Source organism: Pseudomonas sp. BF-R-26, assembly GCF_019947395.1.
GTDB lineage: Bacteria > Pseudomonadota > Gammaproteobacteria > Pseudomonadales > Pseudomonadaceae > Aquipseudomonas > Aquipseudomonas farris.
This window is the reverse complement of the sequence record NZ_JAGYGK010000008.1, coordinates 224,605-279,679: the sequence shown is the minus strand read 5'-3', so window position 1 is coordinate 279,679 and position 55,075 is coordinate 224,605. Positions and strand designations below refer to the sequence as shown.

The 55,075-nt window shown below is 59.2% G+C and carries 56 protein-coding genes and 4 pseudogenes (1 of these 60 cut by a window edge); 33 read left to right on the top strand and 27 right to left on the bottom strand.

Features of this window, described 5'->3' with window-relative positions; genetic code table 11:
* Positions 1-261, bottom strand: partial view of a patatin-like phospholipase family protein gene (locus KGB18_RS14440; RefSeq protein WP_123720395.1) — the start only. Its footprint begins 819 nt before the window's first position; only the first 261 of its 1,080 coding nucleotides appear in the window; it begins with the start codon at positions 259-261; its stop codon lies off the left edge, out of view.
* A gap of 177 nt (positions 262-438) precedes the next feature.
* Here KGB18_RS14440 and KGB18_RS14435 point away from each other — a divergent pair, with 177 nt between their 5' ends.
* The 4 genes from KGB18_RS14435 to KGB18_RS14420 are packed head-to-tail and all read left to right on the top strand — an operon-like array spanning position 439 to position 3,049.
* Positions 439-747: a PepSY domain-containing protein gene (locus KGB18_RS14435; protein ID WP_123720394.1), complete on the top strand. Its 309-nt coding sequence runs from the start codon at positions 439-441 to the stop codon at positions 745-747.
* The gene (locus KGB18_RS14430; RefSeq protein ID WP_123720393.1) at positions 747-1,067 is read left to right on the top strand and encodes a PepSY domain-containing protein; all 321 of its coding nucleotides are present in this window, start codon (positions 747-749) and stop codon (positions 1,065-1,067) included. Before KGB18_RS14435 ends, KGB18_RS14430 begins: the two co-directional genes overlap by 1 nt.
* Positions 1,068-1,070: 3 nt before the next feature.
* The gene (locus KGB18_RS14425; protein ID WP_007907723.1) at positions 1,071-1,739 is read left to right on the top strand and encodes a response regulator transcription factor; all 669 of its coding nucleotides are present in this window, start codon (positions 1,071-1,073) and stop codon (positions 1,737-1,739) included.
* A complete protein-coding gene (locus KGB18_RS14420; protein ID WP_123720392.1) occupies positions 1,736-3,049 on the top strand; it encodes a sensor histidine kinase in 1,314 nt (437 codons plus the stop codon). Before KGB18_RS14425 ends, KGB18_RS14420 begins: the two co-directional genes overlap by 4 nt.
* A 281-nt stretch (positions 3,050-3,330) precedes the next feature.
* Here KGB18_RS14420 and KGB18_RS30075 read toward each other — a convergent pair whose 3' ends face one another.
* Complete coding sequence (locus KGB18_RS30075) at positions 3,331-4,086, bottom strand: methyl-accepting chemotaxis protein (RefSeq protein ID WP_410003839.1); 756 nt, start codon at positions 4,084-4,086, stop codon at positions 3,331-3,333.
* Positions 4,087-4,188: 102 nt separating this feature from the next.
* Positions 4,189-5,259, bottom strand: a pseudogene (locus KGB18_RS30070) (HAMP domain-containing protein); the annotation flags it as partial.
* Between the two features lie 594 nt (positions 5,260-5,853).
* Between KGB18_RS30070 and KGB18_RS14410 the strand changes: the two are divergent.
* From KGB18_RS14410 to KGB18_RS14400, 4 genes and pseudogenes are all read left to right on the top strand, one after another.
* Positions 5,854-7,170, top strand: a complete 1,317-nt coding sequence (locus KGB18_RS14410; protein WP_123720390.1) for a Na+/H+ antiporter family protein — start codon at positions 5,854-5,856, stop codon at positions 7,168-7,170.
* 179 nt (positions 7,171-7,349) lie between these two features.
* Positions 7,350-8,174 (top strand): annotated as a pseudogene (locus KGB18_RS30065) (cache domain-containing protein); the annotation flags it as partial.
* Positions 8,175-8,210: 36 nt separating this feature from the next.
* The gene (locus KGB18_RS30060; RefSeq protein WP_411736820.1) at positions 8,211-9,032 is read left to right on the top strand and encodes a methyl-accepting chemotaxis protein; all 822 of its coding nucleotides are present in this window, start codon (positions 8,211-8,213) and stop codon (positions 9,030-9,032) included.
* Between the two features lie 311 nt (positions 9,033-9,343).
* Entirely contained in the window at positions 9,344-9,502 is a 159-nt protein-coding gene (locus tag KGB18_RS14400) for a metallothionein (RefSeq protein WP_052963136.1), read from the top strand.
* 70 nt (positions 9,503-9,572) lie between these two features.
* Here the strand turns inward: KGB18_RS14400 and KGB18_RS14395 are convergent, their stop codons facing one another.
* The 3 genes from KGB18_RS14395 to KGB18_RS14385 form a co-directional block, all read right to left on the bottom strand.
* The gene (locus KGB18_RS14395; RefSeq protein WP_008071169.1) at positions 9,573-9,800 is read right to left on the bottom strand and encodes a DUF6555 family protein; all 228 of its coding nucleotides are present in this window, start codon (positions 9,798-9,800) and stop codon (positions 9,573-9,575) included.
* 317 nt (positions 9,801-10,117) lie between these two features.
* Positions 10,118-11,152 carry a purine-nucleoside phosphorylase gene (locus tag KGB18_RS14390; RefSeq protein WP_223570133.1) on the bottom strand — a complete coding sequence of 345 codons (1,035 nt, stop codon included), beginning with the start codon at positions 11,150-11,152 and terminating at the stop codon, positions 10,118-10,120.
* Positions 11,153-11,176: 24 nt separating this feature from the next.
* Positions 11,177-12,133 (bottom strand): nucleoside-specific channel-forming protein Tsx, encoded by a 957-nt coding sequence (locus tag KGB18_RS14385; protein WP_123720387.1) that lies wholly within the window; start codon positions 12,131-12,133, stop codon positions 11,177-11,179.
* A gap of 336 nt (positions 12,134-12,469) precedes the next feature.
* Here KGB18_RS14385 and selD point away from each other — a divergent pair, with 336 nt between their 5' ends.
* Complete coding sequence (selD, locus tag KGB18_RS14380; protein WP_123720386.1) at positions 12,470-13,504, top strand: selenide, water dikinase SelD; 1,035 nt, start codon at positions 12,470-12,472, stop codon at positions 13,502-13,504.
* Positions 13,504-14,607, top strand: a complete 1,104-nt coding sequence (mnmH, locus tag KGB18_RS14375; protein ID WP_123720385.1) for a tRNA 2-selenouridine(34) synthase MnmH — start codon at positions 13,504-13,506, stop codon at positions 14,605-14,607. Before selD ends, mnmH begins: the two co-directional genes overlap by 1 nt.
* Before the next feature lie 159 nt (positions 14,608-14,766).
* Here the strand turns inward: mnmH and KGB18_RS14370 are convergent, their stop codons facing one another.
* The gene (locus KGB18_RS14370) at positions 14,767-15,438 is read right to left on the bottom strand and encodes a histidine phosphatase family protein (protein ID WP_410003838.1); all 672 of its coding nucleotides are present in this window, start codon (positions 15,436-15,438) and stop codon (positions 14,767-14,769) included.
* A 294-nt stretch (positions 15,439-15,732) separates the two neighbouring features.
* On the opposite strand from KGB18_RS14370, the gene KGB18_RS14365 reads away from it, so the two are divergent.
* Positions 15,733-16,440 (top strand): glutathione binding-like protein, encoded by a 708-nt coding sequence (locus KGB18_RS14365; RefSeq protein WP_123720384.1) that lies wholly within the window; start codon positions 15,733-15,735, stop codon positions 16,438-16,440.
* Positions 16,441-16,686: 246 nt separating this feature from the next.
* A complete protein-coding gene (gene hemB, locus KGB18_RS14360) occupies positions 16,687-17,661 on the top strand; it encodes a porphobilinogen synthase (protein WP_123720383.1) in 975 nt (324 codons plus the stop codon).
* 130 nt (positions 17,662-17,791) lie between these two features.
* On the opposite strand, the gene KGB18_RS14355 is transcribed toward hemB, so the two are convergent.
* Positions 17,792-19,321, bottom strand: a complete 1,530-nt coding sequence (locus KGB18_RS14355) for an FAD-dependent monooxygenase (protein WP_223570132.1) — start codon at positions 19,319-19,321, stop codon at positions 17,792-17,794.
* A gap of 347 nt (positions 19,322-19,668) precedes the next feature.
* On the opposite strand from KGB18_RS14355, the gene KGB18_RS14350 reads away from it, so the two are divergent.
* Positions 19,669-20,763: a DUF1615 domain-containing protein gene (locus tag KGB18_RS14350; protein ID WP_123720381.1), complete on the top strand. Its 1,095-nt coding sequence runs from the start codon at positions 19,669-19,671 to the stop codon at positions 20,761-20,763.
* A gap of 145 nt (positions 20,764-20,908) precedes the next feature.
* The gene (locus KGB18_RS14345) at positions 20,909-21,529 is read left to right on the top strand and encodes a glutathione S-transferase N-terminal domain-containing protein (protein ID WP_123720380.1); all 621 of its coding nucleotides are present in this window, start codon (positions 20,909-20,911) and stop codon (positions 21,527-21,529) included.
* Between the two features lie 143 nt (positions 21,530-21,672).
* Here the strand turns inward: KGB18_RS14345 and KGB18_RS14340 are convergent, their stop codons facing one another.
* Positions 21,673-22,113 carry a CBS domain-containing protein gene (locus KGB18_RS14340; protein ID WP_007901706.1) on the bottom strand — a complete coding sequence of 147 codons (441 nt, stop codon included), beginning with the start codon at positions 22,111-22,113 and terminating at the stop codon, positions 21,673-21,675.
* Between the two features lie 358 nt (positions 22,114-22,471).
* Here KGB18_RS14340 and KGB18_RS14335 point away from each other — a divergent pair, with 358 nt between their 5' ends.
* Positions 22,472-24,832, top strand: a complete 2,361-nt coding sequence (locus KGB18_RS14335; RefSeq protein ID WP_187326412.1) for a DNA polymerase II — start codon at positions 22,472-22,474, stop codon at positions 24,830-24,832.
* On the opposite strand, the gene KGB18_RS14330 is transcribed toward KGB18_RS14335, so the two are convergent.
* From KGB18_RS14330 to KGB18_RS14320, 3 genes are all read right to left on the bottom strand, one after another.
* Entirely contained in the window at positions 24,797-25,267 is a 471-nt protein-coding gene (locus KGB18_RS14330; protein WP_038982373.1) for a DUF1810 domain-containing protein, read from the bottom strand. The two genes, KGB18_RS14335 and KGB18_RS14330, sit on opposite strands and share 36 nt — an antisense overlap.
* A gap of 30 nt (positions 25,268-25,297) precedes the next feature.
* Positions 25,298-26,119 carry an aldo/keto reductase gene (locus KGB18_RS14325; RefSeq protein ID WP_201062484.1) on the bottom strand — a complete coding sequence of 274 codons (822 nt, stop codon included), beginning with the start codon at positions 26,117-26,119 and terminating at the stop codon, positions 25,298-25,300.
* A gap of 168 nt (positions 26,120-26,287) precedes the next feature.
* The gene (locus tag KGB18_RS14320) at positions 26,288-27,436 is read right to left on the bottom strand and encodes an aldose epimerase family protein (RefSeq protein WP_123720378.1); all 1,149 of its coding nucleotides are present in this window, start codon (positions 27,434-27,436) and stop codon (positions 26,288-26,290) included.
* Positions 27,437-27,686: 250 nt separating this feature from the next.
* On the opposite strand from KGB18_RS14320, the gene KGB18_RS14315 reads away from it, so the two are divergent.
* The 3 genes from KGB18_RS14315 (at position 27,687) to KGB18_RS14305 (ending at position 30,931) form a co-directional block, all read left to right on the top strand.
* Entirely contained in the window at positions 27,687-28,436 is a 750-nt protein-coding gene (locus KGB18_RS14315) for a hypothetical protein (protein WP_123720377.1), read from the top strand.
* A gap of 257 nt (positions 28,437-28,693) precedes the next feature.
* On the top strand, positions 28,694-29,479 hold the full coding sequence (locus KGB18_RS14310) for a sulfite exporter TauE/SafE family protein (protein ID WP_123720376.1): 786 nt from the start codon (positions 28,694-28,696) through the stop codon (positions 29,477-29,479).
* A 93-nt stretch (positions 29,480-29,572) separates the two neighbouring features.
* Positions 29,573-30,931, top strand: a complete 1,359-nt coding sequence (locus tag KGB18_RS14305) for an erythromycin esterase family protein (protein ID WP_223570131.1) — start codon at positions 29,573-29,575, stop codon at positions 30,929-30,931.
* Positions 30,932-31,105: 174 nt separating this feature from the next.
* On the opposite strand, the gene KGB18_RS14300 is transcribed toward KGB18_RS14305, so the two are convergent.
* Positions 31,106-31,474, bottom strand: a complete 369-nt coding sequence (locus tag KGB18_RS14300) for a VOC family protein (protein WP_052967258.1) — start codon at positions 31,472-31,474, stop codon at positions 31,106-31,108.
* Between the two features lie 180 nt (positions 31,475-31,654).
* On the opposite strand from KGB18_RS14300, the gene KGB18_RS14295 reads away from it, so the two are divergent.
* A complete protein-coding gene (locus KGB18_RS14295) occupies positions 31,655-32,188 on the top strand; it encodes a DUF4174 domain-containing protein (RefSeq protein ID WP_123720374.1) in 534 nt (177 codons plus the stop codon).
* A gap of 186 nt (positions 32,189-32,374) precedes the next feature.
* Here KGB18_RS14295 and ampC read toward each other — a convergent pair whose 3' ends face one another.
* Positions 32,375-33,529, bottom strand: a complete 1,155-nt coding sequence (gene ampC, locus KGB18_RS14290; RefSeq protein WP_317850977.1) for a class C beta-lactamase — start codon at positions 33,527-33,529, stop codon at positions 32,375-32,377.
* Positions 33,530-33,689: 160 nt separating this feature from the next.
* Between ampC and KGB18_RS14285 the strand changes: the two genes are divergently transcribed.
* Complete coding sequence (locus KGB18_RS14285; RefSeq protein WP_223570129.1) at positions 33,690-34,571, top strand: LysR family transcriptional regulator; 882 nt, start codon at positions 33,690-33,692, stop codon at positions 34,569-34,571.
* 125 nt (positions 34,572-34,696) lie between these two features.
* Here the strand turns inward: KGB18_RS14285 and gudD are convergent, their stop codons facing one another.
* Positions 34,697-36,040: a glucarate dehydratase gene (gene gudD / locus KGB18_RS14280; RefSeq protein ID WP_223570128.1), complete on the bottom strand. Its 1,344-nt coding sequence runs from the start codon at positions 36,038-36,040 to the stop codon at positions 34,697-34,699.
* 25 nt (positions 36,041-36,065) lie between these two features.
* A complete protein-coding gene (locus KGB18_RS14275) occupies positions 36,066-37,412 on the bottom strand; it encodes an MFS transporter (protein ID WP_123720370.1) in 1,347 nt (448 codons plus the stop codon).
* Positions 37,413-37,779: 367 nt separating this feature from the next.
* On the opposite strand from KGB18_RS14275, the gene KGB18_RS14270 reads away from it, so the two are divergent.
* Together KGB18_RS14270 and KGB18_RS14265 are read left to right on the top strand one after the other, a co-directional pair.
* Positions 37,780-38,493, top strand: a complete 714-nt coding sequence (locus KGB18_RS14270) for a FadR/GntR family transcriptional regulator (RefSeq protein WP_223570127.1) — start codon at positions 37,780-37,782, stop codon at positions 38,491-38,493.
* A 93-nt stretch (positions 38,494-38,586) separates the two neighbouring features.
* The gene (locus KGB18_RS14265; protein ID WP_123720369.1) at positions 38,587-38,817 is read left to right on the top strand and encodes a hypothetical protein; all 231 of its coding nucleotides are present in this window, start codon (positions 38,587-38,589) and stop codon (positions 38,815-38,817) included.
* Positions 38,818-38,973: 156 nt separating this feature from the next.
* On the opposite strand, the pseudogene KGB18_RS30055 reads toward KGB18_RS14265, so the two are convergent.
* Positions 38,974-39,072 (bottom strand): annotated as a pseudogene (locus KGB18_RS30055) (EamA family transporter); the annotation flags it as partial.
* On the opposite strand from KGB18_RS30055, the pseudogene KGB18_RS14260 reads away from it, so the two are divergent.
* Positions 39,068-39,157, top strand: a pseudogene (locus KGB18_RS14260) (LysR family transcriptional regulator); the annotation flags it as partial. The pseudogenes KGB18_RS30055 and KGB18_RS14260 overlap by 5 nt on opposite strands.
* Positions 39,158-39,318: 161 nt before the next feature.
* On the opposite strand, the gene yegQ reads toward KGB18_RS14260, so the two are convergent.
* Entirely contained in the window at positions 39,319-40,644 is a 1,326-nt protein-coding gene (yegQ, locus tag KGB18_RS14255) for a tRNA 5-hydroxyuridine modification protein YegQ (protein WP_223570126.1), read from the bottom strand.
* 176 nt (positions 40,645-40,820) lie between these two features.
* Here yegQ and KGB18_RS14250 point away from each other — a divergent pair, with 176 nt between their 5' ends.
* Complete coding sequence (locus KGB18_RS14250; RefSeq protein ID WP_123720367.1) at positions 40,821-41,882, top strand: AI-2E family transporter; 1,062 nt, start codon at positions 40,821-40,823, stop codon at positions 41,880-41,882.
* On the opposite strand, the gene KGB18_RS14245 is transcribed toward KGB18_RS14250, so the two are convergent.
* The 3 genes from KGB18_RS14245 to KGB18_RS14235 all read right to left on the bottom strand — a co-directional run bounded on the left by KGB18_RS14245 (position 41,879) and on the right by KGB18_RS14235 (position 42,925).
* Positions 41,879-42,061 carry a hypothetical protein gene (locus KGB18_RS14245; RefSeq protein ID WP_007901757.1) on the bottom strand — a complete coding sequence of 61 codons (183 nt, stop codon included), beginning with the start codon at positions 42,059-42,061 and terminating at the stop codon, positions 41,879-41,881. The genes KGB18_RS14250 and KGB18_RS14245 overlap by 4 nt on opposite strands.
* 100 nt (positions 42,062-42,161) lie before the next feature.
* The gene (locus tag KGB18_RS14240) at positions 42,162-42,356 is read right to left on the bottom strand and encodes a hypothetical protein (protein ID WP_008011397.1); all 195 of its coding nucleotides are present in this window, start codon (positions 42,354-42,356) and stop codon (positions 42,162-42,164) included.
* A 194-nt stretch (positions 42,357-42,550) separates the two neighbouring features.
* On the bottom strand, positions 42,551-42,925 hold the full coding sequence (locus KGB18_RS14235; protein ID WP_052967274.1) for a hypothetical protein: 375 nt from the start codon (positions 42,923-42,925) through the stop codon (positions 42,551-42,553).
* Positions 42,926-43,167: 242 nt separating this feature from the next.
* Here KGB18_RS14235 and KGB18_RS14230 point away from each other — a divergent pair, with 242 nt between their 5' ends.
* The gene (locus tag KGB18_RS14230; protein ID WP_223570125.1) at positions 43,168-43,986 is read left to right on the top strand and encodes a shikimate 5-dehydrogenase; all 819 of its coding nucleotides are present in this window, start codon (positions 43,168-43,170) and stop codon (positions 43,984-43,986) included.
* A 211-nt stretch (positions 43,987-44,197) separates the two neighbouring features.
* Positions 44,198-44,716 (top strand): cupin domain-containing protein, encoded by a 519-nt coding sequence (locus KGB18_RS14225; protein WP_123720364.1) that lies wholly within the window; start codon positions 44,198-44,200, stop codon positions 44,714-44,716.
* 168 nt (positions 44,717-44,884) lie between these two features.
* Here KGB18_RS14225 and KGB18_RS14220 read toward each other — a convergent pair whose 3' ends face one another.
* Positions 44,885-45,532: a YceH family protein gene (locus KGB18_RS14220; RefSeq protein ID WP_223570124.1), complete on the bottom strand. Its 648-nt coding sequence runs from the start codon at positions 45,530-45,532 to the stop codon at positions 44,885-44,887.
* Positions 45,533-45,672: 140 nt separating this feature from the next.
* Between KGB18_RS14220 and KGB18_RS14215 the strand changes: the two genes are divergently transcribed.
* Positions 45,673-46,182, top strand: a complete 510-nt coding sequence (locus tag KGB18_RS14215) for a DUF1993 family protein (protein ID WP_030130806.1) — start codon at positions 45,673-45,675, stop codon at positions 46,180-46,182.
* Positions 46,183-46,267: 85 nt separating this feature from the next.
* On the opposite strand, the gene sstT is transcribed toward KGB18_RS14215, so the two are convergent.
* Positions 46,268-47,518: a serine/threonine transporter SstT gene (sstT, locus tag KGB18_RS14210; RefSeq protein WP_052967279.1), complete on the bottom strand. Its 1,251-nt coding sequence runs from the start codon at positions 47,516-47,518 to the stop codon at positions 46,268-46,270.
* 329 nt (positions 47,519-47,847) lie between these two features.
* Between sstT and KGB18_RS14205 the strand changes: the two genes are divergently transcribed.
* Positions 47,848-49,002, top strand: a complete 1,155-nt coding sequence (locus tag KGB18_RS14205) for an MFS transporter (RefSeq protein ID WP_223570123.1) — start codon at positions 47,848-47,850, stop codon at positions 49,000-49,002.
* A 4-nt stretch (positions 49,003-49,006) separates the two neighbouring features.
* Here KGB18_RS14205 and nhaR read toward each other — a convergent pair whose 3' ends face one another.
* Entirely contained in the window at positions 49,007-49,906 is a 900-nt protein-coding gene (nhaR, locus tag KGB18_RS14200; RefSeq protein ID WP_123720361.1) for a transcriptional activator NhaR, read from the bottom strand.
* A 166-nt stretch (positions 49,907-50,072) separates the two neighbouring features.
* Between nhaR and KGB18_RS14195 the strand changes: the two genes are divergently transcribed.
* Together KGB18_RS14195 and KGB18_RS14190 are read left to right on the top strand one after the other, a co-directional pair.
* Complete coding sequence (locus tag KGB18_RS14195; RefSeq protein WP_038982399.1) at positions 50,073-50,315, top strand: hypothetical protein; 243 nt, start codon at positions 50,073-50,075, stop codon at positions 50,313-50,315.
* Positions 50,316-50,343: 28 nt separating this feature from the next.
* Positions 50,344-51,093 carry a TerC family protein gene (locus KGB18_RS14190; RefSeq protein ID WP_008011416.1) on the top strand — a complete coding sequence of 250 codons (750 nt, stop codon included), beginning with the start codon at positions 50,344-50,346 and terminating at the stop codon, positions 51,091-51,093.
* A 79-nt stretch (positions 51,094-51,172) separates the two neighbouring features.
* Here KGB18_RS14190 and KGB18_RS14185 read toward each other — a convergent pair whose 3' ends face one another.
* Positions 51,173-51,343 (bottom strand): hypothetical protein, encoded by a 171-nt coding sequence (locus KGB18_RS14185; protein ID WP_187326411.1) that lies wholly within the window; start codon positions 51,341-51,343, stop codon positions 51,173-51,175.
* 171 nt (positions 51,344-51,514) lie between these two features.
* Here KGB18_RS14185 and KGB18_RS14180 point away from each other — a divergent pair, with 171 nt between their 5' ends.
* The 3 genes from KGB18_RS14180 to KGB18_RS14170 all read left to right on the top strand — a co-directional run bounded on the left by KGB18_RS14180 (position 51,515) and on the right by KGB18_RS14170 (position 52,788).
* A complete protein-coding gene (locus tag KGB18_RS14180; protein WP_123720360.1) occupies positions 51,515-52,243 on the top strand; it encodes a peptidase C39 family protein in 729 nt (242 codons plus the stop codon).
* 92 nt (positions 52,244-52,335) lie between these two features.
* The gene (locus tag KGB18_RS14175) at positions 52,336-52,551 is read left to right on the top strand and encodes a DUF6021 family protein (RefSeq protein ID WP_052967284.1); all 216 of its coding nucleotides are present in this window, start codon (positions 52,336-52,338) and stop codon (positions 52,549-52,551) included.
* A gap of 12 nt (positions 52,552-52,563) precedes the next feature.
* The gene (locus KGB18_RS14170; RefSeq protein WP_080370563.1) at positions 52,564-52,788 is read left to right on the top strand and encodes a hypothetical protein; all 225 of its coding nucleotides are present in this window, start codon (positions 52,564-52,566) and stop codon (positions 52,786-52,788) included.
* Positions 52,789-52,845: 57 nt separating this feature from the next.
* Here KGB18_RS14170 and pbpG read toward each other — a convergent pair whose 3' ends face one another.
* A complete protein-coding gene (gene pbpG / locus KGB18_RS14165; protein ID WP_123720359.1) occupies positions 52,846-53,784 on the bottom strand; it encodes a D-alanyl-D-alanine endopeptidase in 939 nt (312 codons plus the stop codon).
* Positions 53,785-54,010: 226 nt separating this feature from the next.
* On the bottom strand, positions 54,011-54,865 hold the full coding sequence (folD, locus tag KGB18_RS14160) for a bifunctional methylenetetrahydrofolate dehydrogenase/methenyltetrahydrofolate cyclohydrolase FolD (RefSeq protein ID WP_052967286.1): 855 nt from the start codon (positions 54,863-54,865) through the stop codon (positions 54,011-54,013).
* Positions 54,866-55,075 lie beyond the last annotated feature (210 nt).

Sequence of the window (55,075 nt, the reverse complement as noted above, 5' to 3'; positions counted from 1 at the left end):
GGCATCCGGCAGGCAGGCGCTGGCGAAGCGCCAGGAACCCACCGACGCACCAATCAGCGAACGCTCCCGGGGCGCCGCCGGCAGCCATTCGCCGAACAGCGCCAGATCCAGCCCCTGAATCCCCAACGCTTTCGGGCCACCGGCGGCGCCCGGCAACGTTCCCACATCGGCGGCGCTCAAGCCGTTTGCGCGGATGCGTGCCAAGGCACGCGGGCCGGCCTTGAGGGTCAGGGAAGGGAACTTGATGTGGATCGCGGTCATACCGGTCTCGATGTCTGGCAGGCGGGAGATTATAAGCGCGTTCTGCAGGTGCATGGATCCATTGTGGGAGCCTGCGATATTGTGGTGCCAGCCCCAATGATGGCAATTCAGTTTCAGTTAAGTTCGAATCACTAAGGTGACGCTCGTAGCAACACATAAAAAAATACGGAGACACCCATGAAAATCCTGACTGCCCTGTTCACCGCCTCCATCATCACCATGACCGCCAGCATCGCTCATGCGCGAGACCTCGGCCCCGACGAAGCCCTGAGACTGCGCGACGCTGGTACCATTGTGTCCTTCGAGAAGCTCAACGCCACGGCATTGGCCAAACATCCCGGCGCCAAAATCACCGAAACCGAGCTTGAAGAAGAGTACGGCAAGTACATCTACCAGGTGGAACTGCGCGATCCGCAGGGCCTTGAGTGGGACCTGGAATTGGACGCTGTCAGCGGGCAGGTTCTCAAGGATCATCAGGATACGTAATGAAGGTGTTTTCTTTTAATCGGCGCACCAGCAGTCGGATGGCGCTGGCGCTCCTGGCTTTTTGCTCGGTGGTCATGGCCCGCGACCTGGATCAGGACGAGGCCCTGCGCCTGCGCCAACAAGGTGTGATCCTGCCGCTGGAGCAGCTCTTGCAGCAAGCGCTGGACCTCTATCCCGGGGCCAAGCTGCTGGAAGCCGAGCTTGAGGAAAAGCACGACGTCTACATTTACGAGGTCGAGCTGCTGACAACCGAAGGCGTGGTACGCGAGCTGGACCTCGACGCCACCACCGGCCATTTACTGAAAGACAAGGAAGATTGACCGATGCGTTTGCTCTTGGTGGAAGACCACGTGCCGCTGGCCGACGAATTGATGGCCGGCCTCAACCGGCAGGGTTACGCCGTGGACTGGCTGGCCGACGGCCGCGATGCGGTGTACCAGGGCAGCAGCGAGCCCTATGACCTGATCATCCTCGACCTCGGCCTGCCGGGTTTGCCGGGGCTCGACGTGCTGGCGCAATGGCGGGCCGGGGGCTTGGCCACGCCAGTGCTGATCCTCACGGCGCGCGGTTCCTGGGCCGAGCGGATCGAAGGCCTCAAGGCCGGCGCCGACGATTACCTGACCAAACCGTTTCACCCCGAAGAGCTGCACTTGCGAGTCCAGGCACTGTTACGCCGTTCCCACGGCCACGCCAATCAGCCGACGCTCAAGGCCGCCGGTTTGCATCTGGATGAAGGTCGTCAGTGCGTGACCCGCGACGGTGCCGACATCCAGCTCACCGCCGCCGAGTTTCGCCTGCTGCGCTACTTCATGCTGCACCCCGAACAGATCCTTTCCAAAAGCCATCTCGCCGAACACCTCTACGACGGTGAAACCGAGCGCGATTCCAACGTGCTGGAAGTTCACGTCAATCACCTGCGACGCAAGCTCGGCCGTAGCGTGATCGAAACCCGTCGCGGTCAGGGTTACCTGTTCGGCGGGCAAGCCCAGTGAGGTCGATTCAGCGCCGCTTGAGCCTGGGCCTGATCAGCGTGATGGTGATCGTCGGCCTGGTACTGGCGCAAACCAGCCTTTGGCTGTTCGAAATGGGGTTGCAGCGCTACCTCGAAGCTGGGCTGCGCAACGACAGCGAAAACCTGCTGGTGGCGCTGGTGCGTGGGCCGCAGGGATTGCAACTGGATGAGCGACACTTGGCGCCGGCCTATCAGCGACCGTTCTCCGGGCATTACTTTCGTATCGATTTCGCCGACAGCCATTGGCGTTCCCGCTCGTTATGGGATCAGGAGCTGCCGCAGCTTGGACACCCTGGCCTGCATAGCAATCTGCAATTGGGGCCGGAAGGGCAGCAGCTGCTGGTATTGCGTTCGGACTACCGTCGGTTGGGCCAGGCGATTTCCATCAGCGTCGCCCAGGACTACACCCCGGTGCGCGAGAGCTTCCGGCGCATGCAACAGGTCGGCCTCGGGTTGGGGCTGGCGGGGCTGTTGTTGATTTTGCTGTTGCAACGGATCACCGTGCGCCGCGCCTTGCGTCCTCTGGAAAAAGCCCGCGAGCAAATCGCCCAGTTGCAGCAGGGCCAGCGCTCGCAACTCGATGAAGAAGTGCCGCTGGAGCTGGAACCGCTGGTGGCGCAGATCAACCATTTGCTGGCCCACACCGAAGACAGCCTCAAGCGCTCGCGCAACGCGCTGGGCAATCTTGGGCATGCCTTGAAAACCCCGCTGGCGGTGTTGTTGAGCCTGGCTTCCAGCGAAAAACTCGATGCTCACCCGCAGCTGCGCAAAGTCATGCAGGCGCAGCTGGAACAGGTTCAGCAACGGCTCAATCGCGAACTCAACCGCGCCCGGCTGTCCGGCGATGCACTGCCGGGGGCGCTGTTTGATTGCGATGCGGAACTGCCGGGATTGCTGGCCACGTTGAACATGATCCACGGCGAACACCTCGAGCTGAGCTACCGCGCGCCGGCCGGTTTGCAACTGCCGTGGGATCGCGAAGATCTACTGGAGTTGCTCGGCAACCTGCTGGACAACGCCTGCAAATGGGCAGATGCCGAGGTGCGGTTGAGCGTGGTCGAAACGGCAGAAAGGTTTGAGTTGAGTGTGGAAGACGATGGGCCGGGAATTCCCGAAGACCAGCGCACTCAGGTGTTCAGCCGCGGTACCCGGCTTGATGAACAGACGGATGGGCATGGGTTGGGGTTGGGCATCGTGCGCGACATCGTCGACACGTGGGGCGGGGCGTTGAAGTTGCAGGAAAGCGAGTGGGGCGGGTTGAAGGTGATGATCGAGTTGCCCAAACGCTGACCTCGATCCAAAGAACGCTGCTTAACCTGTGGGAGCGGGCTTGCCCGCGATGGCGATGTAACAGTCAACATAGATGTTGGATGTTATGGCCTCATCGCGGGCAAGCCCGCTCCCACATGGATCTGTGTTGCCTGCAAATTTTTCGGACAATCACTAACCCCTGTGGGAGCGAGCCTGCTTGCGATAGCGGCAGTACAGTCAACATCGATGTCACCTGACACAACGACTTCGCGAGCAGGCTCGCTCCCACATTTGGATCCTCGGTGGACGCGGAATCTGCGTTACACGCGAAACTGATCCATCAAGCTCTGTTGCTGATTCGCCAAACTGTTAAGTGACTGACTCACCCGCGCCGATTCATTGGCCTGCCCCGATAGCGATTCGGTCACATCCCGAATGGTCGCCACGTTGTTATTGATCTCTTCAGCCACCGCGCTTTGCTCTTCAGCCGCACTGGCAATCTGCAGGTTCATATCGCTGATCACCGTCACCGCATCACCAATCTGCCGCAACGCCGTCACCGCCTGACCGACCTGTTCGACACTGCCCTGAGCCTGGCGATGGCTATTGTTCATCGAGCTCACTACCTCTTGAGTACCGCTCTGCAACTGCTCGATCACCAGACGGGTTTCCTCCACGGACTCCTGAGTCCGCCGCGCCAGGTTGCGCACTTCATCGGCCACCACAGCAAAACCGCGTCCGGCTTCACCGGCGCGGGCGGCTTCGATGGCGGCATTCAGTGCCAAGAGGTTGGTCTGTTCGGCGATGGCGCGAATCACTTCCAGCACCGAACCGATTTTCTCGCTGTTCGCTGCCAGGCCTTCGACCTGCACCATGGCCGCGCTCATGTCGGTGGCGAGGTGGTCGATGCTGGCGGTGGTGCGGCCGATCACGGTCAAACCCTGACGGGTCGCCTGATCGGCATCGCGCGCCGCTTGTGCCGCCTGCGCGGCGCTGCGGGCGACGTCCTGGGCGGTGGCGCTCATTTCGTGGGACGCGGTGGCGACCTGATCGACCTGACGGTATTGCTGCTCCATGCCGGCGCTGGTCTGGGTGGCGATGGCGGACGACTGATCCGCCGTGCTGCGGGCGTCCTGCACCGAGCGTTTCACTTGGGCGATGATCGGTTGCAGCTTGTCGAGGAAACGGTTGAACCAACCGGCCAACTGGCCCAGCTCATCCGGCTTGTCGTAGGCCAGGCGCCGGGTCAGGTCGCCTTCGCCGCTGGCAATGTCTTCCAGCATGCGGGCCACGCCGAGGATCGGTCGGGTCACGCTACGCGCCATCAGCCACACCAACAGCAGACCGACGAGCGCCGCCAGCACACCCAGGCACAGTTCAATCAGCGTACCGGCGGTGTTGCTGTCGTCGAGTTGTTTTTTCAGCGCTTCGGCGGGGCCGACCAGGACCTTCTCCGGCACGTCGAGCAGCACGCCCCAGGATTTGCCGCCGGGGATCGGCTGGAACGGCGACAGCACTTTCAATTGCTGATTACTGTGCAGGCTTTCGGTCTTGCTACTGGTGGTCAGGCGGCGGAGCAGTTCGGCACCGTCGGTTGTGTCCACGGCGTCCAGGCGTTGGCTGAGTTTGCTGGCGTCCCGGCTGTAGCCGGCCAGCAAGCCGACCGGGCTGATGATGCTGACGCTGGTCTGGCCGTCATAGAGTTTTTTGCTGGCGCTCTGACTGATCGCTTGCAGGCTGTTGAGGTTGATGTCCACCGACAGCGAGGCGATGACTTTGCCGTTGACCATCAGCGGGAACACGATGCTGGTCATCAGCACGTTCTGGCCGTCGATCACATAGAAGTAGGGTTCGATCACGCAAGGCTTGAGCGTGGTGCGCGGGCAAGTGAACCAGGCGTTGGCCGGCTCGCCGCTGGGGCCGGTGCTGGTGTCGGCCATGTCGCTTTCCGGCAGGGCCATGGAGGCCACCTTGCCAGGCACAGGTTGCGACCAGTACAGGGCGAAACGGCCCTTGTCGTTACTGCCCAACTCCGCCTGGCCGGCGAACAGCTCGTCCTTGTTGTCCAGCGCATTGGCTTCGAACACCAGCGACAGGCCGAGCAGTTCCGGGTTGGCTTGCAGGGCCGACTTGACCTGTCGGGTCAGGTCTTCACGCAGGTCGAAGGCATCGAGAAAGCGCTTCTCCGCCTGATCGCGCAAAAACAGCACCTGCCGCGAGAAGCCATGGCCATATTGATAGGCGTCCATGAATTGCTGACGAATGCCCAGCGCCTGGACTTCCCCCTGGGACTCGATGCGCGCCTGGGCGGCTTCGGTCAGCATCTCCATGCTTGAGGCTTTCACTAGCGCGGAGCTGTGCTCCATGCGATACAGCGAAAGCCCTACCAGCAGGGTCACGATGCCCGCCAGGCACAGCCCGGCCAGCAGGGTGATTTTCCATTGAATGGAAAGTTGTCTGAGCGACATGGAAACGTCCTTTTATTCGATAAATATCTGAGACTTTGCACTGTAGCGGCTGTGATTCGGCTTTCTTTATGTCGTTGGGCCGAATATCGACTCACACCCTTATGGCACTGATTCATACCCTGTAGGAGCTGCCGAAGGCTGCGATCTTTTGATCTTCTGGCGTCATCGAGGTCGTTGAAAATCAAAAGATCGCAGCCTTCGGCAGCTCCTACGGGGTTGGCGTTGGCTTTGACAAGCCAGCATCGGTCCGGCACAGTGCGCGCCCTCTAATAAAACCCTTTTCTCCATCCGCTGGCGGCGCTCATACAGACTGCCGGCCGGACTCATTCCGTTTGGCGGTGATTGCCTCACCGCGCTGCTTTTGAGGTAACAACAATGAATGCAGTAATTGCCGCGGTCGGCATCATGCTGATACTCAGCCTGTCCCGCGTGCATGTGGTGATCGCGCTGATTGTGGGCGCACTGGTCGGTGGCTTGACCGGTGGCCTGGGCATCGACGCGACCCTGAAAGCCTTCAACAGCGGCCTCGGTGGCGGGGCGACGGTTGCGTTGTCCTATGCCTTGCTCGGCGCGTTCGCGGTGGCCATCGCCAAGTCCGGCCTGGCCCATGCGCTGGCCGACAGAGCCCTGGCCATGGTCGATCGCCAGCACGCCAACGGTGGCGGAAATGTCAAATGGCTGCTGATCGGCCTGCTGTGGGTGGTGGCCATCGCCTCCCAGAACATTTTGCCGATTCATATCGCCTTTATCCCGTTGCTGGTGCCGCCACTGTTATATGTGCTGACCAAACTGCAACTGGACCGTCGATTGATTGCCTGTGTCATCACCTTCGGCTTGATCACGCCGTACATGTTCCTGCCCGTGGGTTTCGGCAACATCTTCCTCAATGAAATCCTGCTGGCCAACGTCGCCCGTAGTGGCGTGGACATCAGCGGTATCAACGTCACCCATGCCATGGGTATTCCGGCGCTGGGCATGGTGTTTGGCCTCGCGGCAGCGTTCATCAGCTACCGCAAGAAGCGCGTTTACGACCTCGAGAAAATCGAGAAAGTCGAACAGGTCGCGGTGCAGTACAACCCAATGAGCCTGATGATCGCCGGTCTGGCCATTGCCGCCGCGTTCATTGTTCAGTTGCTGCTGGACTCGATGATTATCGGGGCGCTGGTGGGCTTCCTGATCTTTTCGGTGTCGGGGATCGTCAAATGGCGCGACACCGATGACCTGTTCACCGAAGGCATGAAGATGATGGCGATGATCGGCTTCATCATGATCGCCGCGTCCGGGTTTGCCGAAGTAATGAAAGCCACGGGTCATGTGCAGACGCTGGTGGAGTCCTCGGCGTCGTGGATCAACCACAGCAAAGGCATTGGTGCACTGTTGATGCTGCTGGTCGGATTGTTGGTGACCATGGGCATCGGCTCGTCGTTTTCCACCGTACCGATTCTGGCGGCGATTTTCGTGCCGTTGTGCGTGCAACTGGGCTTCAGCCCGATCGCCATCGTGTGCATCGTCGGCACTGCCGGCGCATTGGGCGATGCCGGGTCACCTGCGTCGGATTCGACCCTGGGCCCGACCTCCGGTCTGAACATCGACGGCCAGCATCACCACATCTGGGACACCGTGGTCCCGACCTTCCTGCACTACAACCTGCCATTGCTGGCGTTCGGCTGGGTGGCGGCGATGGTGTTGTAACCACATTTACCTTGTGGGAGCGTGGCTTGCCCGCGATGAACGATTACGCGGTGTGCCTGATAAACCGCGGCGCCTGAATCGCGGGCAAGCCACGCTCCCACAATGACCGCGTTCAACTTTTGAATTGGCCTGCCGTTATAGCCTTTAACCACGCCAACAAAATCAAAAGAGTGAACGTCATGCGCATGAGCCTGAAGGCTAAAGTCCTGTCCCTTGCCGTCCTCCCGGTGCTGCTCTTTGCGCTGGTCATCAGCCTGACCACGTTGTTCATTCTGCAGGAGCAGGCCCGCAAGGAAGTCGACGAAACCCGTCAGCGCCTGCTCAGCGATGCCAAGGCGACCCTGCAAAGTTACGTCGCCGTGGCCATGACCACGATCAAGCCGCTCTACGACGCAGCCGCACCCGGCGATGATGCGGCGCGGGCGCAGGTGATCAAGTTGCTGTCGAGCATCACCTACGGCAAGGACGGCTACTTCTTCGGCTACGACTCCAACACCGTGCGCCTGTTCAAGGCCAACAGCCCGGAAGGCGTGGGCCAGAGCTTCAAGGACAATCGCGACCCGAACGGTGTCTACGTCAACCGCGACCTGGTGAAAGTCGCCAAGGACGGTACCCACTACCTGCAATACAGCTCACCGCTGCCCGGTAACACCCAAGTGCTGGTGCCCAAACTCGGCTACACCGAATACCTGCCGAAGTGGGACATGGCGGTCGGCACCTCGGTCAACCTCGACGGCATCGAAGCTCAGGTGGCGGTGGTTGAGGCCAAGGTCCAGGAACGCATGCAAGGCGTGGTGCTGAGCATTGTCGGGATTGCCGTGGTGGTGCTGCTGGTGATCGCTGCTGCCGGGATGCTGCTGGCCAACACCATTCTGCGTCCGCTGAACCTGATGAAAGCCAACCTCGACGACATCGCGGCGGGCGAGGGTGACCTGACTCGGCGCCTGTCCATCACCAGCCAGGATGAACTCGGCGAACTGGCCGGCTCGTTCAACCGTTTCGTCGACAAGATCCACGGTTTGGTGCGGCAGATCACTGAAATGACCTCGCAACTGACCGGGCTGGTGAATCAGGTCTCCGATCAGGCCCAGCGTTCGGATCAGGCCATGGAGCGCCAGCGTCACGAAACCGATCAGGTGGCCACGGCGATCAACGAAATGTCGGCGGCGGCTCAGGAAGTGGCAAAAAGCGCGCAAAACGCAGCGGTCGCTGCCCAGCAGACCGACGAAGAAGGCCAGGCCGCCAAGCGCGTGGTAGCCGGCAGCATCGTGAAGATTCATGCGCTGGTGAACGACATTCGCAGCAGCGGCGTGTCTCTCGACAGCCTGCAGAAAGATGTATCGTCGATTGTCAGCGTACTCGGGGTGATCCGTTCGATTGCCGAGCAGACCAACCTTCTGGCGCTCAACGCTGCCATCGAAGCGGCCCGCGCCGGTGAGGCCGGGCGTGGTTTTGCGGTGGTCGCCGACGAAGTGCGTGCATTGGCCAGTCGCACGCAAATCAGCACCCAGGAAATCCAGAGCATGATCGACCGCTTGCAGGCCGGCACCCAATCGGCAGTCGAGGCCATGCGCCGCTCCAGCGAGGCCGGCGACGGCACGTCGGCCCAGGCCAACGAGGCGGGGGCGTCTCTGGACGCCATGGCCCAATTGATCGGCACCATCAACTCGATGAACGCCCAGATCGCCAGCGCCGCCGAAGAGCAAACTGCCGTTGCCGAAGAGATCAACCGCAGCGTGCATCAAATTGCCGTGGCCGTAGACAGCGTCGCCGGCGAAACCCAGCTCGGCGCCCAGACCTCGCGCAGCCTGGCTGACCTCGGTCAACGCCTGGGTAAACTGGTCGGGCAATTCCGTATCTGATTGATAGTGCTCGTATGGCAAGGGGAGTTGCCCCGATGCCGGTAAAATCAAGAAATTTGAGCGACGAAAATCCTGTAGGAGCTTCGCGGGCAAGCCACGCTCCCACAGGTTTTGCGCCTTGCTGGCATCAGGGTTTCCCCCCTTACCACAGGGCAGTGTTCATCCATGAGTAGCTGCATCGCGACTACCCTCATTAGTAAGCAAGCACCGTCCAAGCGTTTGTTTGAACCCGTATCCGGAACGGGCGGTCATTTGCTTCAGGTGTCGCGCATCCGCGGCACCCGGACGACCCTAACCACGGAGTCAGACTTATGAATGACGGTACCTGCGACTGCCCGAAATGCAACTGTAAGCTGGGTGAACACCCTATCGTGCGCCACGGCAAGCACTATTGCTGTGAAGCCTGCGCCAAACACCACGAAAACGGCGAAACATGCGCCACCAAAGGCTGCAAGTGTGCTCAACACTGACCGTTCAGGCAAAAAAGTGGAGCCTTCCAGGCTCCACTTCGGTTTGAATCTTTCCCCTCCTTTTTGACGCTCAACTGGCTGGTCGCCAGGTCACATTCTCGATGCCGAATTTTTCCGCCAGCGGTTTGCTGGTCTTTTGCACCCGTTCACGGCCAAAGCGCGGGATCCGGCCGACTCCGGCGTCGCAACTTGCCCAGTGCCAAGCCTCTGCATTGTCCATTTTGTCCAGGCGGATAATGAAAGACTTGGGCTGGCCATGAAGGGTGTATTCAATAACGAAAAGTTTTGCATTGTTCATAAAGCCTGTATTCCTCCCTGTAGTTATAGAGGGATCGCGAGGCGCGGGGAAAATTCAGTCGAATTGTCGGACGGTGACAGTGACTGGCGACAGCCGGACGCCTCGTGATCATGGAGCCTTCCTGACCCCCAGATGATCCTAGCCTATGGTTCAAGGTGCGCCGGCGGAACCGTCACAGTCGGCATTGATGTTGAATGTTCTGGCCCTATCGCGAGCAGGCTCGCTCCCGCAGTTGATCTGCGCCGCTCACATGATTTGTGACCAACACAGACCTCTGTAGGAGCGGGCCTGCTCGCGATGACGGCCTGAAGCCGGACTCAGACCTCAGGCACACCTTTCTCCCAAGCCGACCAGTTCTGCAAAATTTCCTGCACCAACGGATTCCCCGTGCGGTACAGGTTCTCAAGCGCCGGCACAAAACCGCCCTGATCGGCGTATTTGAGCAGGTTATCCACCTCGCTCTGGCCCGGCGCCGGCCGGTCGAAGTCGGAACCGGCGCGCACCACCGCCAGGCGGCGGACATCCACCAACCCCTCGCGGCTGGCGCGCAGCAGCGCCTCGTAGGTGGAGTTGTCTTCCTGCTGAGTCGTGCAATAGACCCCTTCGTTATTGGTCAGCAGCTTGGTCCAGACTTCCGCCCGCTCACTCAACCGCGTCCCGGAAAACCAGGTATTGCCCGCCAGCGTGTCGCACTGGGTCACCACCGGTGGCTGATTGGCTGGCGCAGACGGATACTTCAAGCGCCACACTGCCGATTCCTTGCTCTCGCTCAACTGGACCTTGTGGCTCAGGGCGAACGCCTTGGCCTGCAACTTCGGATTGAGTTCGAACACTTCAGTCTTGTAGTCCAGCGGCGGCTTTTCGTTCGGGCCTTTGGTGTTGATGCCCAGGTAACCGGTCGGCCAGTCTTTCGGCGCATCCCGGGAATCCAGCTCCCATTGGGTGCCGAACTCCACCAGATAGTGTGCCCACGCGGTGGTGCCGATGGTGCCGTGGTGCGGGCTGATGCCGGCAATCCCGGCGATCAGGAAGTAACTTTTGCGCAGGTCGAATTTTGGTGACAGCGCCAGGGCCAGGGTCGAGGCCGCGGCATTGGTCTGGCCCATGCCGGTGACCATCAGGCACACCTGTTGGGTGTTGCAGCGAATATTCGGGTACTCGGCGGACAGGCCCGGTACGCGCACTTCTTGCTTGAGCTCCAGGCGATCGATCCAGTTCTGCGCCTCGGGGGCGAACATGGTGATCAGCATCACTTTCGGCTGGATCGGCGCGTCGCCAGCCCAGGCAGCAGAAGAGAGCAGAGTGCCGCAGGCCAGGGCCACGGAAAAGGAAAGACGCGTCATTGCATTCATAAAACCTCCTGATTCAAATGAGCCTTAAAACTGATAACCGACACCGGCGTAGTAGCCCCAGCCGTTGGAGCGGGCGCGGAAGTCACCGTCGCCGAAATTCAACTCGCTGCCGTCCTCCCAGTTGCCGCCGTTGTGGAAGTAACGGCCGACCAGGGTGAAACGCAAGTGGGTGAAGGCGTAGAGCAACACGTTGGTGGCCACGGTGGCATTGGCGGTGCGGGCCGGGTTGTCCTTGTGCAGGTCGGAGCCGAAGTCGAAGTTGGTGAAACCGATGTAGGTCAACGAAGCGCCGTTGCTGAAACTGCTGATGGGCACGATGTACTTGAGCTGGGCGCGGTAGCCGTCCCATGAATACTCGTTGCTGGCGCCGTAGTTTTCCCACTGGTAGCGACCGTAGAAGTTCGCCGACAGGTTCACCCGCGAATGGGTGTCGATGTCGGTGCCCAAGCCGCTGTACAGCGTGTTGGCGCGGTTGGCGCTGTTGCTGCCGTGGTCGTAGATCCAGTCGAACGCCACGTACCATTCCTTGAACGGCCCGACGGCCAGGCTGCGGCCGGCCAGGTAGTCGATGGAAATCCGCGGTTCGTGCTCCATGAACACCGGCGAGCCGTGGTCCCAGACGCCTTTGTCATGGCTGTTGCCGATGTCGAAGATCTTCGGAATGTCGATGTAGCCGTACAACTCGAACGGCCCCTTGCGGCCGAAATATTCATATTCCAGGTAGATATCGTCGGCCGGTTGCGGGCCGAAGCTGATGTCCTTGCTGCCAATGACGGTCAGGTCCTGGTTGAACCAGTCCGACAGGTAGGTACCTTTTTTCGGCGGGCTGGCTTCAGGGCTGAGGGCTTCGCCCTGGGCGGATTCTTCGGCGGTGGCCGGTTGGGCCAAAACGTGGCTGCTGAGTAGTCCTGTAACGCTGGCCAGCAGCAAGGAAACAGCAAAGGTGCGCGAGCAAGTCACGCGGCTGGAGGTGCAATGCATTAAAAGTCCCTTTTCGTGCGGATCGAAAGCCCGGTGATACGGGTTAGCGCGGTTAGGTGGCGAACAGGCCGGTATCGGCGACTCGCAAACGTTTGCACAAGACATACCAGTTTTATTCAATTGGCTGAAAAATAGGGGGAATTGGTAGTTTTGCTGTCCCTTTGGTCAAGGATTTCGAGGGGATGAGCAGACGGAGTTGTATTCAGGGTGAAGGGGATCTGGCTGGGATATGCACCAAAGTGGTGTCGACTGTCAGATCAGTAACCCGATCTGTGGCAATAGAGCTTTTAGGTTGCTGTAGAATCCTCGGCATTGACTTCACAAGGTGCACCCCTGATGAGCGAGCCGATTCGTCTGACCCAATACAGCCATGGCGCAGGCTGTGGCTGCAAGATTTCGCCCCAGGTGCTGGAGGTGATTCTGGCCGGCAGCGGCGCGCAGAATCTGGACCCGAAACTCTGGGTCGGCAACGCCTCGCGCGATGATGCGGCGGTGTATGCCATCGACGAAGAGCGCGGTGTGGTTTCGACTACCGACTTCTTTATGCCGATCGTCGACGATCCGTTCGACTTCGGCCGCATTGCCGCCACCAACGCCATCAGCGATATCTACGCCATGGGCGGCGACCCGTTGATGGCGATTGCGATCCTCGGCTGGCCGGTCAATGTGCTGGCGCCGGAGATTGCCCGGGAAGTGATTCGCGGTGGGCGTTCGGTCTGCGATGAGGCGGGAATTCCTCTGGCCGGTGGCCATTCCATCGACGCGCCAGAGCCGATCTTCGGCCTGGCCGTGACCGGGCTGGTGGAAAAGCGCCACATGAAGCGCAATGACACCGCCACTGCCGGTTGTTTGCTGTACCTCACCAAACCCTTGGGCATCGGCATCCTCACCACGGCCGAGAAGAAGGGCAAGTTGCGCAATGTCGACATCGGCCTGGCCCGTGACTGGATGTGCACCTTGAACAAACCCGGCAGCCGTTTCGGCAAACTCGACGGCGTGACCGCGATGACTGACGTCACCGGGTTTGGCCTGATCGGGCATCTGGTGGAAATGGCCGACGGCAGCAACGTGACCGCCCGCATCGAATATGACCGTGTGCCGCGCCTGCCGGGTGTCGAGTATTACCTCGATCAGGGCTGCGTGCCGGGCGGCACGCTGCGCAATTTCGACAGCTACGCCAGCAAGGTCGGCCGGCTCCAGGAGTTGCACAAACGCGTGCTCTGCGATCCGCAAACCAGCGGCGGCCTGCTGATTGCGGTCACGCCTGAGGGCAATGAACAGTTTTTGGTGGTGGCAGCCGAACTCGGCTTGACCCTTGAGCCGATCGGCGAACTGGTTGAGCGACAGACTAACGCGGTAGAGGTGTTTTGATGTCCATCGACTTCACCGATTACCGCGACATCTTTCTCAACGACCGGCCGATGATGGATACCCGCGCGCCGGTCGAATTCCTCAAGGGCTCATTCCCCGGCGTGGTCAATCTGCCGCTGATGAATGACCTCGAGCGGCAACGGATCGGCACTTGCTACAAGCAGCAAGGTCAGCAAGCGGCCATCACGCTGGGACATCAATTGGTGTCTGGCGAGATCAAGGCTGAGCGCATCCAGGCCTGGGCCGATTTTGCCCGGGCTCATCCGGATGGGTATTTGTATTGTTTTCGTGGCGGGCTGCGTTCGCAGATCGTTCAGCAATGGCTCAAGGACGAAGCGGGTATCGACTATCCGCGGGTCGGTGGCGGCTACAAGGCCATGCGCACTTTTTTGCTCGATACGCTCGATCAGGCCATTACCCAGTGCGATTTCGTTTTGCTGGGCGGCATGACCGGCACCGGCAAGACCGAGGTACTCATGCAGTTGAGCAACGGGCTGGACCTTGAAGGCCACGCCCATCATCGCGGCTCCAGTTTCGGCAAGCGCGCCACCGGCCAACCCTCCAACATCGACTTTGAAAACCGCTTGGCCGTGGACGTGCTGAAGAAGCGTGCCCGCGGCATCGAACAGTTCGTGCTGGAAGACGAGAGCCGCGCGATCGGCAGTTGCGCCTTGCCGTTGCCGCTGTATCAGGGCATGCAGCAGTTTCCGATGGTTTGGCTGGAAGACAGCCTGGAAGGGCGAGTCGAGCGGATCCTGCGCGATTACGTGGTGGACTTGTGCGCCGAGTTCATCGAAGTGCATGGCGATGAAGGCTTCGCGCTGTTTTCCGAGCGTTTGCTGGCGAGCCTGAACAATGTCCAGAAACGGTTGGGCGGCGAACGTCATCAGCGGATGTTGACCTTGATGGAAGACGCGCTGGCAGAACAGGCGAACAGCGGTGCGGTGGATTTGCACCGGGGCTGGATCGAAGGGTTACTGCGTGAGTATTACGACCCGATGTATGCGTTTCAGCGGGAGAAGAAGGGGACGCGGATCGAGTTTGTGGGGGAGTGGGGTGCGGTGCTTGAATACCTGCGGGAGCGTGGCAAACAGCTGCTTTGATGTTTTTTTTGCCGGCCTCATCGCGGGCAAGCCCGCTCCCACAAGGGGCAGCGTCGATCACAAATCTGTGTTCCACCACAGACCAATGTGGGAGCGGGCTTGCCCGCGATGAGGCCGTGACAGGCACTATAAAACTCGAAGCACCACCACGATCACAGCTTACGTCGGACAGGTCTCCTGACCGTTATTCAGCCCCTGCTTGTAGCTGTGGCTCTGCAGGGTGGCCTTGCCGTTGTGCCAGGTCAGCGTGAGCACGTACAGCGAGTCGTAGTCGCTCGATTCCCAGTCATCGGTGATGTTCTGTTTTTTGCCGACGGCTTCCCCAGCGACTTTGTTGATCAGCTCGGGCAGATAGCCGTGGGACCAGGCCGTATAAATGACCGAGTTGTGATACTTGTCGTGCAGCAGTTCATCCGCCAGGTCGCTGGTGTCGTTGGCCGAGAATTCGATGTTCACCGGCAAACCGAGCTTGATTGCGCTGGGGCTGATGGTCATCAGGGGGCGGATGTAACTGTAGGAATTATCCAGTTCGCCTTCCTCGACATTGCGTGTCGGGTTGGCGGCAAACACGTAGTTGGCCTTGCCGAATTTTTCCGGCAACAAGGTGGCCAGGTCGATGGCGCGGTTCAACCCCTGACAATTGAGCTGGCCCAGGCCGCCGGCGGGTTTTTCCGCGTGGCGCAGGAATACCAGCGTCTGGGTGCCATCCGCCGGTTGGGCGCGGCTTTCACTGACCTCAAGCGACAAGAACAACGCGCTGACCGCCAGCAGGGGGGGCAGGAAGATATAGGCGCGATGCTTGAAGCGTTTGGCGAATTTCAATGGATTCATCATCGAATTGGTCATCTTCAGCGCATTCGGTTAAGGCTGACAAACCTTGACACCCCGAGCTTCCATCGGGTGTTTTCCATGTCATTGACCCGGTTCGTTTCCTACAGGGCAATGCTCAGAGTCCTTTGAAGCCCTTTGGTTCGATCCGAGTGAGGTGCTTGGCACTTTAACGGCAACCTTGAACGGATTGGGGAAAAGGTTATCGACTGGATGTTGCGGATTTATGGACACGGGACACACCTGATCCCTCTGTAGATTATGATCTTCAGTCCGATTTTCTCGTGGATGCCCCTTATGACCGATTTGTCTGCATTCCCCATCACTCAAAAATGGCCGGCCCAGTACCGGGAGTGGATCCAGCTCTATTCCTTGCCAACGCCCAATGGCGTCAAGGTTTCGATCATGCTCGAAGAGATCGGGCTGCCCTACGAGCCGCATCGTGTGGGCTTCGACACCAACGATCAGTTGTCTCCCGAGTTTCTCTCGCTGAACCCCAACAACAAGATCCCGGCGATCCTCGACCCCCACGGTCCGGGGGATCAACCGCTGGCGTTGTTCGAGTCCGGGGCGATTCTGATTTACCTCGCCGACAAGAGCGGGCAGCTGCTGGCGCAGGAATCGGCGGCGCGTTACGAAACCATTCAGTGGCTGATGTTTCAGATGAGCGGTATAGGGCCGATGTTCGGCCAACTCGGTTTTTTCAACAAATTCGCCGGCAAGGACTACGAAGACAAGCGTCCCCGTGATCGCTACGTCGAGGAAAGCAAGCGCTTGCTTCAAGTCCTCGACGGCCGTCTGCAAGGGCGCGACTGGATCATGGGCGAACGCTATACCATCGCCGACATCGCGACCTTTCCGTGGGTGCGCAACCTGATCGGCTTCTATGAGGCCGGTGATCTGGTCGGTATCCAGAATTTCCCCAATGTTACCCGCGTACTGGAGCGTTTCCTGGCAAGGCCGGCGGTGATTCGCGGGCTGGAAATCCCCAGGCAACCCCTTTGAGTTATCGCACTGAACCTGTGGCAGCGGGCTTGCTCGCGACGACGGTAGTAACTTCAGCATCAATGTCACTGACACACCGCTATCGCGGGCAAGCCCGCTCCCACAGGGTTCTGTGCTGGATGCGGCCAATTGTTGCCGCCGCGGTAACGCAGTCTTGAGCGATCGAGGTTTGTGCCTCGCGCCGTGCAGGGCATAAGCTTCGCCCCCTACGACTTTTGTCTCATCCACCGTTTTTCAGGAAGGCCCATGCCCAGTCAGTTCCCCGAAGCACGTCCACGCCGCCTGCGCCGCAATGCGAGCCTGCGCAGCCTGTTCCAGGAAACCGAGTTCAGCTTGAACGACCTGGTGCTGCCGATTTTCGTCGAGGAAGAAATCGACGATTTCGTGCCGATCAAGAGCATGCCCGGGGTGATGCGCATTCCCGAGTCGAAGCTGGCCGGCGAGATCGAGCGTTACGCTCGGGCCGGGATCAAATCGGTGATGACGTTTGGCGTGTCCCATCATCTGGACAGCAGCGGCAGCGACACCTGGAGCGAAAGCGGCCTGGTGTCGCGCATGTCGCGCATCGCCAAGGACGCCGTGCCGGAAATGATCGTGATGTCCGACACCTGTTTCTGCGAGTACACCGACCACGGCCATTGCGGCGTGCTGCACCACCACGAAGTCGACAACGACCAGACCCTGATCAACCTCGGCAAACAAGCCGTAGCCGCCGCCCGCGCTGGCGCTGATGTGATCGCACCATCGGCGGCCATGGACGGGCAGGTCCAGGCCATTCGCCGGGCGCTCGATGAAGCAGGTTTCAGCCAGACCGCGATCATGGCCTATTCGACCAAATTCGCTTCGGCGCTTTATGGTCCGTTTCGCGAGGCCGGCGGCAGTGCGCTGAAGGGCGACCGCAAAAGCTATCAAATGAACCCGATGAACCGCCGCGAAGCCGTGCGTGAATCGCTGATGGACGAGCAGGAAGGCGCCGACGCGCTGATGGTCAAACCGGCCGGTGCGTACCTGGACATCATCCGCGACATCCGCGAAGCCTCGCGTTTGCCGCTGTCGGCGTATCAGGTGAGCGGCGAGTACGCGATGATCAAATTCGCCGCCCAGGCCGGAGCGATTGATGAAGACCGAGTGGTGCGTGAAAGCCTGGGAGCGATCAAACGGGCCGGGGCGGATTTGATCTTCACCTACTTTGCGATGGACCTGGCCTTGGCCGGGATCTAAAGACCACCAGAAATCTAATGTGGGAGCGAGCCTGCTCGCGATAGCGGACGTTCAGCTACATCTATTTTGAATGTGCCGCCGTCATCGCGAGCAGGCTCGCTCCCACATTTGATCTTCGCCGTTCTCGGGTTTAGCCAAAGAAAAGCCGAATCTCACGGTCCCGGAAATACCGCTCGATCACCTTCGGATCGGCGCTGTAGTCGGCAATCGCCACATACGTATCCGGCCGCAGCAGGTAAAACCCGTTGCGCGCCAGCCCCACCGTTTCAAACACTGGTCGCCAGTCGAATACCTGCAACGGCAAATGATGCTCGGTGCACCAGGCAATCATCTCATCGCTGGTCTCGCCATACACATGCACCTGCCAGGTCGGATTTTTTAATGACTCGAAATTATCCCCTTCACCGTCGTGGGCCCAAGGCAGGCGATCACCGCCATGAACATGGCCTGCAACGCCCTCGCTCAACGGCATGCCGCGATAGTTGAGAGTGGTCTGCGACACCGTGCGAAACATGAACTCCCGGGCCGCCTCAAACGAGATCATTTTCGGGATCAAAAAGGGTGCCACGCGCATACGCACCAAGTCGGCAATTGGCCCGTCGGCCGTGACGAAACTGAAAACCCGGTCGGTGGTGGCCACCAGGCGCCGGGCAAAGGCGATGCGTTCGGTTTCATAACTGTCGAGCAGTTTGGGCGTGGCGCCACCGCTCAACACCGTGGCGAGTTTCCAGGCCAGATTGATCGCATCGCCAATCCCGGTGTTCATACCCTGGCCTCCCGCCGGGCTATGGACATGGGCGGCGTCACCCAACAGAAACGCGCGCCCAGTGCGAAAGTGATCCGCAACCCGGTGATGCACGCGGTAGGTCGAGAACCAGTTCACCTGATCGATCTGCACCTTTAAATGCTCAATGGCCCGGCTGCTGACGTCTTCAAACTGGAGGGTTTCGGCGCGGTCGGCACGCTCATCACGAACCGTCCCGATCAGTCGGGCGCGACCTTCGTTGGACAAGGGGAAAACGGCGAGGAAGTCGGCTTCATCAAGATCCACATGCAGTTCACCGTTGAACGTAGGTCCGCGAGCCTGCACATCCGCCACGTAGAAAATCTGCTGGTAGGTGCCCCCCGGAAAACCGGTGTCCAGCGTCTTGCGCACAATCGACCGGGCGCCGTCGCAGCCTGCGAGGTAACAGGCCTGGCAGGTTTCCTGCTGGCCATCGGGCAAGCGCAGCCGGGCGGTGATGCCGTCGCTGGTTTCCTTGAAGCTTTGCAGTTCGGTATCGCGCTCCACCGTAATACCGAAGGCTTCCAGGCGTTCGATCAGCAGGCGTTCGTGCTCGTCTTGCGGATAGATTTCCAGAAACGCGTAGGGCGTCAGTCCCTCGCCGATGGTGCTCAGCGGCAGGCGTGCGACCGCTTCGCCCTTGACCCAGAAATTCGCCGCGGCCACTTTATGGCCGTTTTGCACAACGGCGTCGCTGAGATCGAGCTGGCTATACAGTTCAAGCGTTCGCGCCTGTACCGCCAGCGCACGTGAAGTGGTGCCGGGTGTCGACGTCTTGTCGATAATCCGCACCGCAATCCCCAGTTTGCTCAACCACAGCGCCAGTACCAGCCCGGTCGGGCCGGCGCCGATGATCAGCACGTCGCTACGGTTCATGAACCTGTCCTCCGCGGTATGTGGATCAAGTATGGTTCAGCCCGGATGCACCGGCCTCCCGGCTGCCCAACGGAAAACTACGCGTGTAGCAGCTGTCGAGCCCGCGAGGCTGCGTTCGGCTGCGCAGCAGTCGTGAATTCGGCGAACGCCGTTTACCTGAAAGAACTCAGTTGCAGGTTTTACGACTGCTTCGCAGCCGAACGCAGCCTCGCAAGCTCGACAGCTGCTACAGCGCTACAGCTATGGGGCAGAGGGCAGGGGAACAGTCCGCGACGGTCACAGTCATAGCCTGCGCCATGCCATTGATCGTATGGTTAACCCGGCTCAACGGATTTTGATGGAGCAACATGCAAGCCAATCGATTGATCATGAGCGTCGCGACACTGTTGGTTCTGGCCGGTTGCGGTAGCCAACGCACGCAGGAACCGCCGGTCCGCAAGCCTGCCGAGGTCAAGGCAGAGATCATGCGTCTGCTCCCGGCCAAGACAGCCGACCGCCAAGGCTGGGCCACGGACATCTACGCGGCATTTGCCGCACAAAAGATTCCACCGACCACGCAAAACCTGTGTTCGGTACTCGCGGTCACTGAGCAGGAATCGACGTTTCAGGCTGATCCGCGGGTGCCGGGCCTGGGCAAGATCGCCCGGGACGAGATCGACCGCCGCGCCGCCAAGGCCCACATTCCCGGCCTGCTGGTGAGCGGTGCCTTGCAGGTAAGCTCACCCAATGGCAAAAGTTACAGTGACCGGCTGAATGCCGCGCGCAGCGAAAAAGAACTCAGCGCGATTTTCGATGACTTCATCGGCATAGTGCCCATGGGGCGGACGCTGTTCGATGGTTTCAACCCGGTGCACACCGGCGGGCCAATGCAAGTCAGCATCGATTTTGCAGAGCAGCAGGCGCGGGATTATCCCTACCCGGTGGACGGCTCGATTCGCCGCGAAGTGTTCACGCGTCGCGGCGGTATGTATTTCGGTATTGCCCATTTGCTCGGTTACCCGGTGAGCTACGAGCAGCCGCTGTATCGCTTCGCCGATTTCAACGCCGGCTGGTACGCCAGCCGCAATGCGGCGTTTCAGAACGCGGTAAGTCGTGCGACGGGTATTCCGCTGGCGCTGGATGGCGATTTGGTGCGCTACGGTTCGATCATGCCGGGCACCACGGAATTGGCGGTGCGCACCCTCGGCAAGCAACTGGACATGCGAAACCTGACCATTCGGGATCAATTGGAGGAGGGTAAAGGTCTCGAATTCGAGGACACCAAGCTTTATCGACGGGTCTTCGCCTTGGCCGAACAGGCCGAAGGCCGACCATTGCCCCGAGCAGTGTTGCCGGGGATCCTCCTGCAAAGCCCGAAAATCACCCGCAAACTCACCACGGCGTGGTTCGCCAAGCGGGTCGATGAGCGTTATCAGCGCTGTATGAAGCGCGCGGGGATGTAACCGAACCTGATTACAACGACGGCCCTGTGGGCCTGCTCGCGAAAGCGGTACTACATTTGACGGATGAATTGACTGGCCCACCGCTTTGGCCGAGCGCAATCTTCGGTAGCTGCTACAAAGAGAGAGTCGCAGAGGAGATTTAGTCATGTACCAGCTCTACGGGCATCAGAACTCAGGTGCGGCCGCCATCGAAGCCGCGTTGGAACTGTGCGAGGTTCCTTATCGCTTCATCGATGTTTCATCGTCCCCGGAGGCGGTTCAGGCATTGGAGAAGCTCAACCCGCTCAAGCAGATACCCACCCTGCAACTGCCCGATGGCGGTGTTCTGACCGAGAGTGCGGCCATCCTGATTCATCTGGGCCTCACGTTCCCGGAGTCGAACCTGTTGCCGGAAAACCCGCTCAAGCGTGATCAGGTTATTCGGGGCCTGGTGTACATCGTCAGCAATTGCTATGCCGCGATCGGCATCATCGATTATCCCGAACGCTGGCTGGCCGAGGCGGACGAATCATCCAGGGAAAACCTCATGGTCGGTGCCCGCCAGCGCCTGCACTGGAGTTGGGAGGTGTTTGCCGATCAGTTCGCCGGCAAGTTGTACCTGGGCGAGGGATCACCGGGCGCGCTGGATATTCTTGCGGCGGTGGTGACGCGGTGGGCGGGTACCCGAGAGCACTTGCGCGCTGCGCGGCCGGGGTTTTCCGCCTGGCTTGAACGCTTCGACCGGCACCCTGCATTGGCACCGGTTTTCGCGCGGCATTGGCCATAGGAATACCGCCAAACAAATGTGGGGGGCTTTTGTGGCGAGAGGGCTTGTCGGAACGCCGCATCGCCCCATTCGGCTGCGAAGCAGTCGCAAAGCTTTTGGGGCCGCTTCGCGACCCAACGGGGGCAAGCCCCCTCGCCACAGGATCACTCGCCGCGAATGTACTGCTCCAGCTGCCGAATCAGTTCAGCCTGTTCGGCAATGGCTTCCTTGACCAGGTCGCCGATGGACAGCAAGCCTATCAACTCACCGTTTTCCACCACTGGTAAGTGCCGCAGGCGTTTTTCGGACATGATGCCCATGCAGGTTTCGACGGTTTGATGGGTGTCCACGGTGATGACCGGCGCCACCATGATGTCGCTGACCGGTGTGCCGACAGAGGAGCGCCCCTTGAGCACCAGTTTGCGCGCATAGTCACGCTCGCTGATGATGCCGACGACCTTTCCCTCTTTCAGCACCGGTAACGCGCCGACGTTTTTTGCGGCCATCACCATCAGCGCTTCCAGCACCATTTGATGAGGCGCAATGGTGTGGACTTCCTGATTCTGTTGGGCCTTTAACTTGAGCAGTTGGGCGACGGTTTTCATGGCGGATTCTCGGGTGTTGTCGTTGTTCTTGAAGAATCGTAGAGACGCGCTCACAGAGCAAGGAAGAAAGCGGCAGATACCGCGCAAAAAGCGTCATTCAGCGATTTTTCTTTGTAAATGTCCGCCCCTGATGCCGGTAAGTTAAGAAATTTGAGCGACGAAAATCCTGTGGGAGCGTGGCTTGCCCGCGAAGAATGCACCGCGGTTTTTCAGGTACTACGCGTCATCGTTCTCCGCGGGCAAGCCACGCTCCCACAGGTTCTGCGTCTTAACTGACCGGCATTAGGGCAAGGCCCCTCACCACACCGTCGATCACGCGTAGAATTACCCCTTGAATCAGTTCGTTGAGGTTGCAGTGGTGGATTTACAGCAGGGCTTCGTCCTGACCCGGCATTGGCGCGATACCCCGGCCGGTACGGAAGTCGAGTTCTGGCTGGCGACCGATGCCGGTCCCCGACGCATCCGCCTGCCACATCAACCGTCGGTAGCGTTCATTCCGGCAGCCCAGCGCGAGCAAGCCGAAGCGCTGCTGCGCGGCGAGAAAAGCGTCGAGCTGAAGCCTTTGGCACTGCTGGACTTCGAACATCGCCCGGTGCTTGGCCTGTATTGCCAGCAGCACGGTCAATTGATGCGTCTGGAAACCGCGCTGCGCAAATCAGGCGTCGAGGTATTCGAAGCCGACATTCGCCCGCCGGAACGCTACATGATGGAGCGTTTCATCACCGCGCCCGTTCTGTTCGGCGGCACACCCAGCGCCGAAGGTCTGTTGCTCGACGCGCAAATGAAACCCGACCCCGGCTACCGACCGAAGCTCAGGCTGGTCTCGCTGGACATCGAAACCACCGCTCAGGGCGAGTTGTATTCCATCGCCCTGGAAGGCTGCGGCGAGCGGCAGGTGTACATGCTTGGGCCACCCAATGGCGATGACAGTGCGGTGGATTTCCAGCTCGAATACTGCGACTCGCGAACCCTGCTGCTGAAAAAACTCAATGAATGGTTCGCCCGGCACGACCCCGACGCCATCATCGGCTGGAACGTCGTGCAGTTCGATCTGCGCGTACTGCACGAACATGCTCGCCGCTTGGCGGTGCCACTGAAGCTGGGGCGTGGCGGTGAAGAAATGCAGTGGCGCGAGCACGGTAGCCGCAATCATTACTTCGCTTCGGCCGCCGGCCGGTTGATCATCGACGGCATCGAGTCGCTGCGTTCGGCGACCTGGAGCTTCCCGTCCTTCAGCCTGGAAAACGTCGCGCAAACCCTGTTGGGCGAGGGCAAGTCGATCGACAACCCGTACCAACGGATGGACGAAATCAATCGCATGTTTGCCGAGGACAAACCGGCCCTGGCGAAGTACAACCTCAAGGACTGCGAACTGGTAACACGGATCTTCGCCAAGACCGAGTTGCTGACCTTCCTGCTCGAGCGCGCCAGCGTCACCGGTTTGCCGGCGGACCGCAGCGGTGGCTCGGTGGCGGCTTTCACTCACCTGTATATGCCGTTGATGCACCGGCAGGGCTTCGTCGCGCCGAACCTTGGCGGCAAACCACCGGAGGCCAGCCCCGGCGGTTTTGTCATGGACTCGCAACCAGGGCTGTACGAATCGGTGCTGGTGCTCGACTACAAAAGCCTCTATCCGTCGATCATCCGCACCTTCCTGATCGATCCGGTGGGCTTGATCGAAGGGCTCAAGCATCCCGACGACAGCGAGTCGGTGCCGGGCTTTCGCGGTGCTCGTTTTTCAAGAACCCGGCATTGCCTGCCGGCCATTGTCGCCCGGGTCGCTGAAGGTCGCGAAACCGCCAAGCGCGAACACAATGCGCCGTTGTCCCAGGCCCTGAAGATCATCATGAATGCCTTCTACGGCGTCCTCGGTTCCAGCGGTTGCCGCTTCTTCGATACACGGCTGGCCTCGTCCATCACCCTGCGCGGTCACGAGATTATGTTGCGCACCCGCCAGTTGATCGAAGCCCAAGGCCACGCGGTGATCTATGGCGACACCGACTCGACCTTCGTCTGGCTGCGCCGCGCCCACGGTCAGGCAGAAGCCGCGCAGATCGGCCACGCGCTGGTGGATCACGTCAACCAGTGGTGGCGCGAGCATGTGAAACAGGAATACGGGCTGGAAAGTGCCCTGGAGTTGCAGTTCGAAACCCACTACAAGCGCTTTCTGATGCCGACCATTCGCGGCGCCGAGGAGGGCAGCAAAAAGCGCTATGCCGGATTAGTCACCCGCGCCGATGGCACTGATGAAATGGTCTACAAAGGCCTGGAAACCGTGCGCACCGACTGGTCGCCGTTGGCCCGGCAATTCCAGCAGGAGCTGTACCTGCGCATCTTCAATCGCAAACCCTATCAGGATTACGTACGTGACTATGTGCGCAAGACGTTGGCCGGTGAGTTTGACGAGCGCCTGATCTATCGCAAACGCCTGCGCCGTACCCTCGACGACTATCAACGTAACGTGCCGCCCCATGTGCGGGCCGCGCGGATCGCCGACGACTACAACGACCAGCAGGGACGTCCGCGGCAATATCAGAATGGCGGCTGGATCAGTTATGTAATCACTATCGCCGGCCCCGAGCCGCTGGAAATCCGCAGCGCGCCCATCGACTACGACCATTACGTCACTCGGCAGCTGCAACCGGTGGCGGATGCGATCCTGCCGTTCGTGGATGACGATTTCTCAACGCTGATTGGGGGGCAACTGGGCCTGTTTTGAGTCCAGCAGCGACAACGTCCAGCCATCCGGTATGCCATGAAAATATTGATCCAGCGCCTGATGGAACAGGCTGCCTTTTGGCGAAACCTGGGCGAACAGCGTCATCGATGAGTGAAACTTGAGGTTGTCGGGATGACCGAAAATCTTGGCGATCGACTGATGAGGAACGTCCAGGACCAATTGCGTGCAGGCACGCAAGCGTGGACCCAGTAACGGATGCTCCAGGTACGCCGTGGCTTCTTCACTGGAGCGAATGGCAAAGTAGCGGGACATCTCGCTGTCACCCAACCCGGAAAACTGCGGAAAGATAAACCACATCCAGTGCCGACGCTTCTGGCCGGCGCGCAGCTCCTCCTGCACCCACTCGAACACAGGGTCCTGCGCCTGAACGAAGCGTGGCAAATTGAAAGAGTCGAGCTGATCGGTACTTCTCATGCCGATGCCCTCTGACAGAACAGCGATGGCTCAGACCATGGCCAACCGCTGCTTGCGTTGTGGCGCGCGAAAAGCTTGGTCCAGCGCCTCCAGATCCCCGACCTCAAGCCGCAATTGCGCCGCTTGCGCATTGAGCTGCACATGCTCGGGACGGACCGCCTTGGGGATGGCGATCACGCCGTTCTGACGCAGAATCCATGCCAGCGCTACCTGCGCAGGTGTCGCCTCGTGACGGACGGCAATCTGCTTGAGTGTCGAATTGGCCAGCATGTGCCCGCCCTGGCCGATCGGACAATAGGCCATCACCGGTATCCTTTGGTGTTGGCTCCAGGGGAGCAAATCAAATTCGATGCCGCGCTCTTCCAGGTTATACAGCACCTGATTGGTGGCGCAGGCTGGCGAGGCCAATTCTTGCAGGTCGTCCAGGTCGAAATTGGACACGCCCCAACGGCCGATCTTGCCCTCTTCGCGCAGGCGTTCGAAGGCTTCGACGGTTTCCTCAAGGGGATAGTCGCCGCGCCAGTGCAAAAGGTAGAGATCGATGTAATCGGTATTCAACCGCCGCAGGCTGCGCTCGCAGGCCTGGGGGATGCCTTTGCGGCTGGCGTTGTAGGGATAGACCTTGCTGACCAGAAAAACCTGGTCGCGAAGGCCGGCGATGGCTTCACCCACCACCTCTTCAGCGCCTCCTTCGGCGTACATTTCAGCGGTGTCGATCAGGGTCATGCCCAACTCGATGCCCAAACGCAACGCTGCAACTTCCTTTGTGTGTCGGGAGCGTTCCTCTCCCATGCGCCAGGTTCCTTGGCCGATGACCGGCACATTGATGCCGGCCAACTCAAGAGTACGCATGAATCCTCCTTCCTGAAGTCCGATCGATACTTCAGTTGGCAGCAAAATAGTCCGGTGGTTCCGTGGATATCTCGAAAGATCGCAGCCTGCGAGAGCTCCTACAGGGGCGGGGGCATACCCGATATTGGGGGGCGGTGCAGGAACTGCCGAAGGCTGCGATCTTTTGATCTACAGGGTAGAAAACTTATACACCGTAGTCTGGCTATAACTCTTGCCCGGATCCAGCCGTGTGGACGGGAAATTCGGCTGGTTCGGCGAATCTGGATAATGTTGCGTTTCCAGAGTGAACGCCCCCCAATGCGGATAAATCTTGCCAGCCTTGCCCTTGACCGTGCCATCGAGGAAGTTGCTGGTATAGAACTGCACACCCGGTTCAGTAGTGTAGAGCTGCAACCGGCGCCCGGATTGCGGATCGCTGACATCGGCGGCGAGTTTGCCCAGATCACCCTTGGCGTCCAGCACCCAGTTGAAATCGAAACCGCCTTGTTTCGGTTCGGCGAATTTCAGTTGCGGGTGATCAGCCTTGATGTGTTGACCGATGGCGGTCGGTTGAGTGAAGTCCATCGGCGTGCCAGCAACCGGGGCCAGCTCACCGGTGGGGATCAGTTTGCCAGTGACCGGCGTGTAACGGGCTGCATGCAAGGTCGCAAGCTGTTTTAGCACGTCGCCATTGCCCGCGCCGGCCAGGTTGAAATAACTGTGGTTGGTCAGGTTCAGCACCGTGGGTTTGTCGGTGCTGGCTTTGTACTCGATGCGCAGCTCATTGTTCTCGGTGAGGCTGTAGGTGACTTCGGTTTTAAGGTTGCCCGGGAAACCCATTTCACCGCCCACCGACAGATACGTCAGGGTCACGCCCACCGAATCCTTGCCTTTGCTCGGTTCGGCTTTCCACACCCGTTTATCGAAACCCTGGGCTCCGCCGTGCAGTGAATTGCTGCCGTCGTTGAGTGGCACCTGATAGCGCTTGCCGTCCAGCTCGAAGGCACCGTTGGCCAGGCGGTTGCCGAAGCGGCCAATGGTCGCCCCGAAGTACGCGGTGCCGCTTTGATAACCCTGCACGTCGTCGAAGCCCAGCACCACATCGTCGAGCTTGCCGTTTTTGTCCGGCACTTTCAGCGACTGCAGAATCCCGCCGTAGGTAATGACCGTGGCTTGCAGGCCATGGCTGTTGCGCAAGATGTATTGCTCGACGGGCGTGCCGTCATTGGTTTTGCCGAAGGCTTTGTGTTCGCTGGACAAGCCGGCGGCATGAGCGGGGAGGGTGGCGATCATCAGGGACAGTCCGAGGCCGGAGAGCAGGTATCGAGATTGAAGCATGGTTGACCTTCCTTTTTGTTGTTTTGTGAGAAGTAGTCATACTAATAATCGAGTTTTAACGCGATCAAGGAAGGATTTATAGCTTATCTATGCAGTGTTGCAATTATAAAGTATGACTAATGCGGAGCTGCTTTCACGGTGACCCACGTTTACGGACCACCGGCACTGCACTTTTTCGGCTTTCGCGGTTCTATCCTTGGCCAGCCCGCGGCGATCCCCACCGCCGGCCCATGCCCAAGTTCAAGAACCCATGGCTCGAGTTTTACCCCGCTTTACCCCGCACATTCGCCGTTATTGCTTGCTGCTGATTGGCCTGTCGATGCTCTTCGCCAGTGGCTGCAGCCATCAGCCGGGCAACGACCTCGTTAGCCAGTTTCGCAACGGCAAACCCCAGGAATTTCTCCAGACCAGCGTCGACCGCATGGCGACCCTGGCGATGCGTGACAACCTCGAAAGCCTCTACCTGCTGATGAACAAGCTCTACCTGCGCAACCCGGAGGAGCTGAAAAAATCCGGCTTCCTCGATGTCGGCACCGCAGAAAAACAAGTGCGCATGGCCATCGAACAGCAACAACCACTGCCCACCCTCGGCGGCAAAAAAGACCTCGCCGCGCTGAGCTACGCCATGAGCCCGGAATTCCTCGGCGACCGGGTCGGTGCCTTCATCTATGCCATCGGCAGCATGCTGGTCACCGCCCATGGCAATCGGCTGGAGTTCTACATGACGGATGCGATCAACCCGACTTTCGTCAGCAATGCCGCGCGCAACATCGAGAAAGCCACCTGGATCTTGAGTCAGCGGCAAAACAAGCAAGGCGAGCCCTTGCTGTTTTCCAACGAAATCTCGGAGGAGGGCAGCAACCTGAGTTTTGCCGTGGAGTTCGGCAAAATCGTCGCGCGGCTGGACCTGCTGACCCAGATGCTCGATGAACGCTACCGACGGATCGGCCTCAACTACGCCCAGAGTTTGCTGTTCCTGAATTTCTTGCCGGTGCAATGAGCGAGTGCCAAACCCAATCCCTGTGGGAGAGCTTTTGTGGGAGCTGGCTTGCCTGCGATTGCATCAACTCGGTTGGACGTTAAACCGAGTCGTCTGCATCGCAGGCAAGCCAGCTCCCACAGGGGATTTGAAAGAAAGAAGATCGTGTTCCGGCCCAATGAGTTGGCATAACGATAGACCGTATCGATATAACTGGTTATAAGAAAAATCGCTATGCTGCGAGCCGGTTATTCTCCTGCGATTCTCTGGGCGTATTAATGGAATTCGGCAATTTCGGGTTGGTCGTTGCAGGTCTGGTGGTCGGCTTTATTGTCGGCATGACCGGCGTCGGGGGCGGTTCGTTGATGACCCCCATTCTGTTGTGGTTCGGCGTCAACCCGGCTACGGCGGTGGGCACGGACTTGCTGTACGCGGCCATTACCAAATCCAGTGGTGTGCTGGTTCATCGCAAGAACAAGAACATCGACTGGGCGATCACCGGTTGGCTGACCCTCGGCAGTGTGCCGGCAGTGGCGCTGACGCTGTGGTTCCTGAGCAGTTTGCAGACCTCGCCCGACGCGATGAATGCCGTCATCAAACAAGCCTTGGGCTTCGTATTGTTCGCCACGGCGCTGGCGATTTTCTTCAAGAAACGCTTGCTCGATTTCGCCCACAAACGAGCGGGCGGCCACTACAACCCCAGCGGCTCGCGGTTGAATGTGCTGACCGTCATTACCGGTCTGGTCCTGGGCACCATGGTGGCCCTGACCTCCATCGGCGCTGGCGCCTTGGGCACCGTCGCGCTGTTCATCCTGTATCCGTTGTTGCCGACCCGCCGCCTGGTTGGCACCGAAATCGCTCACGCGGTGCCCCTGACCCTGGTCGCCGGCCTGGGCCACGCGAGCATGGGCAACATGGATTGGCACGTCTTGGGCTACTTGCTGGTCGGTTCGCTGCCGGGGATTTACCTGGGCAGCCATTTGACCGGGCGGATCTCCGACGAACTGCTGCGTCCGTGTCTGGCCACGATGCTGGTGCTGATCGGCTACAAGCTGGCGTTCTGATCCGTCACCGTATAGATCACTGAATTTAGCGGAATCATGCTCTCGCTGACGTAGTCAAAACTATGACCACGTTCAGATGAGGTCATGACGTCCATGAACAGCCCCGTAAACGATCTTCTGCGACGATTCCGCCGCCCCCGCGGCGAGCCACCCGGCAACGCGGCCGAAGTGTTGCGCCGTCATGCCGAGCCGTTGCCTGCACGCGACTCACCTGAATTCGGCGAACTGTTCGACCGCTTTGGCGATGCCAGCGTGGTGCTGATCGGTGAAGCCAGCCACGGCACCCAGGATTTCTACCAGACCCGAGCGGCGATCACCCGCCGCCTGATCGAGCAGCACGGCTTCGGTATCGTCGCGGTCGAAGCCGACTGGCCCGATGCTGGGCAGATCGACCGATGTGTTCGCGACCTGGGCCGCTCCGCCTGGAAAAAACAGGCCTTCGCCCGATTCCCCACCTGGATGTGGCGCAATACGTCCGTGCAGACTTTTACCCGCTGGCTGCACCACCATAATCGTGGGCTGACGCCCGAGCAGCGTGTGGAGTTTCGGGGGCTGGATGTTTACAGCATGCGTCACTCCATCGACGAAGTGCTGGGCTATCTCGATAAGACCGACCCGCAGCTGGCGAAAGAGGCCCGCCATCGCTACAGCTGCCTGACGCCGTGGAACGACGACCCGGCGCTGTACGGTCATTTCGCCGAACGGGGCAACATGGCCACGTGTGAGGACGCAGTGGTCGAGCAATTGAATGTGCTGCTGGGCGAACGGCTTGATCCGATGGTCGCCGACGACGAGGCGTTTTTCAGCGCCACCCAAAACGCCCGCGTCGTGCGGGCCGCCGAGCAGTATTACCGCGCCATGTACCGCGGCTCGACCGCCTCGTGGAATCTGCGTGACCTGCACATGTTCGAGACTTTGCAAACCTTGATGGAGCATCGCGGGGCAGGCGCCAAAGCGGTGGTGTGGGCGCATAACTCACACATCGGCAACGCCGCCGCCACGCAAATGGGTTGGGAGGGGCAGTTCAACATCGGCCAGTTGTGCCATACGGCCTACGGCTCACAAGCGGTGCTGATCGGCATGGGCACCGACCACGGCACCGTCGCCGCCGCCGATGACTGGGATGAGCCGATGCAGGTCAAACAGGTGAATCCGGCATTGGCCGACAGCTGGGAACAACTGTTTCTCCAGGCCGGCGTCCCCGCAGCACTGCTTGACTGGCGGACGTCACCAAGCGATGAGTTGCTGGACGTATTGGCCGAGCCATTGCTCGAGCGCGCCATCGGCGTTATCTATCGCCCCAGGACCGAGCGCCAGAGCCATTACTTTCAGGCAGTACTGGCGGAGCAGTTCGACGCTTTTGTCTGGATCGAAAAAACCCATGCGGTCTCGCCATTGCCGGAGCCTGAGTTCATGGAGCACGAGGAAGACACCTTTCCGTTTGGTATATGACCCGCAAATGACGGGTATCTATGCCAGTCAGTTAAGAGAAATCCCTGTGGGAGTTGGCTTCTGTGGCGAGGGGGCTTGCCCCCGTTCGGCTGCGAAGCAGTCGCAAAGCTTTTAGGGCCGCTTCGCGCCCCAACGGGGGCAAGCCCCCTCGCCACAGAAGCCCGCAGGTTCTGCCTATTCCCGGGTAAAAATCTCCAGCAGATGCCCGTCCGGGTCATCGAAATACACCCGCCGGCCACCGCCGTAATCATTGATCTCGTTCGGCCGTTGCTTGCCAGGATCTGCCCACCAGGGCTGCTTGCGCGCTTGCAGGCGAGCGAAGGCCGCATCGAAGTCTTCGTCGCCAATCAGGAACGCATAATGTTGGGACGCGATGGGCGGATCGTTATTGTAGAAATCCAGCGACACTCCGTTATCGAATTTGACCACCAGCATTGGCCCGAACGGCTCGGCATCGGGCAGGCCGAGGAGGTCGGTCAGGTAGCGGGCCGACACCTGTTTGTCACGGCACCAGACGATGGTGTGGTTCAGCTGAGCGCTCATGGAAAAATCCTCACGGCGAATCAGGTCGTGCAAGTGGTGCTATGAGATTAGCTCAGGCTGTTGCGCAATGACCGCCCTGACCTAAGCTTGGGGCAAGGCGAAACACAATTGCAGTGCGTCACCCGGAACGTTCGCCGCGATGCGCAATCATTAGAGCGTGGATATCAAAAGGAGATGCGCATGCTCATCAGGTCTTTGACCCTGGCTACTCTGCTGGCTTTCGTCGGCCCCCTGTTCGCCGCCGATGACGATTCCCCTCTGGTTAAAGACGTGGGCAGGGCCCGTCCCCTGATTGTCATCGCGCCCAGTTCGGTCGATCCCACCTGGGTCAGCCTGAAAAAATCCCTGGATGAACCCGCCAGCCGCAAGGGCTTCACCGAGCGAAACATGGTGCTGTACACCGTGATCAACACGATGGGGCAACGCGACGGCAAAGACCTCGACCCGCAAACGACGATGGCGTTGATCCGCTCGCTCAAGCTGGGCGCCGGGGCGAAGAGCAAAATCATCCTGGTCGGCAAGGACGGCGAAAAGAAGCTTGAAAAGGATGTGGTCGAGCTGAAAGAGATTTTCAGCACCATCGACGAGCTGCCAGCCGCTGAAAAGGAAGCGACAGTACCGTTGCCAGCGCCGGTGGCTGACATTGCACCGGCCAAAGGCGCAAAAGGCAAACCGACGAAACCCGCCAAACCGCCTGAGCAGCCGGATGATTGAATTTCCTCCATTGTGGTGAAAATCCCTGTGGCGAGGGGGCTTGCCCCCGTTCGGCTGCGCAGCAGTCGTAAACCGGTATCTGAGGGCTATCTGATGCAACGCGGTGGCTGGTTTGGGGCCGCTTCGCAGCCCAACGGGGGGCAAGCCCCCTCGCACAGGGTTGCCCAGTCTCATGGGGTGTCGGGATTACTCGGCTAGAGCGCTCAGAATCTCATGGGCAATTTTGATTCGTTCCGGGTTCGGGTAGTTTTTGTTGGCCAGGATCACGATGCCAATGTCCTTCGCCGGGATAAACGCGACATAGGCGCCAAAGCCGCCGGTTGAGCCGGTTTTGTTGATCAGTACAGTGTCGCGTTGCGGCTGCGGCGGGTTCAGCAGTTGGACTTCATGAGCCTCCATCGCCATCTGCGACGAGTTGCCGACGAGTAATGCGTCGAGCGTCACCGGATAGTTGTAGAACTCCCATCCCAACCCTTGAGTCATCTCGCCGACGGTGTAATAACCGGTGTGAGTGATGGCGATGGCTTGCTGCAGGGGCTTTTCCAGCGACGTCGGATTCATGTTCGCTTCAATATAGCGAAGCAGGTCCGAGGCGCTGGTTTTCACGCCATACGCTTCGGAATCCAATGCGCCCGGTCCGACCCGCACAGGCTTGTCGTCCTTGTTGTAGCCCTGGGCGTAAAGCGCCATCTGATCCTGCGGTACCTTGAGGTAGCTGTGCTTGAGGCCGAGTTTCGGCAGCAAGGTTTTTTCCATCAGCTTATCGAACGGCGCCCCCATGCTTTGCGCCGCCAGATAGCCGAACAACCCAAGGCTGGGGTTTGAATATTGGCGATGAGTGCCAGCGGCGTAGGTCGGTTTCCATTGTTTGAAGTAGCCAAGCATTTTGTCCTGATGGTCTGCCTCACTGGGGAATTGCAGCGGCAGGCCACCGGCGGTGTAGGTACCGAGTTGCAACACGCTGATGCTGTCGAACGCGCTGCCACGCAATGTCGGCAGAACCTGACTGGCATTGTCCGACAGGGACAGTTTGCCTGTCGCCTGCGCATAGGCGGCGAGGGTGGCGGTGAAGGTTTTGCTCACCGAACCGATCTCGAACAGGGTGTCTTCGGTGACGGCTTTACCGTTTTCTTTTGAAGCCACGCCGTAGTTAAAGTAATGAGGTTGGCCATTAACGGTAATCGCGACCGCGACACCGGGGATCTGCTGTTGCTGCATCACCGGTTCAATGGCGGCCTTGACGATGGCTTCGACGCGGTCGTCAGCAAAGCTGTGGCTAACGCCGAGTAGAAGTGCGAAAGCGCTGTAAGACGCGAGTTTTCTCTGATTCTTTTTAGGCATGATTGAATTACTTTCCATGAGTTTCTGTGGTGTTAACCGCTACACTTCGAGCGGTTTTTCAAGCTGGTCCGTCGCTGGGCGAGCCAAATCTATGCAGTTTGGCAAAGACCGACAAACGACGATATTTCGGATGAGCCATTAGAAAATTTTGGGAGTGGGTATGATTCGACCTCATCTGCCGCTGAATGCGCTGCGCGCTTTCGAGGCTTCGGCACGCCATTTGAGTTTCACACGGGCGGCGGTGGAGTTGTGTGTCACGCAGGCGGCGGTGAGTCATCAGGTCAAAAGCCTTGAAGCCCAGCTTAACGTGACTTTGTTCAAACGCTTGCCCCGAGGCCTGATGCTGACCAGCGAAGGTGAAACCCTGCTGCCGGTGTTGCGCGAATCCTTCGACCGGATCGCCGAGACCCTGGAGCGATTCGAGGGCGGGCATTTTCGCGAGGTGTTGACGGTGGGGGCGGTGGGGACGTTTGCGGTCGGTTGGCTGTTGCCGCGGCTGGCGGATTTTCAGACGAAATATCCGTTCATCGATTTGCGCCTGTCGACCAACAACAACCGGGTGGACGTGGCCGCTGAAGGCCTGGATTACGCCATTCGATTTGGCGCGGGGGCGTGGCATGGGATCGAAGCAGTACGGTTGATCGAGGCGCCGCTGTCGGTGCTCTGCGTTCCCGAGATTGCGCGACAATTGCACACACCGGCCGATCTGTTGCAGCAAACGTTGTTGCGCTCCTATCGCGCGGATGAGTGGCCGGAGTGGTTTCAGGCAGCCGGGCTCTCAATCCATGCGGCACCGCCGAGAAGCATCGTCTTCGATTCCTCGCTGGCGATGATGGAAGCGGCGTTGCAAGGGGCGGGCGTAGCATTGGCGCCGCCCTTGATGTTCTCCCGGCAACTGGCTGCGGGCGTAATCGAGCAACCGTTCGCCATCGGGATCACCACGGGCAGCTACTGGCTGACCCGCTTGCAGTCGCGCCCTGAAACGTCGGCGATGACCGCGTTCAAGGACTGGCTACTACAAGTGGCACATGATGAATCGTAGGAGCTGCCGAAGGCTGCGATCTTTTGATCTTGATCTATAGCGATTTCAGCTTCGCCAGCCGTCAAGATCAAAAGATCGCAGCCTTCGGCAGCTCCTACATGGGGATGCGTAGTGTCCTCGGAGGGTTACCGCACCAGACACGGCCGCTTGTTATCGAACTTCCACCCCGGAATCAGAAACTGCATCGCCACGCTGTCGTCCCGCGCACCCAGACCCATGCCTTTGTACAGCTCATGGGCCTTGGCCAGTTGATCGATGTCCAGCTCAACCCCCAGGCCAGGTTTTTTCGGCACCTGCACACAGCCATCGACGATTTGCAGCGGCGCTTTGGTCAGGCGTTGGCCGTCCTGCCAGATCCAGTGGGTGTCGATGGCGGTGATTTCACCCGGCGCAGCCGCTGCGACATGGGTGAACATGGCCAGTGAAATATCGAAGTGGTTGTTGGAATGCGAGCCCCAGGTCAGGCCCCATTCGTGGCACATCTGCGCGACTCGAACCGAGCCCTGCATGGTCCAGAAGTGAGGGTCCGCCAAAGGAATGTCCACCGATTGCAACTGGATCGCATGACCCATTTCCCGCCAGTCGGTGGCGATCATGTTGGTCGCGGTTTTCAGGCCCGTGGCCCGACGGAACTCGGCCATGACTTCGCGGCCCGAATAACCGTTTTCCGCACCGCACGGGTCTTCGGCGTAAGCGAGAACGTGATGCTGATCCCGACACAGGCGGATCGCTTCTTTCAGCGACCAGGCGCCATTCGGATCAAGGGTGATGCGCGCGTCGGGAAAACGTTCGGCGAGGGCAGTGACCGCTTCGATTTCCTCGTCGCCACTCAACACGCCGCCCTTGAGTTTGAAGTCTTTGAAGCCATAACGGGCGTGGGCGGCGACCGCCAGGCGCACCACGGCGTCGGCGCTCATGGCTTTTTCGTGACGCACACGGAACCAGTCGTTGTCGGCGTCCGGTTCGCTGCGGTAGGCCAGATCGGTTTCGTTGCGATCACCGACATAAAACAGGTAACCGAGCATCTTCACTTCATCGCGCTGCTGGCCTTCGCCGAGCAGGGCCGCGACTGGTACATCCAGGTGCTGACCGAGCAAGTCGAGCAGGGCGGCTTCCAGGCCGGTGACCGCGTGAATGGTGATGCGCAGGTCGAAGGTCTGCAGGCCGCGACCGCCGGCATCGCGATCGGCAAAGGTCTGACGCACTTGATTGAGGATCTTCTGGTAAGTGCCGATCGGGCTGCCGACCACCAGTGCGCGCGCGTCTTCCAGCGTCTGGCGAATACGCTCGCCACCCGGCACTTCACCGACGCCAGTGTGGCCGGCGTTGTCCTTGAGGATCACGATGTTGCGGGTGAAAAACGGGCCATGGGCGCCACTCAGGTTGAGCAGCATGCCATCGTGGCCGGCCACCGGCACAACCTGCATGCTGGTGATGATCGGGGCTTTTGCGGTTTCTTGTGCGTTCATTTTTATGTCCTTAAAAAGCAAGTGTTCAGGCGTGACGGGGCGCAGGTTTGCCCAAGGCAGCCACAGGTGCGGGTTTCGGTTTATTGCGCGCGGCGAAGACGATGATCGCGGCGATGATCGAGGTGGCGGCCAGGCCGTACAGCCCGCCCTGAATCGACCCGGTGTGTTCTTCCAACAGACCGAAGGTGGTCGGCGCAACGAAGCCACCGAGGTTGCCCACCGAGTTGATCAGTGCGATCACGCCTGCAGCAATCCGCGCATCCAGATACGCCTGGGGAATCGGCCAGAACAGCGACGATGCCGATTTGAAACCCAGCGCGGCGAAGCAGATGGCGACGAAGGCGAAGATCGGCCCGCCGGTGGTGGACATGAACATCCCGGCGGCAGCGATCAGCAGCGCAGCGGCGACCCAGGCTTGCTGGTGTTTCCATTTGGCCGACAACGTGGCGAAGGCATACATGCCGACGATCGACAGCAACCACGGAATCGAGTTGAACAACCCGACCTGAATGTCGCTCAGGTCGCCCATCTTCTTGATGATGCTCGGCAGCCAGAAGGTCGCGGCGTAGATGGTCAACTGGATGAAGAAGTAGATCAGGCAAAACAGGATGATCTGACGATCCTTGAGCAGCGTGCCCAGCGACGGTTTGATCGGCGTCGCGGCTTCGCGGGCCAGTTGTTCGTCATCGATAGCTTTGACCAGCGCGTCCTGCTCGGGACGGGTCAGCCATTTGGCATCGTGGGGTTTGGAGTCCAGCCAGAACCAGACGAACACGCACAGGCCGACCGAGAACATCCCTTCAATGAAGTACATCCACTGCCAGCCGTGCATGCCAAAACCGCTGATTTGCAGCAGCAACCCGGACAGCGGACCGGAGATCAGTGACGCAATGGCCGAGCCGCTGAGGAAGATCGCAATCGCCTTGCCGCGTTCGACACCGGGCAACCAGCGAGTGAAGTAATAAATCACCCCGGGGAAGAAACCGGCTTCGGCCACGCCCAGTAGAAATCGCAGGATGTAGAAGTGGGTTTCGTTCTGGATGAACGCCATGCAGGCGGCCACCAGACCCCAGGTCAGCATGATGCGGGTCAGCCAGATTCGCGCGCCGACTTTTTGCAGGAGGATGTTGGAGGGTACTTCGAACAGCGCGTAACCAATAAAAAACAGACCGGCACCGAGGCCGTAGGCGGCAGCGCCAATCCCTAAGTCATGTTCCATATGGGCGCGGACGAAGCCGATGTTCACACGGTCGATGTAATTGACGATGAACATGATCACGAACAGCGGCAGGACGTGGCGTTTCACTTTCGAGATGGCGGACTTCAGGACCGAATCGGCGCCATCGTTCATCCCGGGTATGGATGTATTCACTTCTTTTTCTCCCACTCGTTATTTTTATGCGGGGTGTGGCTGGGTGTTGCGTTGTTGATAGACATCATACAACTAGATTTTTCGGGCCGACAAGGGCTGTCTCTCAACAAAATGGCGTTAGGTGGGCGGGTTTTTATTCTTTTTTTGGTTTTGTGTGGCGTATTTACTTGGTTTTGTTGGAATCTGTTCAGTCGGTGATTTTCTCTTTATCGCAACGAGGAGCCTGGATTCGATAAGTTTAAATCGTCTGTTTCAGCATGATGATTGAGTGTTGTCATACAAGTTTGGCGGCATTTTGTTGAGATTCCTGTCACCGAGAAGCGAGCGCAGTGCTACGATCCGGATACCCGCTTTACGGATAACCACCATGCAAGAAGACATCGACGCACCCGCCCGCAAGCGTACCCACAACCTGGCCCATGATCTGGTGAGCAAACTGACCCAGAGCATCCTGCTCGGCCAGATGGTGCCGGGGGACAAGCTGCCGTCGGAGAACTCGATTGTTCAGGAGCATGGCGTCAGTCGTACGGTGGTGCGCGAGGCAATCTCGAAGTTGCAGGCTTCGGGGCTGGTGGAAACCCGTCACGGCATCGGCACCTTTGTTCTCGAGCGAGCACCGGATCAGGGGCTGCGGCTGAATGTCGATACCGCGCTGGGCGTGCGCAGTATTCTGGAGTTGCGCATGGGCCTGGAAACCCAGGCGGCGGCGCTGGCAGCGGTTCGTCGCACAGACCAGCAGTTGGCGCAGATGCGTGAAGCGCTGGATGACTATCAAAGCCTGTTGGCCAACAACGACAGTTGCGTCGAGGCGGACAAACGCTTCCATCTGCTGATCGCTGAAGCCACCGGCAACGTGTGCTTCACCGAGATCATGCAACACCTGGGCAGCGCCATGATCCCCCGGACCCGCGTCAATGCCGCCGAGCGCGGGTCGGCGGATTTGAGCAAGCTCGGGCAACTCGCCAACCTCGAACACGAGGCGATTCTCAACGCCATCAAACGCCAGGATCCGGATGCGGCGCGGGCGGCGATGTGGTTGCACCTGACCAACAGCCGCGACCGCTTTTCGGCTGATCGGTAGCCGCCGTTTGTCTCCTCGATAGCACCCCGTTTGCAGGCTCGTTTCCAAACCTGTACGGCCCAGATTCGCTGGACCTCATCAGTGAGGTGCGTCATGGCTTACGATCCGATCCTTCAAGGTGGAATTTCCGATAACGACCCTGTCAGACCCATTCCCGATAGGGACGATCCGTCGATGGATCACGACGCACCACCCGGCATGGACCCTTCGCGAGACCCGGCCGATACGGACGTTGATCGTCCTGAAGACTGGAGGGACCCGGATCTGGATGACGACATTCCGGCGCCGGATGAAGAAACGCCATTGTCCGACGACAGGCGATAAACGAAACCCGGCCGATGTGCCGGGTTTTTTGTGGTTGCAGGTTTACCGCGTCATCGTCCTTCGCGGGCAAGCCTCGCTCCTACAAAAGCACCGCCGCCCCCTGTGGGAGCGAGGTTTGCCCGCGAAGGCGCCAGACGCATCAACACCAATCAGCGATCAAACACTGGCCACCTGAATCCCAAAAAACCGCCGCTCCAGATTCAACGCCAGCACACTGACCAGCACCACCACCGCACCCATCACCATCAACGTCGGCAACCTGTTTTACTGGCATGAAAACGCTGGGGTTCATCCGGCGCGAGAGGCGTTTGTGGGGATGTTGCGGGAGGAGTTTGTGTGATTACTCAAGGCATTGCGCCAATGCCAGTCAGTCGAGCGCAATCCATGTGGGAGCGAGCCTGCTCGCGATGACGCCGGTACATTCAACGTCAATGTGACTGACACGCCGCTATCGCGAGCAGGCTCGCTCCCACAGGTTCGGTGTCGTGCCCTTGATGATTTTTAGCTCACGCCCACATCCCGCATCAACAACCCAAACTGCAAATCCACCGCATCCGGTATCGGCAAATACACCGTATGCCCATCCCCCGGCGCCACTTCAATTGCCTCGCCTTTGACGTTCTGCAGCTGATGCAAATCGAAGTGGAAGTTGCCCTGGGGCGTCATCAGTTCCAGGTGATCGCCCAGACCAAAGCGATTCTTCACCCGCACCTCGGCCAGCTGATCCCGGCGTTCGCCGGTCAACTCGCCAACAAACTGCTGACGCTCTGAAACCGAGCTGCCGTTCTTATAATTCTGGTATTCGTCATGCACATGCCGACGCAGAAAACCTTCGGTGTAGCCGCGCTGGGCCAGGGATTCCAGATCGGTCATCAAGCTGCGATCAAATGCCCGGCCAGCCACCGCATCATCGATCGCGCGGCGATACACCTGGGTGGTGCGCGCGCAATAGAAGTGCGATTTGGTCCGGCCTTCGATCTTCAATGAATGCACGCCCATATGCGTCAGACGCTCGACGTGCTGGACGGCGCGCAGGTCCTTGGCGTTCATGATGTACGTGCCATGTTCATCCTCGAACGCCGGCATCAGTTCGTCAGGGCGATTGGCTTCTTGCAGCAGGAATACTTGATCGGTCGGCGCACCGATGCCCAGCGTCGGTTCGGGTCGGAACTGTTGAACGATTTCGCCGAGCTGATTTTCGCTGGCCGGCGTCGCCGAGTATTTCCAGCGACAGGCGTTGGTGCAGCTGCCCTGATTGGCGTCGCGCTTGTTCATGTAGCCCGACAACAGGCAGCGCCCGGAATAGGCCATGCATAACGCGCCGTGGACGAACACTTCCAGCTCCATCGCCGGGACGTGCTGGCGGATTTCTGCGATCTCTTCCAGCGACAGTTCGCGGGACAGAATGATCCGGCTCAAGCCCTGTTGCTGCCAGAACTCGACGCTGGCCCAGTTCACCGTGTTGGCCTGCACTGAGAGGTGGATCGGCATCTGCGGGAAGTGCCGGCGCACCAGCATGATCAGGCCCGGGTCGGACATGATCAGCGCGTCCGGCGCCATGGTGATCACCGGTTCCAGGTCCTTCAAGAACGTTTTGAGCTTGGCGTTGTGCGGGGCGATGTTCACCACCACATAGAAGCGCTTGCCCTGAGCCTGGGCCTCGGCGATGCCGAGCGCGAGGTTGGCGTGATCGAATTCGTTGTTGCGCACCCGCAGGCTGTAGCGCGGCTGGCCGGCGTATACCGCGTCGGCGCCATAGGCGAAGGCATAACGCATGTTTTTCAGGGTGCCGGCAGGGGCGAGCAGTTCCGGGGGGATAAGCGTCATGGCGCAGGTCATGGCAGTGTCGATCGCAAAAGCTGGCGAAGGTAATCCACTTACCCGCGGGGTTTATTGATCTGGATCTATGCTTGATGAATAAACGGATGGCACTCGCGCGAGCCGTGGCGGACTAAATATCAGGACGCGCAAACGGCGCCCCTGCGCACTGACATGGATCGGACATGAACGAAACGAAGCTGCAAAACACATCGTTGATGGTCTTGCTGACCGTGGTGAGCATTGCCTTCGTCTGGATTCTGCTGCCGCTCTATGGCGCGGTGTTTTGGGCGGTCATCCTAGGCATTCTGTTTTCGCCCTTGCAGCATAAGTTGCAACAGAGGTTCGGCTGGCCACGCAACCTGACGGCCCTGTTCACCTTGTGTCTCTGTGTGCTGATCGCGATTCTGCCGGTGATCACCATCAGTACCTTGCTGGTTCAGGAAGGCGCGGCGCTGTACAACCGAATCGAAAGTGGCGAACTGGATATTGCCGGGTATGTGTCGCAGTTCAAGCAAAGCCTGCCGCCGTACGTTCAGAACTTGCTCGATCGTTTCGGCATGGGCGAGCTGAGCGGGCTACGGGAAAAAATCATCAAGAGCACGATGCAAGGCAGCCAGTTTGTCGCGACCCAGGCATTCAGTTTTGGTCAGGGGACGTTCGAATTCGTGGTGAGCTTTTTCGTCATGCTGTACCTGCTGTTTTTCTTCCTGCGGGACGGGTCCGAACTGGCGCGCAAAGTACGTGCGGCGATACCGCTGGAAGATAACCAGAAACGTCGCTTGCAACTGAAGTTCAATCGCGTGGTGCGGGCCACGGTGAAAGGCAACCTGCTGGTGGCAATCACTCAAGGGGTATTGGGTGGTTTTATTTTCTGGTTTCTGGACATCCCGAGCGTGCTGCTCTGGGCGGTGTTGATGGCGTTTCTGTCGCTGTTGCCAGCGGTGGGGGCGGGTATCGTCTGGATACCGGTGGCGGCGTATTTCCTGTTCAGCGGTGCGATCTGGCAGGCCACGGTGCTGACCTTGTTCGGTGTGTTCGTGATCGGCTTGGTGGACAACGTCCTGCGACCGATCCTGGTGGGCAAGGACACCAAAATGCCGGACTACTTGATCCTCATCTCGACCCTGGGCGGCCTGGCGCTTTTTGGCCTGAACGGTTTTGTCATCGGGCCGTTGATCGCCGCGTTGTTCGTGTCGAGCTGGGCGATTTTCATCGATTCCAAGCCCAAGGTTCAGCTGCCTTAAGCGCTGAGCTGGCCTGAGTCGATACGTTGTGACAAGGCTTGGGCGGCGGGAAGCGAGGTGAGCGGGCCGCTGATCGGTTCGCCGTCCTGCACCAGATACCAACAGGCTAGCAACCCTCGCGCTCTGAGTTGTGCGGGAACGGCGCTGCCAATAACGGACATGATCTGAACCTGGGCCATAAGTACCTCCATTAATCTATGGAGCTACCTTACGGATCGGACGCTTGAACGGACAATCAACGCTTTCGATAGTCGTCATTGATGCCAATGAGTTCTGCGGTCAATCCACCACTAGATCGAGCATATGCACCACTTCCTGCTCATTGAGCAGGCCTTTGCGCACCAGGTTTTCTGCCAGCAGCGAGAGGAATTTTGCGCTGCGATGGCCTTCCAGGTGTTTGAGTTCGGTCAGTGCGTTATACACCTTGTCGGAAGTGCACAAGCCGACAATGCGATGCGGGTTTTGTGTGGGCATGAAGGTCGTCCTTGTTTTTATCAACCTGTTGTTTACGGACAGATCCAAGCTTGCGGATCGGACATGACATAAATATGACCAACTTTACCTGCCGGTACTGTCCCGACAGCGACCTTGACGAGATTTATTCAGACTTCGTCCTGCCAGTGGTCACAAAAAAGGCCCCGCTTCTAAAGCGGGGCCTGATGAGCGTGTTACCAACGGTCGCCACGATAATAACCATGAGGAGGGCCGTAATAGCCGCGTGGAGGACCATAACCGCGTGGCGGACCGTAATAGATCGGTGCCGGGCGGTAGTACATCGGTTGTTGAACGTAGACCGGTGCCGGTTGGTAATAAACAGGTGGTGGTTGCACGTACACCGGTTGTGGCTGAACGTAGACCGGTTGCTCCACATACACTGGACGGTCGCGGCCGATTATTGCTGAGCCGATGATTGCCGAGCCGACGATCGCACCAAACACAGCCGGACCTTCCCAGCCGCCATGACCACGACCACCTGCTTCTGCCTGCCCTGCGATAGCAAGAGCACCGATCAGCAAGGCTACTGTGGGGATTTTACGGATCATGATAAGTCCTCGGTTCTTCGACCCGGCGCTCGCGTCTGCAATAGACACAAGTTGTCGCGGGGATACTTCTAAGACAGCGTTTTTTTGAAAATCAGCACAGCCGTTGGGTAAATTTTGTGTAAGGTCTGTACCGGCTTCTTTACGGTGCTGTGTGCCAAGTACAGCCAGACCTTTATGATCGACCACAATCCAGTGGAATGGTTAATCCCGTCCATCTGAAAGTGCTATTGAAGGAGATTCGAATGCAGATGAACCCCAACAGAGACACTCAACTGTGCATGTCGCTCTCGGGGCGCCCCGGCAATTTCGGCCTGCGGTTTCATAACCATCTGTACGAACAACTGGGCCTGAATTTTTACTACAAGGCTTTCAGCAGTCAGGACTTGCCGGGCGCCGTTGGCGGCATCCGCGCCTTGGGCATTCGGGGTTGCGGGGTGTCGATGCCATTCAAGGAAGCTTGTATCGCGTTGGTCGATGAGCTGGATGCATCGGCTGAGGCTATTCAATCGATCAACACTATCGTCAACACCAACGGTCACCTCAAGGCCTACAACACCGATTACATCGCCATTGCCCAGTTGCTTGAAACCCATCAGGTTCCCAAGGATTCGACCTTTGCCCTGCGCGGCAGTGGCGGCATGGCCAAGGCTGTGGCCAGTGCCTTGCGCGATGGTGGTTACAAAAACGGCCTGATCGTGGCCCGGAACGAGCGCGCCGGGCGTGCTTTGGCTGAATCGTTGGGTTACTCATGGCAGGCGGAACTAGGGGGCCAGCGCCCGCAGATGCTGATCAACGTCACGCCCATCGGCATGACCGGCGGGCCGGAGGCCGATCAACTGGCGTTCGAGCCTGACGCTATCGCTGCGGCCGAAACTGTCTTCGATGTGGTGGCGATCCCCTCGGAAACACCGCTGATCGTGCGCGGTCGTGCCGAAGGCAAGCGGGTGATCACCGGGCTGGAAGTGATTGCGATCCAGGCGCTGGAACAGTTCGTGTTGTACACCGGCGTGCGGCCGACTGATGAGCAATTCCAGAAAGCCGTGGCGTTTGCCCGGGGCTAATCATTCCGATTTTCTATTGAATGTACTGGCCCCTTCGCGGGCAAGCCCGCTCCCACAGGTTCAGCGCTGACCTTGTGGGAGCGAGCGTGCTCGCGATTGCCGCGACCCGGTTTCCTGGCCCTCCTCATTCACTTGCCCGCGAATATCCCCCGCCTATACTGGCCACCAGCAAGCGCAGACTTGCTCTCCAGCCACCGTGACCGAGGTTTTCATGCGTCCCGCCATTCTCAACCTGGATCAGGCCGAACTTTTACCGCTGCCCGAAGAGTTTGCTCCCACCGGAGACGCTGCCGGCCGCTATCAACAACGCTTTGCCCGCATCGGCCAGCAACTGGGCGCGCAAAAGCTGGGTTATCGGTTGTATGCCCTGGAGCCGGGCATGCGTGGCAGTCCTTTTCATAACCATCGGGTCAATGAAGAGATGTTCTACATCGTCGCCGGAGAAGGGGAGGTTCGCCTTGGCGCCGAACGCTTTCCGATCCGCGCCGGTGACGTGATCGCCTGCCCGGCGGGCGGTCCTGAAGCCGCGCACCAGATTATCAACACCAGCAACGGCGAATTGCGCTATCTGGCAGTCAGCAGCCAGCAATCGCCGGACATTTGCGAATACCCGGATTCCGGCAAATACGTGGTGATGGATGACTTCAAGGTCGATGCCCAAGGCAATGCTTCGGGCTTCGTCGCCGTCGCCAGGCAGGCCGATGGCGTGGATTATTGGGACGGTGAGTAGCAACTCAGAGTGAGCGCGGACCCTGTGGCGAGGGGGCTTGCTCCCGTTCGGCTGCGAAGCAGGCGCAAAGCAGGCAAACCCGGTGAGCCAGACGTAATGCGTTGACAGGTTTGGGGCCGCTTCGCGACCCAGCGGGAGCAAGCTCCCTCACCACAAGGACCTCAGTGATTATTCGAGGCGTGCCAAGCGCTCTTCCAGCGCCGCAATCCGCGCTTCAAGCTCTTCGATTCGTTCAACCGATACACCGCCACTGGTGCCACGCTCCGCCGGGTTCTGCCGGGCAGCCAGGATTGCTTCGATATCCGCCGGATCACCCAGTGCATGCATGTAACGGTCTTCGCGCTGGCCGGCCTGACGCGGGATCAACAGCGCCAGACCTCTGGCGATCAAGCGTTCCAGCTGGTGCACCACCTGTTCGGCATCTTCGAAGTCATGCATGCGGCCGCTGCGGGTCAGCAGCTCATTGACCGTCTGCGGGCCGCGCAGGAACAGCAGCCCCGTCAGAATCACCTGGGCCGGCACCAGTTCCAGCGCCTTGTCGACCCGATGCTCCCAACGGTCGGCACGGCTGCCCATCACCAGTCTGGTAAAACCGCGACCTTCCAGTGCGCGCAAGCTCTGGCCGACTTGTCCCTGGCTGAGGTTCATCACCGGTTCGCGGCTGGTTTTCTGGTTGCAGGCAATCACCAGCGCATTAAGCGTCAGCGGATAGGTTTCCGGGCTGGTGGCCTGTTTCTCGATCAACGAGCCCAGAATGCGGATTTCCGTGCTGTTGAGCCGCGGTTCGTCGGAGGTCGTTTCTTGCTCAGTGCTCATCGCGCTTTTCCCTATGCAGTCGAAGCATGCAGTCGAAGCCGCCTAGCCTAATCCTTGCAGGATAAAAGACAAGCCGCAGGGCGGTCGGGCATGGCTATAATCGCTCCACGTTTTTACTCCTGTCACCACACGAGACCATCATGACTATTTCCCTGTACGCCGCTTCCGTTCCAGTTTTCCAGCAAATGCTCAATGCCCTGAGCAACAACCTGAGCAAGGCCGAAGCCCACGCTACCGCGAAAAACATTGATCCGAACGCGTTCCTGCAAGCCCGTCTGTACCCGGACATGTTCCCTCTGGTGCGTCAGGTGCAGATCGCCGTTGATTTCGCCAAAGGCGTTTCGGCGCGTCTGGCTGAAGTCGAACTGCCGAAATATGACGACACCGAAACCACCTTCGCCGAACTGCAAGCGTTGATTGCCAAGGTCCTGGCCTTCATTGGCGAGATCAAGCCTGAGCAGATCGACGGCAAGGAAGGCATCGAGATCGTTACCCGTCCAGGCACGCCTAAAGAGAAGCGCTTCACTGGCCAGGCTTACCTGCTGAGCTATGGTCTGCCACAGTTCTTCTTCCATATCACCACCGCTTACGCACTGTTGCGTCACAACGGTGTGGAAGTGGGCAAGCGCGATTACATGGGCGCGTTCTAAACCGCCCAGGTACAAAAAAGCCCGCCAAGGTGTAAGCCTTGGCGGGCTTTTTTACATGCGTTGCTGCGGCGATCTTTTGATCTTTTTATGCCAAACGCTGGGCTTCCCGGGCTTTCTGGGTCTTCTGTTCCTCACCCTGGCACGCCGCTGCGGTGAACAGCACGTCGGTGGAAGAGTTCAGCGCGGTTTCCGCCGAGTCCTGCAACACACCGATGATGAAACCGACCGCTACCACTTGCATGGCGATTTCGCTCGGGATGCCGAACAGGCTGCACGCCAGTGGAATCAGCAACAGCGAACCGCCGGCCACGCCCGAGGCGCCACAGGCACAGATTGCCGCGACGATGCTGAGCAGGATGGCCGTTGGAATATCCACGGCGATGCCCAGGGTGTGCACTGCAGCCAGGGTCAGCACGGTGATGGTGATCGCTGCGCCGGCCATGTTGATGGTGGCGCCGAGCGGGATCGACACCGAATAGGTATCTTCGTGCAGGCCCAGGCGCTTGCTCAACTCCAGGTTGACCGGAATGTTCGCCGCCGAACTGCGAGTGAAGAAGGCAGTGATGCCGCTCTCACGCAGGCAAGTGAATACCAGCGGATACGGGTTGCGACGCAGCTTCCAGAACACAATGGCCGGGTTCATCACCAGCGCCACGAACAGCATGCAGCCCAGCAACACGGCCAGCAGATGCATGTAACCGATCAAGGCACCGAAACCGGAGGTGGCGAGGGTCGAGGCCACCAGACCGAAGATCCCCAGCGGCGCAAAGCGAATCACCACCCGTACGATAACCGTCACGCCATTGGACAAATCGCCCAGTACCTCACGGGTGGTTGCACCCGCATGGCGAATCGCAATACCCATGCCGATCGCCCAAGCGAGAATGCCGATGAAGTTAGCGTTCATCAGCGCGCTGACCGGGTTATCGACCACGCTCAGCGCCAGGCTTTGCAGCACTTCACTGATGCCGCCCGGTGCGGTCACCGCAACATCTTGGGTAGCCAACACCAGACTCGACGGAAACAGCGTACTGGCGACCACCGCCACCACGGCTGCCGCGAAGGTGCCCAGCAGATACAGAAACAGAATCGGCCGGATATGGGTTTCCTGGCCGTGCTTATGGTTGGCAATCGAGGCCATGACCAGCACGAACACCAGAATCGGCGCGACAGCCTTGAGCGCTGAGACGAACACTTTGCCAATAAAGGCAGTGGACTTGGCCAACTCAGGCGCGAACAGCGCCAAGGCAATCCCGGCGATCAGGCCGATGATGATTTGCGTGACCAGGCTGCTGCGTTTCAGGCGTTGCAAGAGAGAAGGGGATGAAGCGGTCATAACGGCATCTCTGATTTTATTAGGGTGCAGGGTTCTGCTCATGCAGCAAAAAGCCGGGCAGGCCACATGGAGGGAACCGAAGGGTCGCTGCATCAATGCCAACAATGGCCGATGAGCAAAGTGTAAGTACCGCAGGCCGCGGACTTTATCACAGCGTAGCCGTGATCCTTCAGACCTGTGACGATCTGCCACCCGATTGCTCAACGCGATTTGCAGGTTCGTGCAACCTTGTCCGGAAACACTCTGTTAAGCTTCGCCATCCTCATTTTCAAGTTCTGCCAGTGAGCCTTCGGGCTGTCGCTGGTGTCGTCGTTTTCCTGGAGTTCTGCATGCTGTTGCCCATTCTTCTGTTGTCCGCCGCCGGTTTTACGGTGCTGACCACGGAGTTCATCATCGTCGGCCTGTTGCCGGCAATCGCCCGTGATCTGGACGTCAGCATCCCTCAAGCGGGTTTGCTGGTGACCCTGTTCGCCTTTACCGTGGCCACGTTCGGACCGTTCCTGACCGCATACTTTGCAAGGTTTGAACGGCGCAAACTGTTTATCAGCGTGCTGATCATGTTCGGCCTGGCCAACACGCTGGCGGCGCTGGCGCCGAACATCGGGGTGATGGCCATTGCGCGATTGATTCCGGCGCTGGGGTTGCCGGTGTTCTGGGCGTTGGCCAGTGAAACCGCAGTGGACATCGTCGGGCCGGACTATGCCGGGCGGGCCATCTCCAAGATTGGTTTCGGCATTGTCTGCGCCACGGTGTTCGGTATTCCGGTGGGTACGCTGATTTCCGATGCGTTCGGCTGGCGCAGTGCCTTTGGCATTCTGGCGGTGATCGCGTTTGCCAAGGCGTTGCTGCTGTTTATCTACCTGCCGAAAACCAACCTGCACCAACATCAAGTGAGCTTCCGTTCGCAGTTCAGAATCCTGCGTAGCCCATTGATGCTGGGGCATGTGCTGTTATCGATCCTGGTGTTCAGCGGCATGTTCACCGCTTACACCTACCTGGCAGACATTCTTGAGCGGCTGGCCGGTTTCAACGGCACGATGGTCGGCTGGTGCCTGATGGGTTTCGGTGCGGTCGGCTTGATCGGCAATTCGTTGGGAGGTCGCGCGGTGGATCGGCATCCGCTAATTGCTTCAGTAACGTTCTGTGCCTTCATGATCGCCGGCATGGTGGCCTTGGTGCCGAACATTCATTCGCCCCTCGGTCTGGCGGCAGCGATGGGGATTTGGGGCGTGACTCAGGCCGCGCTGTTCCTGGTCAGCCACGTGCGTCTGATGAAGGCTGCGCCTGAGGCACCGGCCTTTGCTGCATCGCTGAACATCGCCGGGGCCAATCTCGGCATCGGTCTGGGCGCGATGGTCGGTGGGCGGGTGATCGACAGTGTTGGCTTAGGCGGCCTGGGTTTTGCGGCAGCCGGTTTTATCCTTGTCTCGATCCTGTTGGCGATGGCGCTGATGACCTTTAAACCTCGCGAAATCTGCGCCTGACACCTCACATCGCGGTAAACAGCTCGCGGCGAGCACCTTCGGTAATGGCGACAATGCCGGGGTGCTTGACCTTGCGCTCCACAGAGATGGCGTAGAACGACTCGCGCACCGCGTCGGTCTGGCCAATCAACTCCACGCCGCATTGGCGTCTCACTTCGTCGGCAATCACGCTCGGGCCGATGAATATCCCGCTGCCGGATTGGCCGAAAGCCTGCATCAAGGCGCTGTCGTCGAACTCGCCGACGATCTGTGGCTGGATCTGCTGTTCGGCAAACCAGCGTTGCAAGCGACTGCGCACCACGGTTTCCGGCCCGGGAATCAGCAGCGGGGCGCCGTGCAGGCTGCGGGGGAAGTCCTGGCCATATCGCGCCGCCAGTTCGGCTGTGGCGAAGAAGCTGATGCCGCATTCACCGAGTTTCTGGCTGTAGCCCTTGATGTCCAGATGCGAGGGCATCGGGCTGTCGGAAATCACTAGATCCAGGCGCTGAATCGCCAGGTCGGCAAGCAAACGTTCCAGTTTGTCTTCGCGACAGGTGATACGCAGGGGCTCGCTCAACTCCATGGTCGGCGCGATCAGGCGATAGACGATGGATTTGGGCACTACGTCGGCGACGCCCACCCGAAACAGAATCTGTTGCTCATTGGGCTGCGCCCGCAGCATCAATTCCAGCTCGCCACCGAGTTGGAACATCTGCTCGGCGTAGGGCAGGGTCTGACGCCCGGCTTCGGTGAGTTCCAGCTGCCGGCCGACCCGACGAAACAACTCGATGCCATAGGTTTGCTCGAGCAGGGAAATCTGCCCGCTGATGGTCTGTGGCGTCAGGTTCAGTTGCTCGCAGGCGCGCACGATGCTGCCGGTCTTGGCCACCACCCAGAAGTAATGCAGCTGTCGATAATTAAGCATCTATTTATATTCCGGGGCAGGAGCTGCAGATGAAGATATGGATTCGTTAAAACCGAAGTATAGCCGCTAAAAATACGAATTTTCCTGAAGTGTTTGCTTCCTTAGAATGCCTCGCTATCGACGGATCGCCTTTCCGGTTCTGTCTGTTCTATTTGAGGGAAGCATCATGAAGCTTAAAACCACGGCACTGCTGATCACGTCTTTACTGGTGTTGGCCGGTTGCGACCAGGCCGAGAAAAGCGCTCAGCAATTGATGGGCAAGGCTGCCGAAACCGCTAAGCAGGCAATTGACGATACCCACAAAGCGGCCGAGCAAGCGCTCAGCGATGCCACGGGCGGTTTGATCACCAAGAAAGAACAACCGGCCAAAGAGACGGACAAATCCGAATCTTCGTCCCAGGAAATCTAAACCGTCTACAACGAGTCAGGACTGACCCATGGAATACCTTTTAGAACTTGCTGCAAGCCCCACTGCCTGGGTCGCCTTGGCCACGCTGGTGGTGATGGAGATCGTGCTCGGCATCGATAACCTGATCTTCATCTCGATCCTCACCAACAAACTGCCCGAACAGCATCGCCAGAAGGCGCGGCGCATCGGTATCGGCATGGCGTTGATCCTGCGCCTGGCACTGTTGAGCACCATCGCTTTCATCGTCCAGCTGACGGAGCCTGTGATCGAGATTCTCGGCCACGCGTTCTCCTGGAAGGACATGATCCTGATCGCGGGTGGCCTGTTCCTGTTGTGGAAGGCGACCACCGAGATCCATCACAGCATGGATCCGGCGCCGGATGATCCGACGTCGGCCACCTCGACTGTGACCCTGGGTTTTGCCGCTGCGATCGGTCAGATCCTGCTGCTGGACATGGTGTTCTCCATCGACAGCATCATTACCGCTGTCGGCATGACCGAGCATTTGCCGATCATGATCATTGCGGTGGTAGTGTCGGTACTGGTGATGTTGTTGGCAGCTGACCCTCTGGCCAAGTTCATCAACGACAACCCGACGGTGGTGATGTTGGCGCTGGGCTTCCTGATCATGATCGGCATGACGCTGATCGCCGAAGGTTTTGGCGCCCACGTACCGAAAGGCTACGTCTACGCGGCCATGGCGTTCTCGGCCACGATCGAAGGCTTGAACATGCTGTCGCGTCGGGCCAGGCAGAAGCGCATTGCCGCTGAAGCTTAACCTTCGTTAAACGAAACGGCCGCCTGAACTCGAAAGAGTCCAGGCGGCCGTTTTTGTTTGGACGACTGAAAAGCGCCGGTCAGTGCGCGGTGGCGGGGTGGGCAGCCGGCTGATCGGTTTTCGCCACAGGCGCCGATTGAACCGGGTGATGATGGTGCCGGCGGGTAATACGTAAAACGCCCCACAGCATGGCGGCGGCCACGGCCAGCCAGCCGGAAATCAACATTACAATGGTCATTGTCAGGCTCATCAGTGCCTCCTCTTTGCCCTGCCTCGGGCACACACTCTTCCTTGGTAAATGACAGTTTAGCCGCTGCTGTATTTCAGACTATTGACCAAAGGTCGCCTGTCACCAACCAGTTCGCTCTATCGAATGTAATCAACTGCCGGTTAAGGCTATACCGCTGCCGCGCGGCATCCTATGATCGACGGCCAAGCCGGGAGTGTGAATACCTGGCGTCTGAACAAGAGAGTGATGATGGTGCGGGTATTTTCTCGAATTCGATCTTTGGTATTGATCGTTGGCTGCGTTGCCGGTCTGGCTGGTTGTGCGGGGAGCGTGGCGCCTGAGATCAAGCGTCTTCCTGAGCGGGTCGAACTCAGCGGTACGTTCTACCGTGGGCAAAGTTATCAAAGCGGGCCTCAGGTTCTGGCCAGCCTGCTGTCCCAGCAAGGCATCGTGATAACCCCGGGCTTACTCGACAAACCTCTGCATTTGCCGGGTGCCGAAGACCGCTTGCAGCAGAACATGCAGGACCTCGCGCGCGAGTACGGGATGGTGGTCTATCCCCTCGACAGCCATTTGCCAGCGCTGCTGGCCCAGGTTGCGGCCGGTTATCCGGTAATGGTGCGCTTCACCGAAGGCTCGGCGTTTTGGGCAGAGCCCCGATACGCCATTCTCGCCGGTTACAACCGTCAGAAGCAGACCGTGCTGCTGCGCGCCGGGATGGATCGTCGGTTGCTGATGGGGTTCAGCGCCTTTGACTCGGCGTTCGAGAATGCCGGTGGCTGGGCCGTATTGATCCAGAAGCCGGACCAGATTCCGGCCAATGTTGATCAGCAGCGCTGGCTGAAAGCGGCGAGCGATCTTGCCCAGTCAGGTCAGGAGCAGGCGGCAGCCAGGGCGAAGAAGGCGTTGAGCGCGAAGTAAGTTCCGCTCGTCATCGGCATGGCACTGCCACGCTATGCTGGAGTCTCAGGTAGAGGGTCCGGACTTTTCCGGGTCCATGATCAGGAGGCGCCATGGCACATTCCAATACCCCCACTGGTCCGCACTCGTCTGAGCATTCGTCCGATAATGAGTTGGGGTTCGACCCCGATTCCCCGGACGTTGCCGATCCTCAGGTCGATCCCATCGGGCCCGCCAAGGCGCCCAGGGATGTAAAGCCGGGTGAGGAGGGCAAGAAGGCCCCGGCAAAGCCTTACGATCCACTTGGCGATCTGAAACCCAAGCCCTAGTCAGAGGTGCATATGTCTACCGATTCGAGCTTCGACGACAAACGTCCAGATCCTCCAGACAGTGTTCCAACAACCCCCGAAGACGACCTGGATCCGGTGATGGATCCGGACAGCCCGTTAAGGGATCCGTTGGCCAGACCGACAGTGGTGCCGACGAAGCATCCGCAGGGTTGGAAAGACCCGAGTGCCGGGGATGGCATTCCGGATGACGATCAGATGCCGTTGCCTAATGATTAATCCCGGCCAAAAGAAAGCCCCGAATATTCGGGGCTTTCTTTTGGAGGCGTTTCTAGCTTATTTCGATGCTTCAACCACGCCGCTCTGGCGATGCTTGAGATTCTTGTCGGACTTGTACTGCAGGGCGACGGACGGCACGTTGGCGCTCTTGCCGGTTTCGACCCAGCTACGAATCCGGCTGGCATCGGCAAAGTGCGTGTACTTGCCGAAGGCGTCGAGAATCACCAGCGCCATCGGACGATCACCCATGTGGGTGACCAGCACCAGGCAGTGACCGGCCGCGTTGGTAAAGCCGGTTTTGGTCAGTTTGATGTCCCAGTTAGGCTTGTTGACCAAATGGTCGGTGTTGCGGAAACCCAGGCTGTAGTTGGGTTTACGGAACGAAACGGTTTTTTCCTTGGTGGTGCTCAGCTGAGTCAATAGCGGGTGCTTGTGTGCGGCGATCAGCAGTTTGCTCAGATCGCGGGCGGTGGACACATTGCGAGGGGAGAGGCCCGTCGGTTCGACAAAGTGGGTGCTGGTCATTCCCAGCGCTTTGGCTTTGGCGTTCATGGCGGCAATGAACGCGACATAGCCGCCCGGATAGTGATGGGCCAGACTCGCAGCGGCACGGTTTTCCGACGACATCAGGGCAATCAGCAGCATCTCTCGGCGCGGCAATTCGCTTTTGAGTTTGACCCGGGAAAACACGCCTTTCATTTCCGGGGTGTCGCTGATGTTGATGGAAAGGTATTCGTCCATGTTCTGCCGGGCTTCTACCACCACCAGGCCGGTCATCAGTTTGCTGACGGACGCGATTGGCACTACCACGTCAGGATTGCTGGCATAGATCACTTTGTTGGTTTGCATATCCATCAACAAGACGCTGCCGGAAGCGATCTTCAGCTGTGAAATGTCTCGGGGTGCGGCGGTGGTTTCTGCGGCGTTGATCGTTGGCGCGGTGAAAGTCCCTGTAAATGCAAAAAATAGGCTCAGGATTGAAAGACGGATTTTCACGCTGGCGGACTCATAAAGGGTGGATATGCCGTTTTGTAACGGGCTGTTTCTTTAAAAAGCGACGCATTTTAGGAGTATGGCTGAAGAACTGTCGATGGTTGTTCTATGTTCAGGGGAAAGTGCTTGGAAGCACGCTTTTCCGGCAGATGGTCGAGCTTTTTCTGCAGGCAAAAAGAACCCCGCGATGGCGGGGTTCTTTTATGCGACGCTGCAAGCAAGCGTGAACTCAGCCGTGCAGGGTTTCCGCGGCGTACAGCGTGTTTTCCAGCAGGCAGGCGCGGGTCATCGGGCCAACGCCACCCGGAACCGGCGTGATCCAGCCGGCGCGGGGCAGGGCGGTTTCGTAGATCACGTCACCGACCAGCTTGCCGTCTGCCTGGCGATTGATGCCAACGTCGATCACGATCGCGCCTTCCTTGATCCATTCGCCTTTGACCAGGCCCGGCTTGCCGGCGGCAACCACTACCAGGTCGGCGCGACCGACATGGCCCGCCAGATCCTTGGTGAAACGGTGGGTAACGGTGACGGTGCAACCGGCCAGCAGCAGTTCCATCGCCATTGGACGGCCAACAATGTTGGAAGCCCCGACAATGACAGCGTCCATCCCGTAGAGGTCGGCACCGGTGCTTTCCAGCAACGCCATGATGCCTTTAGGTGTGCACGGACGCAGCAGCGGAATGCGCTGGGCCAGACGGCCGACGTTATAAGGGTGGAAACCGTCGACGTCCTTGTCAGGACGAATGCGCTCCAGCAATTTGGAGGCGTCCAGATGTTCAGGTAGAGGCAGCTGAAGCAGAACGCCGTCAATCGCCGGGTCGTCGTTCAGGCGATCGATCAGATCGGTCAGTGCTTCTTGAGTTGTTTCGGCAGGCAGGTCATAGGCTTGGGAAAGGAAGCCGACCTCTTCACAGTCTTTACGCTTGTGCGAGACATAAACCTGAGAGGCAGGATCGCTGCCGACCAGGATCACCGCGAGGCCGGGTGTGCGCAAGCCTTGCTGGCGACGCTCGGCGACTCGTTTGGCGATCTGCTGGCGCAGGCTGGCGGCGATCGATTTGCCGTCGATTAGTTGTGCAGTCATTGCGCGTGATTAACCATCGAGAGGGGAAAAAAAGAGAGCGCATTCTCGCATGTCATGAGGTGAGGGCAAAGGCGCTTGGTCTGCAAATTCCCCTAACCCCTTTAATTAAATGAATTTTTTTTAAAAAAGAGTTGACGACCTTCAGGCTCACCTATAACATTCGTCGCACTTGTCGGGCACAGCCTAGCACTGGTTAAGAAGGTCGAGCAG

Coding starts and splice junctions, on each gene's coding strand:
- KGB18_RS14435 (WP_123720394.1), top strand. CDS start 439: ATGAAAATCCTGACTGCCCTGTTCACCGCCTCCATCATCACCATGACC.
- KGB18_RS14430 (WP_123720393.1), top strand. CDS start 747: ATGAAGGTGTTTTCTTTTAATCGGCGCACCAGCAGTCGGATGGCGCTG.
- KGB18_RS14425 (WP_007907723.1), top strand. CDS start 1,071: ATGCGTTTGCTCTTGGTGGAAGACCACGTGCCGCTGGCCGACGAATTG.
- KGB18_RS30075 (WP_410003839.1), bottom strand. CDS start 4,086: ATGGAGCAGCAATACCGTCAGGTCGATCAGGTCGCCACCGCGTCCCAC.
- KGB18_RS14410 (WP_123720390.1), top strand. CDS start 5,854: ATGAATGCAGTAATTGCCGCGGTCGGCATCATGCTGATACTCAGCCTG.
- KGB18_RS30060 (WP_411736820.1), top strand. CDS start 8,211: ATGACCTCGCAACTGACCGGGCTGGTGAATCAGGTCTCCGATCAGGCC.
- KGB18_RS14400 (WP_052963136.1), top strand. CDS start 9,344: ATGAATGACGGTACCTGCGACTGCCCGAAATGCAACTGTAAGCTGGGT.
- KGB18_RS14395 (WP_008071169.1), bottom strand. CDS start 9,800: ATGAACAATGCAAAACTTTTCGTTATTGAATACACCCTTCATGGCCAG.
- KGB18_RS14390 (WP_223570133.1), bottom strand. CDS start 11,152: ATGAATGCAATGACGCGTCTTTCCTTTTCCGTGGCCCTGGCCTGCGGC.
- KGB18_RS14385 (WP_123720387.1), bottom strand. CDS start 12,133: ATGCATTGCACCTCCAGCCGCGTGACTTGCTCGCGCACCTTTGCTGTT.
- selD (WP_123720386.1), top strand. CDS start 12,470: ATGAGCGAGCCGATTCGTCTGACCCAATACAGCCATGGCGCAGGCTGT.
- mnmH (WP_123720385.1), top strand. CDS start 13,504: ATGTCCATCGACTTCACCGATTACCGCGACATCTTTCTCAACGACCGG.
- KGB18_RS14370 (WP_410003838.1), bottom strand. CDS start 15,438: ATGAATCCATTGAAATTCGCCAAACGCTTCAAGCATCGCGCCTATATC.
- KGB18_RS14365 (WP_123720384.1), top strand. CDS start 15,733: ATGACCGATTTGTCTGCATTCCCCATCACTCAAAAATGGCCGGCCCAG.
- hemB (WP_123720383.1), top strand. CDS start 16,687: ATGCCCAGTCAGTTCCCCGAAGCACGTCCACGCCGCCTGCGCCGCAAT.
- KGB18_RS14355 (WP_223570132.1), bottom strand. CDS start 19,321: ATGAACCGTAGCGACGTGCTGATCATCGGCGCCGGCCCGACCGGGCTG.
- KGB18_RS14350 (WP_123720381.1), top strand. CDS start 19,669: ATGCAAGCCAATCGATTGATCATGAGCGTCGCGACACTGTTGGTTCTG.
- KGB18_RS14345 (WP_123720380.1), top strand. CDS start 20,909: ATGTACCAGCTCTACGGGCATCAGAACTCAGGTGCGGCCGCCATCGAA.
- KGB18_RS14340 (WP_007901706.1), bottom strand. CDS start 22,113: ATGAAAACCGTCGCCCAACTGCTCAAGTTAAAGGCCCAACAGAATCAG.
- KGB18_RS14330 (WP_038982373.1), bottom strand. CDS start 25,267: ATGAGAAGTACCGATCAGCTCGACTCTTTCAATTTGCCACGCTTCGTT.
- KGB18_RS14325 (WP_201062484.1), bottom strand. CDS start 26,119: ATGCGTACTCTTGAGTTGGCCGGCATCAATGTGCCGGTCATCGGCCAA.
- KGB18_RS14320 (WP_123720378.1), bottom strand. CDS start 27,436: ATGCTTCAATCTCGATACCTGCTCTCCGGCCTCGGACTGTCCCTGATG.
- KGB18_RS14315 (WP_123720377.1), top strand. CDS start 27,687: ATGGCTCGAGTTTTACCCCGCTTTACCCCGCACATTCGCCGTTATTGC.
- KGB18_RS14310 (WP_123720376.1), top strand. CDS start 28,694: ATGGAATTCGGCAATTTCGGGTTGGTCGTTGCAGGTCTGGTGGTCGGC.
- KGB18_RS14305 (WP_223570131.1), top strand. CDS start 29,573: ATGAACAGCCCCGTAAACGATCTTCTGCGACGATTCCGCCGCCCCCGC.
- KGB18_RS14300 (WP_052967258.1), bottom strand. CDS start 31,474: ATGAGCGCTCAGCTGAACCACACCATCGTCTGGTGCCGTGACAAACAG.
- KGB18_RS14295 (WP_123720374.1), top strand. CDS start 31,655: ATGCTCATCAGGTCTTTGACCCTGGCTACTCTGCTGGCTTTCGTCGGC.
- ampC (WP_317850977.1), bottom strand. CDS start 33,529: ATGCCTAAAAAGAATCAGAGAAAACTCGCGTCTTACAGCGCTTTCGCA.
- KGB18_RS14285 (WP_223570129.1), top strand. CDS start 33,690: ATGATTCGACCTCATCTGCCGCTGAATGCGCTGCGCGCTTTCGAGGCT.
- gudD (WP_223570128.1), bottom strand. CDS start 36,040: ATGAACGCACAAGAAACCGCAAAAGCCCCGATCATCACCAGCATGCAG.
- KGB18_RS14270 (WP_223570127.1), top strand. CDS start 37,780: ATGCAAGAAGACATCGACGCACCCGCCCGCAAGCGTACCCACAACCTG.
- KGB18_RS14265 (WP_123720369.1), top strand. CDS start 38,587: ATGGCTTACGATCCGATCCTTCAAGGTGGAATTTCCGATAACGACCCT.
- yegQ (WP_223570126.1), bottom strand. CDS start 40,644: ATGACGCTTATCCCCCCGGAACTGCTCGCCCCTGCCGGCACCCTGAAA.
- KGB18_RS14250 (WP_123720367.1), top strand. CDS start 40,821: ATGAACGAAACGAAGCTGCAAAACACATCGTTGATGGTCTTGCTGACC.
- KGB18_RS14245 (WP_007901757.1), bottom strand. CDS start 42,061: ATGGCCCAGGTTCAGATCATGTCCGTTATTGGCAGCGCCGTTCCCGCA.
- KGB18_RS14240 (WP_008011397.1), bottom strand. CDS start 42,356: ATGCCCACACAAAACCCGCATCGCATTGTCGGCTTGTGCACTTCCGAC.
- KGB18_RS14235 (WP_052967274.1), bottom strand. CDS start 42,925: ATGATCCGTAAAATCCCCACAGTAGCCTTGCTGATCGGTGCTCTTGCT.
- KGB18_RS14230 (WP_223570125.1), top strand. CDS start 43,168: ATGCAGATGAACCCCAACAGAGACACTCAACTGTGCATGTCGCTCTCG.
- KGB18_RS14225 (WP_123720364.1), top strand. CDS start 44,198: ATGCGTCCCGCCATTCTCAACCTGGATCAGGCCGAACTTTTACCGCTG.
- KGB18_RS14220 (WP_223570124.1), bottom strand. CDS start 45,532: ATGAGCACTGAGCAAGAAACGACCTCCGACGAACCGCGGCTCAACAGC.
- KGB18_RS14215 (WP_030130806.1), top strand. CDS start 45,673: ATGACTATTTCCCTGTACGCCGCTTCCGTTCCAGTTTTCCAGCAAATG.
- sstT (WP_052967279.1), bottom strand. CDS start 47,518: ATGACCGCTTCATCCCCTTCTCTCTTGCAACGCCTGAAACGCAGCAGC.
- KGB18_RS14205 (WP_223570123.1), top strand. CDS start 47,848: ATGCTGTTGCCCATTCTTCTGTTGTCCGCCGCCGGTTTTACGGTGCTG.
- nhaR (WP_123720361.1), bottom strand. CDS start 49,906: ATGCTTAATTATCGACAGCTGCATTACTTCTGGGTGGTGGCCAAGACC.
- KGB18_RS14195 (WP_038982399.1), top strand. CDS start 50,073: ATGAAGCTTAAAACCACGGCACTGCTGATCACGTCTTTACTGGTGTTG.
- KGB18_RS14190 (WP_008011416.1), top strand. CDS start 50,344: ATGGAATACCTTTTAGAACTTGCTGCAAGCCCCACTGCCTGGGTCGCC.
- KGB18_RS14185 (WP_187326411.1), bottom strand. CDS start 51,343: ATGAGCCTGACAATGACCATTGTAATGTTGATTTCCGGCTGGCTGGCC.
- KGB18_RS14180 (WP_123720360.1), top strand. CDS start 51,515: ATGATCGACGGCCAAGCCGGGAGTGTGAATACCTGGCGTCTGAACAAG.
- KGB18_RS14175 (WP_052967284.1), top strand. CDS start 52,336: ATGGCACATTCCAATACCCCCACTGGTCCGCACTCGTCTGAGCATTCG.
- KGB18_RS14170 (WP_080370563.1), top strand. CDS start 52,564: ATGTCTACCGATTCGAGCTTCGACGACAAACGTCCAGATCCTCCAGAC.
- folD (WP_052967286.1), bottom strand. CDS start 54,865: ATGACTGCACAACTAATCGACGGCAAATCGATCGCCGCCAGCCTGCGC.